The 57,048-nt window shown below is 65.0% G+C and carries 52 protein-coding genes (1 of these 52 cut by a window edge); 34 read left to right on the top strand and 18 right to left on the bottom strand.

Annotated elements, in window-relative coordinates:
• Positions 1-2,090: the 3' portion of a DNA translocase FtsK 4TM domain-containing protein gene (locus C8K14_RS13175; RefSeq protein ID WP_107716994.1), read on the top strand. It extends 373 nt beyond the left edge of the window; the window shows 2,090 of its 2,463 coding nt (coding positions 374-2,463); its start codon lies off the left edge, out of view; it ends in the stop codon at positions 2,088-2,090.
• A 222-nt stretch (positions 2,091-2,312) separates the two neighbouring features.
• On the opposite strand, the gene C8K14_RS13170 is transcribed toward C8K14_RS13175, so the two are convergent.
• The 5 genes from C8K14_RS13170 to C8K14_RS22885 all read right to left on the bottom strand — a co-directional run bounded on the left by C8K14_RS13170 (position 2,313) and on the right by C8K14_RS22885 (position 5,947).
• Entirely contained in the window at positions 2,313-2,840 is a 528-nt protein-coding gene (locus C8K14_RS13170) for a hypothetical protein (RefSeq protein ID WP_107716993.1), read from the bottom strand.
• A gap of 48 nt (positions 2,841-2,888) precedes the next feature.
• Positions 2,889-4,652 (bottom strand): transferrin-binding protein-like solute binding protein, encoded by a 1,764-nt coding sequence (locus tag C8K14_RS13165; protein WP_107716992.1) that lies wholly within the window; start codon positions 4,650-4,652, stop codon positions 2,889-2,891.
• 137 nt (positions 4,653-4,789) lie between these two features.
• Positions 4,790-5,191, bottom strand: a complete 402-nt coding sequence (locus tag C8K14_RS13160) for a thioesterase family protein (protein ID WP_107716991.1) — start codon at positions 5,189-5,191, stop codon at positions 4,790-4,792.
• Between the two features lie 2 nt (positions 5,192-5,193).
• Positions 5,194-5,610: a secondary thiamine-phosphate synthase enzyme YjbQ gene (locus tag C8K14_RS13155; protein WP_107717033.1), complete on the bottom strand. Its 417-nt coding sequence runs from the start codon at positions 5,608-5,610 to the stop codon at positions 5,194-5,196.
• 79 nt (positions 5,611-5,689) lie between these two features.
• A complete protein-coding gene (locus C8K14_RS22885; protein ID WP_166643356.1) occupies positions 5,690-5,947 on the bottom strand; it encodes a hypothetical protein in 258 nt (85 codons plus the stop codon).
• Between C8K14_RS22885 and C8K14_RS13150 the strand changes: the two genes are divergently transcribed.
• Positions 5,946-8,219: a TonB-dependent siderophore receptor gene (locus C8K14_RS13150; protein ID WP_233251081.1), complete on the top strand. Its 2,274-nt coding sequence runs from the start codon at positions 5,946-5,948 to the stop codon at positions 8,217-8,219. The genes C8K14_RS22885 and C8K14_RS13150 overlap by 2 nt on opposite strands.
• 40 nt (positions 8,220-8,259) lie before the next feature.
• On the opposite strand, the gene C8K14_RS13145 is transcribed toward C8K14_RS13150, so the two are convergent.
• The 3 genes from C8K14_RS13145 to ligK all read right to left on the bottom strand — a co-directional run bounded on the left by C8K14_RS13145 (position 8,260) and on the right by ligK (position 11,134).
• Complete coding sequence (locus C8K14_RS13145) at positions 8,260-9,129, bottom strand: amidohydrolase family protein (protein WP_062787586.1); 870 nt, start codon at positions 9,127-9,129, stop codon at positions 8,260-8,262.
• A 109-nt stretch (positions 9,130-9,238) separates the two neighbouring features.
• On the bottom strand, positions 9,239-10,300 hold the full coding sequence (locus tag C8K14_RS13140) for a 4-oxalomesaconate tautomerase (protein WP_107716989.1): 1,062 nt from the start codon (positions 10,298-10,300) through the stop codon (positions 9,239-9,241).
• Positions 10,301-10,459: 159 nt separating this feature from the next.
• Complete coding sequence (gene ligK, locus C8K14_RS13135; protein WP_028657528.1) at positions 10,460-11,134, bottom strand: 4-carboxy-4-hydroxy-2-oxoadipate aldolase/oxaloacetate decarboxylase; 675 nt, start codon at positions 11,132-11,134, stop codon at positions 10,460-10,462.
• A gap of 123 nt (positions 11,135-11,257) precedes the next feature.
• Here ligK and C8K14_RS13130 point away from each other — a divergent pair, with 123 nt between their 5' ends.
• From C8K14_RS13130 to C8K14_RS13085, 10 genes are all read left to right on the top strand, one after another.
• Positions 11,258-12,424, top strand: a complete 1,167-nt coding sequence (locus C8K14_RS13130) for a LysR family transcriptional regulator (protein WP_062787582.1) — start codon at positions 11,258-11,260, stop codon at positions 12,422-12,424.
• A 62-nt stretch (positions 12,425-12,486) separates the two neighbouring features.
• Positions 12,487-13,329: an NAD(P)-dependent oxidoreductase gene (locus C8K14_RS13125; RefSeq protein WP_107716988.1), complete on the top strand. Its 843-nt coding sequence runs from the start codon at positions 12,487-12,489 to the stop codon at positions 13,327-13,329.
• Complete coding sequence (locus C8K14_RS13120) at positions 13,326-14,351, top strand: amidohydrolase family protein (RefSeq protein WP_107716987.1); 1,026 nt, start codon at positions 13,326-13,328, stop codon at positions 14,349-14,351. Before C8K14_RS13125 ends, C8K14_RS13120 begins: the two co-directional genes overlap by 4 nt.
• A complete protein-coding gene (gene ligA, locus C8K14_RS13115) occupies positions 14,348-14,821 on the top strand; it encodes a protocatechuate 4,5-dioxygenase subunit alpha (protein WP_233251073.1) in 474 nt (157 codons plus the stop codon). Before C8K14_RS13120 ends, ligA begins: the two co-directional genes overlap by 4 nt.
• 2 nt (positions 14,822-14,823) lie before the next feature.
• Positions 14,824-15,684 carry a class III extradiol dioxygenase subunit beta gene (locus C8K14_RS13110; RefSeq protein ID WP_022677413.1) on the top strand — a complete coding sequence of 287 codons (861 nt, stop codon included), beginning with the start codon at positions 14,824-14,826 and terminating at the stop codon, positions 15,682-15,684.
• Positions 15,685-15,869: 185 nt separating this feature from the next.
• Positions 15,870-16,814, top strand: coding sequence for a Gfo/Idh/MocA family oxidoreductase (locus C8K14_RS13105; protein ID WP_022677412.1), 945 nt, complete (start codon positions 15,870-15,872; stop codon positions 16,812-16,814).
• A 91-nt stretch (positions 16,815-16,905) separates the two neighbouring features.
• Complete coding sequence (locus C8K14_RS13100; protein WP_028658166.1) at positions 16,906-17,697, top strand: CmcJ/NvfI family oxidoreductase; 792 nt, start codon at positions 16,906-16,908, stop codon at positions 17,695-17,697.
• Positions 17,698-17,831: 134 nt separating this feature from the next.
• Positions 17,832-20,345: a TonB-dependent receptor gene (locus C8K14_RS13095; protein WP_107716986.1), complete on the top strand. Its 2,514-nt coding sequence runs from the start codon at positions 17,832-17,834 to the stop codon at positions 20,343-20,345.
• 147 nt (positions 20,346-20,492) lie between these two features.
• Entirely contained in the window at positions 20,493-21,989 is a 1,497-nt protein-coding gene (locus C8K14_RS13090) for a carotenoid oxygenase family protein (RefSeq protein WP_107716985.1), read from the top strand.
• On the top strand, positions 21,986-22,912 hold the full coding sequence (locus C8K14_RS13085) for an NAD(P)H-binding protein (RefSeq protein ID WP_107716984.1): 927 nt from the start codon (positions 21,986-21,988) through the stop codon (positions 22,910-22,912). Before C8K14_RS13090 ends, C8K14_RS13085 begins: the two co-directional genes overlap by 4 nt.
• Positions 22,913-23,046: 134 nt before the next feature.
• On the opposite strand, the gene C8K14_RS13080 is transcribed toward C8K14_RS13085, so the two are convergent.
• Both C8K14_RS13080 and C8K14_RS13075 read right to left on the bottom strand, forming a co-directional pair.
• Entirely contained in the window at positions 23,047-23,919 is an 873-nt protein-coding gene (locus tag C8K14_RS13080; protein WP_107716983.1) for a dienelactone hydrolase family protein, read from the bottom strand.
• 79 nt (positions 23,920-23,998) lie between these two features.
• The gene (locus C8K14_RS13075) at positions 23,999-24,946 is read right to left on the bottom strand and encodes an SDR family oxidoreductase (protein ID WP_107716982.1); all 948 of its coding nucleotides are present in this window, start codon (positions 24,944-24,946) and stop codon (positions 23,999-24,001) included.
• Positions 24,947-25,018: 72 nt separating this feature from the next.
• Between C8K14_RS13075 and C8K14_RS13070 the strand changes: the two genes are divergently transcribed.
• Entirely contained in the window at positions 25,019-25,738 is a 720-nt protein-coding gene (locus tag C8K14_RS13070; protein ID WP_107716981.1) for a nuclear transport factor 2 family protein, read from the top strand.
• 131 nt (positions 25,739-25,869) lie between these two features.
• Here the strand turns inward: C8K14_RS13070 and C8K14_RS13065 are convergent, their stop codons facing one another.
• A complete protein-coding gene (locus C8K14_RS13065) occupies positions 25,870-26,379 on the bottom strand; it encodes a MarR family winged helix-turn-helix transcriptional regulator (RefSeq protein WP_022677404.1) in 510 nt (169 codons plus the stop codon).
• Between the two features lie 245 nt (positions 26,380-26,624).
• Here C8K14_RS13065 and C8K14_RS13060 point away from each other — a divergent pair, with 245 nt between their 5' ends.
• The 3 genes from C8K14_RS13060 to C8K14_RS13050 all read left to right on the top strand — a co-directional run bounded on the left by C8K14_RS13060 (position 26,625) and on the right by C8K14_RS13050 (position 31,118).
• Positions 26,625-29,057 carry a TonB-dependent receptor gene (locus tag C8K14_RS13060; RefSeq protein ID WP_107716980.1) on the top strand — a complete coding sequence of 811 codons (2,433 nt, stop codon included), beginning with the start codon at positions 26,625-26,627 and terminating at the stop codon, positions 29,055-29,057.
• Between the two features lie 139 nt (positions 29,058-29,196).
• The gene (locus C8K14_RS13055) at positions 29,197-29,607 is read left to right on the top strand and encodes a nuclear transport factor 2 family protein (protein ID WP_107716979.1); all 411 of its coding nucleotides are present in this window, start codon (positions 29,197-29,199) and stop codon (positions 29,605-29,607) included.
• 38 nt (positions 29,608-29,645) lie between these two features.
• Positions 29,646-31,118: an aldehyde dehydrogenase gene (locus C8K14_RS13050; RefSeq protein ID WP_166643358.1), complete on the top strand. Its 1,473-nt coding sequence runs from the start codon at positions 29,646-29,648 to the stop codon at positions 31,116-31,118.
• Between the two features lie 78 nt (positions 31,119-31,196).
• Here C8K14_RS13050 and C8K14_RS13045 read toward each other — a convergent pair whose 3' ends face one another.
• The 3 genes from C8K14_RS13045 to C8K14_RS13035 form a co-directional block, all read right to left on the bottom strand.
• Complete coding sequence (locus C8K14_RS13045; protein ID WP_133816483.1) at positions 31,197-31,685, bottom strand: hypothetical protein; 489 nt, start codon at positions 31,683-31,685, stop codon at positions 31,197-31,199.
• 111 nt (positions 31,686-31,796) lie between these two features.
• Complete coding sequence (locus C8K14_RS13040; RefSeq protein WP_107716977.1) at positions 31,797-32,537, bottom strand: SDR family oxidoreductase; 741 nt, start codon at positions 32,535-32,537, stop codon at positions 31,797-31,799.
• Positions 32,538-32,548: 11 nt separating this feature from the next.
• A complete protein-coding gene (locus tag C8K14_RS13035) occupies positions 32,549-32,938 on the bottom strand; it encodes a nuclear transport factor 2 family protein (protein ID WP_107717030.1) in 390 nt (129 codons plus the stop codon).
• 132 nt (positions 32,939-33,070) lie between these two features.
• On the opposite strand from C8K14_RS13035, the gene C8K14_RS13030 reads away from it, so the two are divergent.
• The 4 genes from C8K14_RS13030 (at position 33,071) to C8K14_RS13015 (ending at position 37,829) form a co-directional block, all read left to right on the top strand.
• Positions 33,071-33,928 carry a hypothetical protein gene (locus C8K14_RS13030; RefSeq protein ID WP_107716976.1) on the top strand — a complete coding sequence of 286 codons (858 nt, stop codon included), beginning with the start codon at positions 33,071-33,073 and terminating at the stop codon, positions 33,926-33,928.
• A 317-nt stretch (positions 33,929-34,245) separates the two neighbouring features.
• On the top strand, positions 34,246-36,408 hold the full coding sequence (locus C8K14_RS13025) for a PQQ-dependent dehydrogenase, methanol/ethanol family (RefSeq protein ID WP_107716975.1): 2,163 nt from the start codon (positions 34,246-34,248) through the stop codon (positions 36,406-36,408).
• A gap of 19 nt (positions 36,409-36,427) precedes the next feature.
• Positions 36,428-36,925, top strand: a complete 498-nt coding sequence (locus C8K14_RS13020) for a DUF3237 domain-containing protein (protein ID WP_022677395.1) — start codon at positions 36,428-36,430, stop codon at positions 36,923-36,925.
• A 145-nt stretch (positions 36,926-37,070) separates the two neighbouring features.
• On the top strand, positions 37,071-37,829 hold the full coding sequence (locus C8K14_RS13015) for a hypothetical protein (RefSeq protein WP_133726812.1): 759 nt from the start codon (positions 37,071-37,073) through the stop codon (positions 37,827-37,829).
• A 644-nt stretch (positions 37,830-38,473) separates the two neighbouring features.
• On the opposite strand, the gene C8K14_RS13010 is transcribed toward C8K14_RS13015, so the two are convergent.
• Positions 38,474-39,079 (bottom strand): DUF3828 domain-containing protein, encoded by a 606-nt coding sequence (locus C8K14_RS13010; RefSeq protein WP_107716973.1) that lies wholly within the window; start codon positions 39,077-39,079, stop codon positions 38,474-38,476.
• Between the two features lie 181 nt (positions 39,080-39,260).
• Here C8K14_RS13010 and C8K14_RS13005 point away from each other — a divergent pair, with 181 nt between their 5' ends.
• The 11 genes from C8K14_RS13005 to C8K14_RS12955 all read left to right on the top strand — a co-directional run bounded on the left by C8K14_RS13005 (position 39,261) and on the right by C8K14_RS12955 (position 51,010).
• Positions 39,261-40,865: an FAD-binding oxidoreductase gene (locus tag C8K14_RS13005; protein WP_107716972.1), complete on the top strand. Its 1,605-nt coding sequence runs from the start codon at positions 39,261-39,263 to the stop codon at positions 40,863-40,865.
• Complete coding sequence (locus tag C8K14_RS13000) at positions 40,862-41,287, top strand: cytochrome c (protein WP_054132641.1); 426 nt, start codon at positions 40,862-40,864, stop codon at positions 41,285-41,287. Before C8K14_RS13005 ends, C8K14_RS13000 begins: the two co-directional genes overlap by 4 nt.
• Positions 41,287-41,670, top strand: a complete 384-nt coding sequence (locus tag C8K14_RS12995) for a hypothetical protein (protein ID WP_107716971.1) — start codon at positions 41,287-41,289, stop codon at positions 41,668-41,670. The genes C8K14_RS13000 and C8K14_RS12995 overlap by 1 nt, the downstream gene beginning before the upstream one ends.
• 201 nt (positions 41,671-41,871) lie before the next feature.
• Positions 41,872-43,437 carry an AMP-binding protein gene (locus C8K14_RS12990; RefSeq protein WP_107716970.1) on the top strand — a complete coding sequence of 522 codons (1,566 nt, stop codon included), beginning with the start codon at positions 41,872-41,874 and terminating at the stop codon, positions 43,435-43,437.
• Between the two features lie 57 nt (positions 43,438-43,494).
• The gene (locus C8K14_RS12985; RefSeq protein ID WP_107716969.1) at positions 43,495-45,654 is read left to right on the top strand and encodes a PQQ-dependent dehydrogenase, methanol/ethanol family; all 2,160 of its coding nucleotides are present in this window, start codon (positions 43,495-43,497) and stop codon (positions 45,652-45,654) included.
• A gap of 60 nt (positions 45,655-45,714) precedes the next feature.
• Positions 45,715-47,229, top strand: a complete 1,515-nt coding sequence (locus C8K14_RS12980; protein WP_054132645.1) for an aldehyde dehydrogenase family protein — start codon at positions 45,715-45,717, stop codon at positions 47,227-47,229.
• A gap of 157 nt (positions 47,230-47,386) precedes the next feature.
• The gene (locus C8K14_RS12975) at positions 47,387-48,259 is read left to right on the top strand and encodes an amidohydrolase family protein (RefSeq protein WP_022677623.1); all 873 of its coding nucleotides are present in this window, start codon (positions 47,387-47,389) and stop codon (positions 48,257-48,259) included.
• The gene (locus tag C8K14_RS12970; protein WP_107716968.1) at positions 48,256-48,720 is read left to right on the top strand and encodes a beta-lactamase hydrolase domain-containing protein; all 465 of its coding nucleotides are present in this window, start codon (positions 48,256-48,258) and stop codon (positions 48,718-48,720) included. Before C8K14_RS12975 ends, C8K14_RS12970 begins: the two co-directional genes overlap by 4 nt.
• A complete protein-coding gene (locus C8K14_RS12965; RefSeq protein WP_107716967.1) occupies positions 48,717-49,466 on the top strand; it encodes an SDR family NAD(P)-dependent oxidoreductase in 750 nt (249 codons plus the stop codon). The genes C8K14_RS12970 and C8K14_RS12965 overlap by 4 nt, the downstream gene beginning before the upstream one ends.
• 12 nt (positions 49,467-49,478) lie before the next feature.
• Positions 49,479-50,255, top strand: a complete 777-nt coding sequence (locus C8K14_RS12960) for a glutathione S-transferase family protein (RefSeq protein ID WP_107716966.1) — start codon at positions 49,479-49,481, stop codon at positions 50,253-50,255.
• Between the two features lie 17 nt (positions 50,256-50,272).
• A complete protein-coding gene (locus tag C8K14_RS12955) occupies positions 50,273-51,010 on the top strand; it encodes an alpha/beta fold hydrolase (protein ID WP_107716965.1) in 738 nt (245 codons plus the stop codon).
• 129 nt (positions 51,011-51,139) lie between these two features.
• On the opposite strand, the gene C8K14_RS12950 is transcribed toward C8K14_RS12955, so the two are convergent.
• Complete coding sequence (locus C8K14_RS12950) at positions 51,140-51,541, bottom strand: VOC family protein (RefSeq protein WP_022677627.1); 402 nt, start codon at positions 51,539-51,541, stop codon at positions 51,140-51,142.
• A gap of 16 nt (positions 51,542-51,557) precedes the next feature.
• On the bottom strand, positions 51,558-52,412 hold the full coding sequence (purU, locus tag C8K14_RS12945; protein WP_107716964.1) for a formyltetrahydrofolate deformylase: 855 nt from the start codon (positions 52,410-52,412) through the stop codon (positions 51,558-51,560).
• Positions 52,413-52,536: 124 nt separating this feature from the next.
• Between purU and C8K14_RS12940 the strand changes: the two genes are divergently transcribed.
• From C8K14_RS12940 to C8K14_RS12930, 3 genes are all read left to right on the top strand, one after another.
• Positions 52,537-53,937: an aminomethyltransferase family protein gene (locus C8K14_RS12940; protein WP_054132649.1), complete on the top strand. Its 1,401-nt coding sequence runs from the start codon at positions 52,537-52,539 to the stop codon at positions 53,935-53,937.
• 81 nt (positions 53,938-54,018) lie between these two features.
• The gene (locus C8K14_RS12935; RefSeq protein ID WP_022677630.1) at positions 54,019-54,894 is read left to right on the top strand and encodes a methylenetetrahydrofolate reductase; all 876 of its coding nucleotides are present in this window, start codon (positions 54,019-54,021) and stop codon (positions 54,892-54,894) included.
• A gap of 12 nt (positions 54,895-54,906) precedes the next feature.
• Positions 54,907-55,578, top strand: coding sequence for an alpha/beta fold hydrolase (locus C8K14_RS12930; protein ID WP_107716963.1), 672 nt, complete (start codon positions 54,907-54,909; stop codon positions 55,576-55,578).
• Positions 55,579-55,605: 27 nt separating this feature from the next.
• On the opposite strand, the gene C8K14_RS12925 is transcribed toward C8K14_RS12930, so the two are convergent.
• Complete coding sequence (locus C8K14_RS12925) at positions 55,606-56,988, bottom strand: aminotransferase (protein ID WP_107716962.1); 1,383 nt, start codon at positions 56,986-56,988, stop codon at positions 55,606-55,608.
• Positions 56,989-57,048 lie beyond the last annotated feature (60 nt).

The following is a 57,048-nucleotide window of genomic DNA, read 5'->3' as shown; positions in this document are numbered from 1 at the left end:
ACGAGGATGAAGAAGCGCCTGCGCCCGAACCGGCCTGGTGGCGCCTGTCGCTCGGCCTGTCGGTGGCGATGATGCTGTCGGGCACGGCGCTGGCGCTGGCGTTCACCGGCCCGGGTGGCAGCCTGCCGGCCGGGTTTGGCGGCGCCACCGGCCTGCTCGGCGCGGCCGGGGTGCGCGCGCTGGCTGGCCTGGTGCCGGTGGCGCAGGGCTGGATCATCCTGGCCATCGCGCTGCTCGCCTTTGGCGGCGGCCTGTTCCTCACCGGGCGCGTCTTTGCGCTCGATTGGGCGCGGTTGCTGTCGATTCCGGCGTTCCTGCGCCGCACTCCGCGTGAGGCGGCGGCCGATGGCGCCCCGGCCCGCCAGCGCCGCGCGCCCAAGGCCAAGGCCGCAGCCGCCGGTGATGCCCTGCTCGCCGATGATGACGATGGTGCCGATGATGACGCGCCGCCGTTCGACACCCGCGCCCCGGTGATCCCGGCCGATGCTGCCGCACCCCGCCGCCCGACCGAGATCAGCGATCCGCAGCGCACCCCTGCGCCTGCGGCCAAGGCGCAGGCGCGGCAAAGCGACCTGTTCGACAAGTTCGCGCTACCCGCGATCGACATTCTCGAGGAAATTCCCGCCTCGGCCCAGCCCAAGATCGACAAGCTCGCGCTGGAACGCAACGCGCGCCTGCTCGAAAACGTGCTCGACGATTTCAACGTCAAGGGCGAGATCACCGCCGTGCGTACCGGCCCGGTGGTGACGATGTACGAGCTCGAACCCGCGCCCGGTATCAAGGCCAGCCGCGTGATCGGCCTGGCCGACGATATCGCCCGCAATATGAGCGCGGTGTCGGCACGCGTCTCGGCCATTCCCGGCCGCACCGTGATGGGCATCGAATTGCCCAACCAGATCCGCGACATGGTCTCGTTCCGCGAGCTGGTGGCGTGCGACAAGTTCGTCAATGCCAAGGGCCTCTTGCCGATCATCCTGGGCAAGGACATTGCCGGCGAACCGATCGTGGCCGATCTGGCCACCATGCCCCACCTTCTGGTGGCCGGCACCACCGGCTCGGGCAAGTCGGTGGGCTTGAACTGCATCCTGCTGTCGCTGCTCTACCGGCTTACCCCGGCACAGTGCCGCATGATCCTGGTCGATCCCAAGGTGCTCGAACTCAAGTCCTATGACGATATCCCGCACCTCCTCTCGCCCGTGGTGACCGAGCCGGCCAAGGCCGTGCGCGCGCTCAAGTGGGCGGTCGAGGAAATGGAGCGGCGCTATCGCCAGATGTCGTCGATCGGCGTGCGCAACCTGTCGGGCTTCAACGAAAAGGTTCGCGCCGCCCAGGCCAAGGGCAAGCCGCTCGGCCGCCGCATCCAGGTCGGCTTCGATCCCGAAACCGGCGAGGAACTGTTCGAGGAACAGCAGCTCGAATACCAGGTGCTGCCGCAGATCGTGGTGATCGTCGACGAACTGGCCGACCTCATGGTCAGCGTCGGCAAGGAAATCGAAGTCCTGATCCAGCGCCTCTCGCAAAAGAGCCGCGCGGCCGGCATCCACCTGATCATGGCCACGCAGCGCCCCTCGGTCGACGTCATTACCGGCGTGATCAAGGCCAACCTGCCCACGCGCATTTCCTTTGCCGTGACCAGCCGCATCGACAGCCGCACGATCCTGGGCGAACAGGGCGCCGAACAGCTGCTCGGCAAGGGCGACATGCTCTACAAGCCCAGCACCGATCCGATCAAACGCGTCCATGGTCCCTTCGTCAGCGACGAGGAAGTTGAGCGCGTGGCCGATCACTGGCGCGGCCAGGGCAAGCCAGAATACGTCGATTCGGTCACCGAGGAGCCCGAAGAAGGCTCGTACGGCTTCGACGAACTCGACACCTCCGACAATCCCGAAGACCGCAAGTATCGCCAGGTCTGCCAGCTCGTGTTCGAAAGCCAGAAGGCCTCAGCCAGCTGGATTCAGCGCCAGATGGGCGTGGGCTACAACACCGCGTCCAAGTGGGTCGAACGCATGGAGCAGGATGGCCTGGTCGGCCCGGCCAACCACGTCGGCCGCCGCGAGATCTACCGCGACAAGGATGGCAACCCGCTGTAACCCCGGATGGCTTGCAATGCCCGGTCACCGGGCAGGGCCCTTCGACAAGCTCAGGGCGAACGGAGTGACAAGACGTTTATTACCCGTTCGGGCTGAGCCTGTCGAAGCCCCCGGCAGCCAAGCGCCGCGTTCGGGATGGTCCACCCATCGCCCAGAGCGCCACAGATCCTCCCCGTCACCGACGGGGAGGGGGACCGCCCGCGCAGCGGGTGGTGGAGGGGCTCAGGCCGCCCGCAGCGCCGCTGTCGCCTCGCCCACCAGCGCGGTCACCTCTGCCTCGGTCAACACCCGGCGCGGGTCATAGCCCAGGCCGAGGCGGGCAGTGCGGCGCCAGGCATCGCAGAACAGGCCCTTGTTGGGGCCAAACGCCCGCAGCACATGGGCAGCCAGGCGCGGCGGCGCGTCGGGCGCATAGGCGCGTGAGAACAGCGCCATGTCGGCCACCCACGGCCCGATCATTACCCAGCCATGGTCATCGGCCACCACTTCGCCCGCCACGCTCAGCGTGCCTTCGACCACCATGATCGGCGCATCGAGGGCACGGGCCAGGTGCACGGCATAGGCGGCACCCAGCATCGGCGCGGTCACGTCCTTGCCCGCCATGACCTTGAGCACGTCCTGCGCGCGGGTGGCCATCAGCGCCTTGTCGTCCTCGCTCGGGCTCCACGCCTTGAACGTGCGCGCGGTTTCCCACGAATGGCTGGCGGCGATCAGGCGCGAGAGGCGGGTCAGGGCAAGCGATGCGGTCATGACCGCGGCCCTTAGGCGCAAAGCGGCCCTAGGCAAAGGGGGGCTGGATCACTTGCCCTGCTTGCCCACGATCACACCGCCCACGGGAATATTGCTGCCACCCTTGGGATCGCGCATCCCGATGAGCCAGGTCGCATAGAATTCTTCAGCATGCGGGCCGGTGAATTGCCCCTTGATCGAACCGCGGGTGTCTCCGCTGAATGGCAGGTTGATGATTTTGTCAAAGGTGCCCGCAAACGTTGCCTTGCCTGCGTCGCCCGTGCCGGAAAAAGCATAGGCGCCAAGCGCGTAGGACGTTCCGGTATCGCGGTCTGTCGCCACGGGGGTGAGCGTGCCGGTCAAGGTTGCCGCGCCGAAGTTGTACGCCATGCGCGCGTCTCCGCTGATCGCATAGGGCCGGGTGTTGCCATCAGACGGAACCCCGGAATAGCCCAGGATCACGCCATTGTATGTAGCGCTGCCGCTGCTCGGCACCGCTGAGGCCGGCGTCGCCTCGCCAAAGCCATAGGCGAAATCGGTGTAGGGGAATGTGGAGGATTGCGACGGTGCCAGTACCGTTTCAGACGTGCCAAAGCCGGTATAGGTCAACGCAATCAGCGGATTGCTGGGGCCGGGGCGCGAAACGCGCAGCGTGCCCGCGCTCAACGAACTCGCTTGCGCCGTAACGGAATAGGCATCGTACGTGGCGTCGCTGTGCGCCGCGTCGCGGATCGCGGGCGTGAGCGCACGTGGATTTCCGGAATATCCGTCGATCCCAGCACGTATCGTCAGCGCCTTCTGCGTTTCGGAATAGGTAATGTACAACGAGCGCGTAGTCAGGTTTTGCTGGTCCCACCGTGTGGAGCGGCCATAGCTGACGGCCACGGCTGCCCCGCCCAGGTCTTCGTTGATTACCAGGTTCGCCAGGCCATTGTTGGATGGCATCGTCGCGGTGTCGCGGCCCAGGATCGTGCCGCTCGCCACCACGTTGTCGTAAAGGTTGGTGTTCCAGACCGCGCCGAACTCTTCATGATGGGGGCCATAGAAACGGCCGTCGATCGCACCCGGCCGCGCGCCGAAGTTGAAGCTGCCGGAAAACGTCGTGCTACCTGCTTTCAGCTTTGCCTGTGACGTCCAGTTTAAAGTGCCTTCATACAGGCTATTTCTGTAACGATCGATCGTGCCGCTGCCAACCAGGCCGCCGCTGGCGAAATCCACCTGAAAGCGACCGCCGCCTGTCAGCACATAGTTCTGCTGAGGATAGCCGGCCTGCCCATCAAGGCGCACACCGAATGTGGCCGTCCCGGTGGTCGGCATGGCCGATGCGGGCGTGGGGACGCCATAGGTGAAATAGTCCATGGTCGTTGTGGCGTTCGGCCCATCGGTCTGCGTCCGTTGCCACAGGCCGGCACCGACATAGCGGAAAAGGGGGGCGTCGGGCGTGCCGGGATCGGTCGTATTCGTGCTGAGCGACAGCGTCTCCGTCAGCGCGCCTTCGCTGCGCTTGTAAACCGTGGCTTCGGCATTGCTGAGCGTGGCATCCTTTTGCGCCGGTCCGAAATCCTGTGTCCGCCCTTGCGTGGCAATCGTGTAGGTCTGCGTGGATGCCTTGTATTCGATCGTCAAAGGCTTGCTTGTAACCGTGTTCGGCTGGGCGGACGTGATCGGTTGATAGGCCGTCTGGGTTTTTGCATCATTGACGAAGGCCTCGCTGACCAGGCTGCCCACCAGATCGTCGTTGGTCGGCTTGGGCGGGGGAGAAGGCGGCGGGTTGGGAGAGTTCGTGCTGGCAACGCCACCGCCATCGCCACACGCGGCGAGCAGAACCGCCAACGCAAGTGCCGAATACCGTGTCGCTCTGCAACACCGTTGGAGACCAGCGCGCGCCATGATTCGATCCTTGTCAAAAAACAGAATAGATCCAACTTGGCGCTATAATACGCTATTTTACATATTGTTCCAGCGATGCTTTACACCTGAGAGTAAAAGGGTGCTGCCACTTCTGCAGGAACGCGAACCAGGCGTCCGCTGCTTTTATCGATTAGGGCCCACGTCGTGCGCGCGCTGACGATCACTTTGCCGGCCGCGTTGGCGAAATCGACGCAGCGGTCGAACCGCGCGCCGTGGGGCGGATCGGGAATGAAGGTGGTGGCCACCACACTCTCGCCTTGGCCAACATTGCCGCGATAGTCGATCTCGTGCCGGGTCACCACCCAGACATAGGCCGCCACGTGTTCCGGTGGCGCCACCGTTTCCCAATGCCGCGTGGCGATCTGTTCCATCCAGCGCACCCAGACCGCGTTGTTCACATGGCCCAGCTCGTCGATATGCTCGGGCAGGGCGGTGAACGTGCAAGAAAACCGTGCCGTCATGATCAGGCACCCACCAGGTGCAGCACGATCTGGCGGCGATGCGCCATGCAGCGGTGCTCGCACAGATAGATGCCTTGCCAGGTGCCAAGCGCGAGCTGCCCGCCCAGCAGCGGGATCGACAGGCTCACCCCGGTCAGGATGCTTTTCAAATGGGCCGGCATGTCGTCCGGGCCTTCATCGTCATGGGCATAGGCGGTGCTTTCCGGTGCCAGGCGATCGAGCCAGCGCACGATATCGCCGCGCACCTCGCGCGCGGCATTTTCCTGGATGCACAGCGAGGCCGAGGTGTGGCGGCAGAACAGCGTGAGCAGCCCGCTGTCCATGCCCTGGGCCGCCACCCACTGCGCGGTTTCGCGGGTAAATTCGTGCAGGCCGGGGCCGGGCGTATGCAGGGTCAGCGTGGTGCTGGCCTGGCGCAGCGGCGCGGCGTGCACCGCGTCGGCGGGGTGAAGGGCTTGGCTCATGACCGCATCAGCCTGGCATGGGGCGCGGACCATGTCACCCCGGTTTTGCGTGGTACAATAAAAAATGAGAATCATTATCAACATGGTTGATTATGAAAATCACTCGCAATAAAGCGCTACCCATCCGGACCGGGCGCCGCTGCCCGATCCGAGCAAAGGGGAAAAATTCCATCATGATCAATGCATCCCGGTCTCGTCGCGCGTCACCCATGCCAAGCGGGCACGTGCCTGCCACCTCGCCCTTGCGTCCCGCATTTCTCGCCGCCGGCTGTATCGGCGTGATCGCCGCCATGCCGGCCCAGGCCCAGGATGCCGCGCAAACCGTGCTGGGCGGGGTGACCGTGACCGATACCGCGATCGCGCAAGCTCCAGTCAAGGTAGAGCGGGCGGAATCGCCCAAGTACGTGCGCCCGCTGCTCGATACGCCGCAGACGGTCACCGTGGTCGGCCGCGCGGTGATCGAGGCGCAGAACCTGCTGTCATTGAAAGATGCGCTGTCGATCCTGCCCGGCATTACCCTGGGCGCGGGCGAAGGCGGCGGCGGCTATGGTGACAGCATCAATCTGCGTGGGCAGAGCGCCAATACCGATATCCAGATCGATGGCGTGCGCGACAGCGCGCAGTATTCCCGCAGCGACCTGTTCAACATCGAACAGGTGGAAGTGACCAATGGTGCCAATTCGGTGTTCAGCGGCTCGGGCTCGATCGGCGGAACGGTCAACCTGGTCAGCAAGCGGCCCAAGGACGAAACCAGCACCACCGTGCAGGGCGGGGTGGGCACGGCCAATTACTGGCGCGGCACGGTGGATAGCAACTGGCAGCTGGGCAGCGAGGTCGCCGTGCGCCTCAACGCCATGGGCCACAGCGCCGATGTGCCCGGCCGCGATTTCGAATACAGCCGCCGCTGGGGCGTGGCGCCGTCGGTCAAGTTCGGGCTGACCGGCGATACCAGTTTGACGCTGCTGTATCTGCACCAGCGTGACAAGAATATCCCGCAATATGGCGTGCCTTATTACGCGGTTTATGGCGGCTTGCTGCCCGGCGCCAGCTATGCCGGCTATTACGGATACAAGAACTACGATCGCCAGGAACAGACGGTGGACCAGGCCACCGCCATCCTCGACCACCGCTTTTCCGATGCGGTCTCGATCCGCAATCTGGCACGCTACCAAAAGGTCAAGCAGGATACCTTCGTCGATCCGCCGCAGGGTGCCTGGTGCCTGGCCAACGGTACGCTGGCCAATTCGACCGGCGCGGCCACGGCCTGCTCATCAACCCAGGCTGCGGGCACGTTCTACCCCAGCGGCCCGCGCGGGCTGTTCCGCCTGACCGACACCTCGATCTGGTATGACCAGGTTGATCTTTCCGCCAAGGTCTCCACTTTCGGCCTCGAACACACCCTGGCACTGGGCGCGGCATACTCGCAGGAAGATTATGACGTCGTTTCCGGCAACGGATTGCGCAATGCCAATGGCACCACGCCCACACTCGATGCGATCAACATCGCCAATCCCAATGCCATCTATACCGGGCCGGTAAACTACATCACCACGGCAATTGCCCATGGCTCCACCCGCAACATCGCGCTCTATGCGTTCGATGCGGTCAAGCTGGGCGGCGGGTTCGAAGTGAATGGCGGCATTCGCTGGGAAAACAACCGCGCCCGCTATCGCAGCGACACCTTGGCGGTCAGCGGCGCGGTGACCACCGGTGCGCCGCAGAACAACACCGACGACTTGTTCAGCTATCGCCTGGGCCTGGTCTACAAGCCGGTGGCCAACGCCAGCCTCTATGTCGCTTACGGCAACAGCAAGACGCCGGCCTCGTCCACCGTGCGCAGCGGTTGTGGCGTGACCAGCACGACCCTGCTGGGCGACCCCTGCAACGTTGCCCCGCAAACCGCCGTCAATTTCGAACTGGGCGGCAAGGTCGATCTGGCGCAGGGCAAGCTGCAATTGACCGCCTCGGTGTTCCGCAACGAGCGCACCAACTATCCCGTCGCCGCCAACGATCCGCTGGTCGGCACCACCAATGTGCTCGACGGGCGCAGCCAGGTCGATGGCGTGTCGCTCGGCCTGTCGGGCAAGATCACGCCCGCCTGGACGATCTTTGCCAACGCCATGTACCTCGATGGCGTGATCAAGCAGTCGATTTCGAATTACTGCAAGAACCACCTGGGCGCCACGCAGACGCTGCCCACGGGCGGCACCGTCACGTGCCCAACCAGCGATGTCCAGGCCGGCAACCCGGTGACCAACACGCCACGCTGGTCGGGCAGCCTCTACACCAGCTATCACCTGCCGTTCGGGCTGGAGGTGGGCTATGGCCTCACCTACCAGGGCAGCTGGTATCTCACCAATTCCACCGGCGCGCCGATGTACAAGGCGCCGTCCTATCTCACCCACCGCATTTCGCTGGGCTACAAGCTGGACAACGGCCTTTCGGCACAGATCAACGTGCAGAACCTGACCGACGAGAAGTATTACACGTCGATCCGCAACAATGGCTGGGCCGTGCCGGGTGAAGGGCGCTCTGCCGTGCTCACCCTGGGCTATGCGTTCTGACCCACAAGAAAGGGGGCGATCATCTCGCCCCCTTCGTTGCTCAGTCCGCCCAATAGAGCTTGGTCGGGTTGTCGATCAGCAGCTTGCGCTGCAATTCTTCGGTCGGCGCAATGCGCGGGATCATGTCGACCAGGTGCCCGTCATCGGGAATGGCATCCTGCATGTTGGGATGCGGCCAGTCGGTGCCCCACAGCACGCGGTCCTGATAGTCCGCCACCAGCGGCGCCACGGCCTCGGCAAAGGCATTCCACGGGTCCCCTGATGGGTCGAGCCGGTCGGGGCAGGTCGCCTTGAACCAGATATCGGGCCGCGAATCGAGGAACGCGCGAAACGCCTTCATGTCGGCCCCATCGGGCCCTTGCGTCACATCGGGCCGGCCCATGTGGTCGATCACCAAGGGCACGGGGATCGCGTCCATGAACGGGCGCAGTTCCTCCAGGATATCGGCCTCGAAATAGATCACCACGTGCCAGCCCTTGGGCAGGCGCTTGGCCACGTCCAGGAACTTGTCCTTGGGCGCATCATCCACCAGCCGCTTCAAGAAATTGAAGCGGATGCCACGGATGCCGCCCACGTGCAGCGCGGCGAGATCAGCCTCGGAAATCGCCGGATCGACCACGGCGACGCCGCGCGCTTTCCCGTTGCTCTTGGCAATGGCGTCGAGCGTCGCTGCATTGTCGGTGCCATGGCAGCTCGCCTGCACGATCACGTTCTTGGCAAAGCCCAGGTGATCGCGCAGCGCAAACAGCATGTCCGGCCCGGCGTCTTCGGGCAGGTACTTGGCCTTGGCGCTGAACGGAAACTGCGCCATCGGGCCAAACACATGGCAATGCGCATCGATCGCGCCGGCCGGCGGGGTATAGCGCGGCTTCGACGGGTTGCCGTGCCAGGAAATGATACGGTCGGTCATGGTCTTGTCCTTGAAAACCGGGCCTCGACACGCTCAGCCCGAACGGCAACCTATTTGAAATCTCGCACGCCGTTCGCCCTGAGCCTGTCGCAGGGCGAGAAGCACACGTTTACCCGAACACCACCCCATCCATCAGCTTGCGCGCGGTGCGCAGCAGGGCGGCAGTCTTGACCGCGCCGCTCTCGTCCACTTCCAGCACGCAGCTCATTTCGCCGGTGGGATGCTCCACCGACAGGGTCTTGCGGCTGCCGTCGCCCACCTGCGCGACCTCGGCCGCCGGAGAGCCTTCGAGCAGGCAGGCCGTCGCCACAGACACCGCGCCCAGCACCCCGATCGTGGCATGCGCACGATGCGGGATGAAGCTGCGTACGGTCACCGCGCCACCGTGCTTGGGCGGGGCCACCAGCATCATCTTGGGCACCGACTTTTCCTTCACGTCGCCCAGGTTCATCAGCGGGCCCACTTCCAGCCGGATCGCCTCGATCCGCGCCTTGAGGTCGGTCGCATTGTCCAGCCATTCGCGGTCTTCATAGCCGGTGATGCCCACGTCTTGCGCCTTCATCACCACGCAGGGCATGCCATTGTCGATCAGCGTCACGGCCACGCCTTGGATCATGTCGGCCACGTTGCCGGTGGGCAGCAGCGCCCCGCACGAGGAACCGGCCGTATCGCGAAATTCCAGCGGCACCGGGGCATGGGTGCCGGGCACGCCATCGATCGCGGCCTGGCCGGCATAGCTGACCGTGCCGCCCGGCGTCTGCACCGTCGCCACGGCCACTTGCCCGGTGTTTTCCATGAAGATCGCCACGCGGGTTTCATCGCCCGTCGCCGCCACCAGCCCGCGCTCGATCGCAAACGGGCCAACGCCCGCCAGGATATTGCCGCAGTTCTGCGCGTCGGTCACGATCGCCTGGTCGACGAAGACCTGCAGGAACAGGTAATCGACATCGATCCCCTCGCGCGTGGACTTGCTCACCACGGCCACCTTGCTGGTCAGCGGATCGGCGCCGCCCATCCCGTCGATCTGGCGCGGATCGGGCGAGCCCATCACCGCCAGCAGAAAGGCATCGCGCGCCGCCACGTCGGTGGGCAGGTCGCTCTTGAGGAAATAGCCGCCCTTCGACGTGCCGCCGCGCATCCACATGCAGGGGGCGGAAAAACCGGTGGTCATGGGTCTTGCTCCTTGGGTGCGGGAAGGGGCCCCTCCACCGCCGCCAGTGGCGGCGGTCCCCCTCCCCATTGCATGGGGAGGAGCCCAGATCCTCCCTGCCGCGTAGCGGTGGGGAGGTGGCAGGCCCGCAGGGCCTGACGGAGGGGCCCCTTCAATCCATCAAACGTACTTCAAGCCTTCCTTCTCCAGCCGCTCGCGCATCTTGTACATGTCGAGGCCGAGCACGCCGTTGGCCAGCTTCTCGCGCTTTTCGCCTTCGTTGGCTTCGCGCGCCTGTGCGGCTTTGAGTACCTCTGCGGCCTTGGCGCGCGGCACCACCACCACGCCATCGTCGTCGGCCACGATCACGTCGCCGGGGTTCACCGCGCAATTGGCGCAGACCACCGGCACGTTGACGCTGCCGAGCGTATTCTTGACCGTCCCTTGCGCATAGATCGCCTTGGACCACACCGGGAACTGCATCTCGGTCAGGTCGCGCACGTCGCGCACCCCGGCGTCGATCACCAGGCCGCGGCAGCCGCGCGCCTGGGCCGAGGTGGCGAGCAGGTCACCGAAATAGCCGTCTTCGCAGGGCGAGGTCGGGGCCAGCAGCAGGATATCGCCCGCTTGCAGCTGTTCGATCGCGACATGGACCATCCAGTTGTCGCCCGGAGGGGCGCTGATCGTCACGGCCGATCCGGCGATGCGCGCGCCGCGATAGATCGGGCGCATATAGCTGGCGAGCAGGCCGGTGCGGCCCTGCGCTTCGTGCACGGTGGCCACGCCACAGGCAGCCAGGCCGTCGATCACGGCCGGATCGGCCCGTTCGATATTCTGCACGACGATACCCGACATGGCGCTTGTCTCCCTATGATGGCTGGCCGGTTCGGCACGGATGGCCTGCATTTGGAACCGGGGGCGGGCAGCGCCAAATGCAATGTTTGGCATGTGCCATAAGGAAATGCTAAGTCTGGATGGATGGCCCGCCCCGACCCCGCGCTTAACATTCGCCACTTCGCCGCCTTTGCCGCCACCGTGCGCCATGGCAGCGTGACCCGCGCCGCGCGTGCGGTAAACCTGACGCAGCCCGCGCTGACCCAGGCCATCGCCCGGCTCGAAGCAGACCTGGGCTGTCTGCTGTTCGAACGCGGCGCCGGCGGCATGACCGCGACCGAGCCCGCGCTGCTGCTGGCGCCGCGGGCCGAGGCGGCGATCGAGCAGATCGGCTCCCCCCGCGTCACTGGCACGCAAGTACGCGCTTTCCTGGCCCTGGCGCGCGCCGGGTCCTATGCCGGGGCGGCGCAGGATACTGGGCTTTCCGCCGCGTCGCTGCACCGCGCCGTGGCGGATCTGGGCGTGGCGCTGGGGCAGCGGCTGATCGATCGGCGTGGCCGCACCGTGCTGCTCACCCCGGCCGGCGCCCGCCGCGCGCGCGGCTTTGGCCTGGCCATGGCCGAATTGCGCAGCGGCCTGGCCGAAGTGGCGGCGTGGCAGGGTAAGGCGGCCGGCCGCGTGGTGATCGGCGCCATGCCGCTGTCTCGCGCGCGCTGGCTGCCCGAAACGCTGCTGCGCTTTGCCGCCGCCTATCCCGGTGTCGATGTGGCCGTGGTCGAAGGCAGCCATGCCGAACTGGTCGGGCCGCTGCGCGATGGCGAAATCGACTTCATGTTGGGCGCCCTGCGCGAAACCACCGCGCTCGATGATCTGGAGCAGGAGGCCGTGTTCGAGGATCGCCCCGCGCTGGTCATGCGCGCCGGCCATCCGCTCGCCGATCCGGTCCACCCGCTCGATCCGGCCGCCCTGCAGCACTATCCGTGGATATTGCCTGGCGGCGATACCCCGCTGCGCCATTATTGGGAGGCGATGATGCAGGCCGCCACCGGCGCGCCGCCGCCCCATGTCGGCATCGAATGTGGCTCGGTGCTCACCGTGCGGCAATTGCTGGTGGGGTCTGATGCGCTCACCCTGCTCAGCCCGGCGCAGCTGGCGGTAGAGCTTGACGTGGGCCTGCTGGCGGCGCGGCCCACCCCGGTGCCGGTGCGCCGCACGATCGGGATGACGCACCGCGCGCTGTGGCGGCCCACCGCGCCACAGGCCGCGTTCGTCGCCCTACTGCGCGAAGTGGCGAAGAAAGGTTTCGCATAAATTTATGGCCACCGCGCTCTTTGCATTTGTATGCGTTGCATAAGGGCCGCAACAGGTGCGCCATGGAGAGAACACTTGCCCTGATCGGGTTCGGCGAAGCCGGATCGACCTTTGCCAAGGCGGCTGGCTGGGAATCCCAGGCCAGCGCGTTTGACATCGATCCCGCCCGCCACGCCGCCATGGAAGAAGCTGGTGTGATGGCTGCTGTCACCGCCGACAGCGCCCTGGGCGGCGCCGGCCTGGTGCTCAGCCTGGTGACGGCCGACAGCGCGCTGCCCGTGGCGCAGGAGCATGCCGCCATGCTCGCCCCCGGCGCGCTGTTTTGCGACATGAACTCGGTCGCTCCCGATACCAAGCGCGCTGCCGCCCTGGCGGTGGAAGCGGCCGGGGCGCGCTATGTCGACGTGGCGGTGCTGGCCCCGGTCAATCCCGCGCGGCTCAAGGTGCCGTTGTTGGTTTCCGGCCCGGCCGCGCACGATGCTGCCGCCGCGCTGCAAGAGGCTGGCTTTACCAATGTGCGCGTGGTGGGCGATGACGTGGGCCGCGCCAGCGCGATCAAGATGATCCGCTCGATCATGGTCAAGGGCGTGGAAGCCTTGACTGCCGAGATGATGCTGGCCGCCACCCGCGCCGGCGTGGTCGAGGAGGTGCTGTCCTCGCTCGACGCCAGCGAGAAGGGTGACAGCTGGTTCACCCGCGCCGCCTACAATATCGAGCGGATGACCACCCACGGCCTGCGTCGCGCGGCCGAGATGGAGGAATCCGCCAAGACCCTGATCGGCCTTGGCGTCGAACCGCTGATGACCACCGGCACCGTCGCGCGCCAGCGCAGCCAGGCCGGCCACACCATCCCGTTTGAAAGCACAACGCCTATGGCAGCCAACACCAAGGAACCGGCGGAATGACCATGATCATCGATTGCCACGGCCACTATACCGTGCTGCCCAAGGCGCACGACGCCTGGCGCGAGGCGCAGAAGGCCGCGTTCAAGGCGGGCGAGCCCGCGCCGCCCTATCCCGACATTTCCGATGACGAGATTCGCGAGACGATCGAAGCCAATCAGCTGCGCCTGATCAAGGAACGCGGCGCGGACATGACGATCTTCTCGCCCCGCGCCAGCGCCATGGCCCCGCACGTGGGCGACCAGAGCGTGGCCGTGCCCTGGGCCCAGGCCTGCAACAACCTGATCGCGCGCGTCGTGGCGCTCTACCCGGAAACCTTTGCCGGCGTGTGCATGCTGCCGCAGTCGCCCGAGGCAGACATGACCAGCTCGATCGCCGAGTTGGAACGCTGCGTGACGCAGCTGGGCTTCATCGGCTGCAATCTCAATCCCGATCCGGGCGGCGGCCACTTCAAGCATCCGCCGCTGACGGACGAATTCTGGTTCCCCTTCTATGAAAAGATGGTGGAGCTTGATGTGCCGGCGATGATCCACGTCTCAGGCAGCTGCAACCCGGCGATGCACGCCACGGGCGCCTATTACATCGCGGCCGATACCATCGCGTTCATGCAGCTGCTGGAAGGCGATCTGTTCAGCCGCTTCCCCACGCTGCGCTTCATCATTCCGCATGGCGGCGGCGCGGTGCCCTATCACTGGGGGCGCTATCGCGGCCTGGCCGACATGCTCAAGAAGCCGGCACTCGACGGGCACCTGATGAACAACGTGTTCTTCGATACCTGCGTCTATCACCAGCCCGGCGTGAACCTGCTGGCCGAGGTGATCGAGACCAAGAACATCCTGTTCGGTTCGGAAATGGTCGGCGCCGTGCGCGGCATCGATCCCCAGACCGGCCACTATTTCGACGATACCAAGCGCTATGTCGACGCGCTGAACATTTCCGACGCGCAGCGCCACGCGATCTTCGAAGGCAATGCCCGCCGCGTGTTCCCGCGCCTTGACGAGAAGCTGAAGGAGAGAGGCCTGTGACGATCACCAAGGGCGCGCCGGACGCCAAGCCGCGCGACATTCATGCCTATCTGGCCGAATTTGACGATATCCCGGGCACCCGCGTCTACACCGCCGCGCGGGCGCGCAAGGGCTATCATATCAACCAGTTCGCGATGAGCCTGATGAACGCGGAAAACCGCGCGCGGTTCAAGGCCGATGAGCGCGCCTATCTCGATGAATGGCAGATCAGCGAGGAAGGCAAGCAGGCGCTGCTGGCGCGTGATTACAACACGCTGCTGGATATGGGCGGCAACGTCTATTTCCTCTCCAAGCTGTTCTCGTCCGATGGCCTGCCCTTTGCCGAGGCGGTGTCGACGATGACCGACATGACCTGGCCGGAATACCGCCAGATGATGCTGGAAGGCGGCCGCTCGCCCGAAGGCAATCGCTCGATCAAGGAAAACCTGGCCGCCGCCGCGCGGGCCCAGGAAACCGGGAAGGACAACTGACCATGGCGCGGATTACCGCAGGCGTCGGTTCCAGCCACGTGCCCCTGCTGGGCGTGGCGGTGGACCAGGGCAAGACGGGTGACGATTATTTCGGCCCGATCTTTGCCGGCTATGAATGGACCCGGCAGTGGGAAAAGGAACAGAAGCCGGATGTGATCATCCTGGTCTACAACGACCATGCTTCGGCCTTTGACATGAAGATCGTGCCCACGTTCGCGATCGGCTGTGGCGAGCGCTACAAGCCAGCCGATGAAGGCTGGGGCCCGCGCCAGGTGCCCGAAGTGGAAGGGCATCCCGATCTGGCCTGGCACATCGCGCAGAGCCTGATCCTCGATGAATTCGACATGACGATCATCAACGAGATGGACGTGGACCACGGCCTGACCGTGCCGCTCTCGATGATGTTCGGCCAGCCCCAGGCCTGGCCGGCCAAGGTCATCCCGCTGGCCGTCAATGTCGTGACCTATCCGGTGCCATCGGGCAACCGCTGCTGGGCGCTGGGCGAGGCGATCAAGCGCGCAGTGGAAAGCTTCCCTGAAGACCTCAACGTGCAGATCTGGGGCACCGGCGGCATGAGCCACCAGCTTCAGGGCAAGCGCGCCGGCCTGCTCAACCGCGAGTGGGACAACAGGTTCATGGACCTGCTGGTGGGCGATACCGACGCCGCACGCTGGATTCCGCACATCGAATACCTGCGCGAAACCGGCTCGGAAGGGATCGAGATGGTCATGTGGCTGATCATGCGCGGCGCGCTGGGTGACAAGACCCGCCTGCTGCACAAGCATTACCACATTCCCTGCTCCAACACCGCGATCGGGCACCTCGTGCTCGAACCGGTCGAAGAAGAAACCGTGCCGGCCTAAGCCAGGCTCGCCATAATCCCCCCTCCCGCGCGCGGGAGGGGCCGGGGGAGGGCATGTTCCCGTGCGCTCCCCCAAGCCACGTTTCCAGGAGGGATGAGCAATCCCTCCCCCAAACCTCTCCCGCCAGCGGGAGGGGAGATTGCAGAGCCCCTGCCCACGCGGGGCGCTTAACAGGAGTTACCCCCATGCGTATTGCCCTGGTCGGTGCCGGCGCCTTCGGCGAAAAGCACCTCGACGGCCTCAAGAATATCGATGGCGTCGAAATCGTTTCGGTGATCAGCCGCCGCGCTGATCAGGCTGCGGCCGTGGCGGCCAAGTATGGCGCGCGCCATTCCGGCACCGAACTGGAAGAAGCGCTGGCACTGCCTGACGTGGATGCGGTGATCCTGTGCACGCCCACCCAGATGCACGCCGAGCAGGCGATCGCCTGCATGAACGCGGGCAAGCACGTCCAGGTGGAAATCCCCCTGGCCGATAGCTGGGCCGATGCCGAAGCGGTGGTGGCCAAGCAGAAGGAAACCGGGCTGGTCTGCATGGTCGGCCACACCCGCCGCTTCAACCCTTCGCACCAGTACGTGCACAACAAGATCAAGGCCGGCGAATTCAACGTCCAGCAGATGGACGTCCAGACCTATTTCTTCCGCCGCAAGAACATCAATGCCAAGGGCGAAGCGCGCTCGTGGACCGATCACCTGCTGTGGCACCACGCCGCGCACACGGTGGACCTGTTTGCCTACCAGGCCGGCAAGATCGTCAAGGCCAATGCCGTCGAAGGGCCGATCCACCCGGAACTGGGCATCGCCATGGATATGTCGATCCAGCTCAAGAGCGAAAGCGGCGCGATCTGCACGCTCTCGCTCTCGTTCAACAACGACGGCCCGCTCGGCACGTTCTTCCGCTATATCGGTGACACCGCCACCTATATCGCGCGCTACGACGATCTGGTGAACGGCAAGGAAGAGCCGATCGATGTCAGCCATGTCGATGTGTCGATGAACGGCATCGAGTTGCAGGACCGCGAATTCGTCGCCGCGATCCGCGAAGGGCGCGAACCCAACAGCTCGGTGGGCAAGGTGCTCGATTGCTATCGGGTATTGGGCGAACTGGAAAAGCAGCTGGCTGCCGGTTAAGCCACAAGATCAGGCCCGCCCATCGTGGCGGGCCTTTTTTGTTGGGGCCACGGCGCAATCATGGCGCCGGGCCTTGGGAAAGGATGCAAGGATGGAAGCGGTAATCGCCTATTCCGGGCGCGGCCTGGCGCGTCCGCGCTATTACGCCAACGCCCACGATCGCGACGAGGTGGAGATCGCGCCGCTGGCCATGCCCATCCGCGACGCGCGCGGGCGCGGCACCAGCCTCGACGTTGAAGGCTTTGAACTGGTGCGCGATCGCAGCGCGGTGACCGACTTTGCCGATGCCGCGCAGGTCAAGGCCATCCACGTTCCCGAAATCGCCACGCTGATCAAGGACTTGACCGGGGCCACCCGCGTGGAGGTGACCGGCGCTGGGCTCTTGCGCTTTTCCGAACGCTCGGGCCGGGCCGGCAGCCTCGACAATTCTATGCCCGCACGCTTTGCCCATATCGACGTGTCGCCCGCCACGGCCCTGTCGATGACGCAGCGCCTGGCGGCCGGGCGCCCGCATGCCCGCGTGGCGCAATACAACGTGTGGCGCGCGCTCTCCGCCCCGCCGCAGGACGTGCCGCTGGCGCTGTGCGATGCGCGCAGCCTTTCCCCGGCCGATTGCATCGTCGCCGATGCCATCTTCGATCCGCCCGGCGGCGCGCCGGAATGGTCGTTCGAAAGCTATGTGATCGCGGCAAATCCCGCGCATCGCTGGAACTGGTTTTCCAACCTCACCGCCGATGAAGCGATCGTGTTCAAGACCTTCGACAGCGATCCGCGCCGCGCCACCCATGTGCCGCACGTGGCCTTCGATCTGCCCGGCTGCCCCGCCGATGCGCCGCCGCGCGTCAGCATCGAAATGCGCGCCACTGCCTTCTGGGAGGTGTGAGGCGAGGCACTTGTGCAACAGTTATGAATTATAATCGTCCTACTGTTATTTCGCATTGCTGAACGTTTCGCATATGTGATACATAAGATTTCAGACCGGAACCATCCGGCTGCTATCCTTGGGAGGATACCGAAATGGCGTTTTCACGCTGCGATCTGCTGTGCTCGGCAGCCGCTTTGCTGTCGCTCGTCGCCACCCCCGCGCTGGCCCAGTCAGCGCCCGAAACCCCGCAAAAACCCGCCGAAACGGCCGGCAACACCACGCCTGAAATCGTCGTGACGGCGCAGTTCCGCAACCAAAAGCTGCAGGATACGCCGCTGGCCATCACCGCCGTCAACGGCGCCATGCTGGCCGCGCGCGGGCAGACCAACATTTCCGAAGTGGCGGCGCAAACCCCCAACGTGACGCTGGCCCCGCAAAATCAGTATCTTGGCCCCGGCATCATCGCCTTCATCCGCGGTGTCGGGCAATCTGACCCCAACTTCGCCCTGGAACCGGGCGTGGGCATGTACGTGGACGATGTCTATCTGCCCACCCTGACCGGCTCGCTGCTCGATCTGATGGACCTCGACCGCGTCGAAGTGCTGCGCGGGCCGCAAGGCACGCTGGCCGGGCGCAACTCGCTGGGCGGGTCGATCAAGCTCTATGGCGTCAAGCCCAAGGGTGACAATTCCGGTTCGCTCGAAGCCACCTATGGCAGCTATCATCGCGTTGATCTGCGTGGACATTTCGATCTCAAGCTGACCGACAACCTGGCCATGCGCGTGTCGGGCGTGAGCAAGAACCGCGATGGCTATGTCAAGATTCTCGACTACGCGCTGACCCATCCGGGCACCAATGTGCCGACGATGGCCACCGGCGCCAATCCCCAGGTCGGCACGCTGGGCGGCACCAGCTTTGCCGCCGGCAAGGTGGCGCTGCGCTGGACGCCCGACGCCAATGTCGAGGTCAACGTGTCGGCCGACTATACGCGCGAGCGTGACGAGCCGGGCGCTTCGGTGCTGATCTATGGCAACAACATCGCCCAGTTCGCCGGATCGCCGGTGACCAAGGACCCCAACCGCGCCTGGCTCTATGGCACCAATGGCGCGCCGATCCCGCTCGATTGCCGCTTCGTGCCCAACGGTCGCAACAGCTGCGACACGCTCAGCGGCTATGACAAGCGCTATGTCAGCTATGCCACGTTCTATGATGCGGCGCGGCCGGATCACCAGGTGCCGTACAAGCCCCTGGCGCTCAACCGCCATTCCAACCTTGATAACTATGGCTTTGCCGGCACGATCGACTGGACGCTTGGGCCCAGCCTGGCGCTGAAATCGATCACTGCCTATCGCCACTATGATTCCGACTGGTCGTTTGCCGAAAGCGCGCCGGTCGTGCCCTCAATGCTCAACCAGGCGCAGAGCAATTCGCAGTGGAGCCAGGAACTGCGCCTGACCGGCAAGGCGCTCAACAACACGCTCGATTTCGTGCTGGGCGGGTTCTATTTCCACGCCAAGGGCATGTTCACCGGTCGCATCGACCTGAACTATGCCGGCATCGATTTCCTGCACGGCCCCGATCCCACGCCGGCCACAAACAAGGCGGTCTTTGCCAATGCCAGCTGGAAGCCGTTCGAGGCATTCACGCTGACCGGGGGCCTGCGCGAATCGTGGGACCACAAGGAATATGGCTATGTCCGCCACAATCCCGATGGCTCCACCATCCAGCCGTGCACCGGCTATCCGTTTGGCGTGAACCAGCCGCCCAACTGCGCGCTCGCCGCGCTCAACGGGCTGTACAAGACCTTCGATGCCTCGCGCCTCGATTGGCGCGTGGCGGCCGACTATCGCGTCTCGCCCCAGTTGATGACCTATGCCCAGGTTTCCACCGGCTATCGTTCGGGCGGCGTCAACCCGCGTCCGTTCTATCCCAGCCAGGTAGAGGATTTCCGGCCCGAGACGATCACGGCCTATGAAGTTGGCTTCAAATCGGACCTGTTCGATCGCCGCCTGCGCTTCAACGTTTCGGCATTCTTCAACGATTACAAGAACATCATTTTGACGGTGCTGAATTGCCCGAACACCGCCGGGTTCCCCACCACACCCTGCCTCCAGCCCAAGAACGTGGGTTCGGCCCATGTGAAGGGGATCGAGGTGGAAACGACCATCCGCCCGATCGACCACCTGTCGATCGACGGCTCGCTCTCGTGGCTCAAGTTCAAGTACACCACGGTCGATACCGCCAACACCGGCGTGACGGCCAGCATGGTGCCGCCCTATACGCCGGAATGGAAATGGAACGCCGGGCTGTCCTATGACATTCCCGACGTGCTCAAGGGCCTGGTCACCGTGCGCCTGGATGGCAGCTACCAGTCGCACATCTATGTCGATCCCACCAATGTCGATACCGCGCCGATCCCTGCCGCCACGCCCAGCCCGCTGGCATTCCAGACGGCAACCAACCGGATCGACGACTATTTCCTGGCCAACGCCCGCGTGACCTGGAAAAGCGATGCCGATACCTGGTCGATCAGCGCCGAAGTGCGCAACCTGACCAACAAGTACTACTTCACCTCGATGACGGCCAATTTCGGCCCGATTGGCACCAGCGCCGGTGCGCCGGGGCTGCCGCGCACCTGGGCGGTGACGGTGAAACGCAACTTCTGATCAAGCGTTACCGAAATGTGCCGGCCTGACGGCGCATGCTGGGCCTCCTTCCCACCCGGGAAGGAGGCCTTTTGTTTGGCCGAACGCTCTTGAAAACCGGGCGTCACGTGGTAGAACAATGCTAACAATTGATAACGTGAGGATGCCATGGGCGACTTTCCGCCAACCCCCTATTTCATCGGGCTCAACGCGCCCGTGGGCACTGAACTGGCGCTTGAAGGGCTGCCCGTCGAAGGTACCTTGCCCCCCGAGGTGCGCGGCGCCTTTTTCCGCGCCGTGCCCGATCCGGCCTTTGCGCCCAAGTTTGCCGACGATCACACCCTGTCGGGCGATGGCATGATCAGCCGCGTGCGCTTCAATGCCGATGGTACGGCCGATTATGCCATCCGCTTTGTCGAAACCGCGCGCCACCAGGCGGAAAAGGCGGCGGGCCGCGCCCGTTTTGGCCGCTATCGCAATCCCTTTACCGATGATCCCGATGTGGCAGGGGTGGATCGCACCGTGGCCAACACCACCCCGGTGTGGCACGCCGGGCGGCTGTTGATGACCAAGGAAGACGGGCGGCCCTATCGCATCGATCCGCACACGCTCGATACGCTGGGTTCGTTCGATTTCGATGGTCTGCTCAAGTCCGAAACGATGACCGCACACGTGCGCATCGATCCTGATAGCGGTGACCTCTATTTCTATGGTTACGAGGCCGATGGCCTGGCCTCTACTAAGGTGGCCTATGCCCGCGTGGGGGCCGATGGCGCGCTCAAGTCGGAACAGTGGTTCGATGCGCCCTATTGCGCGATGATGCATGACTTCACCATTTCGCGGAACTGGGCGCTGTTCCCGGTCTATCCGACCACGGCCGAGCTGGAGCGGATGCAGGCCGGCGGCGAACACTGGCACCACGAGCAGGGCCTGGAATCGTGGCTGGGCGTGATGCCGCGCGATGGCGATGTGAAGGACATCAAGTGGTTCCAGGGGCCCAAGGGGGTCTATTGCTATCACATGATGAACGCCTGGGAGGATGCCGAGGGGCTGCTGCATTTCGACCAGTGCCTGTCGAGCAGCAATGCCTTTGCCTTTATCCGCGAGCCGGCCGGCCTGTTCCTGCAACCCTGGGAGATTACCGGCGGCCTCACCCGCTGGACGGTCGATCCGCGTGGGCCGGCTGGCCCGGTCACGGAAACGGTGATCGGCCCGCCGGGCGATTTCCCGATCATTCCGGCCAAGAGCCAGGGCCGTCCCTACAAGACGGGGTGGATGCTGACGATGAACCCCGATCGGCGCGGGCCGCCGGTGATGGGCGGGCCGGTGCTGGGCATGTTCGACATGCTGGTGCGGCTGGACGGGATGGACACCGCCAGCCCGCAGATCACCCAGGCCCTGCCGATGGAGCCGGGCTGGTGCTATAACGAGCCGGTGCACGTGCCCAGCGCCACACCGGGCCACGATGGCTGGCTGGTGATGATGGTGGACCACCAGATCGGCGAGGACGCGTTCGAGCATTTTGCCTGGGTGATCGATGCCGGCAACCTGGGGGCAGGGCCGGTGGCGACGGTGCAGATCCCCACCCGCCTGCGCCCGCAGGTGCATGGCTGGTGGGTGCCCCAGGCGCAGCTCGATGCCGTCCGCACAGGCGTGGCGGCATGACGCGGATCGTCGTCACCGGTGCATCGGGCAACTATGGCCGCGGCGTGGCCGATGCCCTGGTGGCGATGGGCCGCGCCGCAGACCTGATCCTGATCACGCGCAAGCCCGACAAGCTGGCCGCGCGCGCGGCGCAGGGCTGCGTGGTGCGACAGGGCGATTTCGATCATCCCGCCACGCTGCCCGCGGCCATGGCCGGCGGCGATGTGCTGCTGCTGATTTCGGGCACGCGCGTCGGTGCGCGGGTGGTGCAGCATCAGGCGGCGATCGATGCGGCCGTGGCGGCCGGTATCCGCCACATCGTCTATACCAGTTTCATCGGCATCGATGATCCGGCCAACCCGGCCGAAGTGCGGCACGACCATATCGAGACCGAACGCCTGATCCGCGCCTCGGGTTGCGCCTTCACGTTCCTGCGCGACGCGCATTATGCCGACGCGATGCTGCTGATGGCCGGGCCACAGGTGATGCAAAGCGGCGCCTGGTATGCCAATGCCGGCAATGGGCGCGAGGCGATGGTCTGGCGCGACGATTGCATTGCCAGCGCGGTGGCCGTGCTCACCACCCCGGGCCACGAAAACCAGATCTACAACATCACCGGGCCACACCTCGAAACCTTTGCCGAGGTGGCCGCGATGATGGCGGAGGTGACCGGCTGCCCGGTGGCCTACCACGATCTGAGTGACGAAGCGCAGTATGCGCTGTTTGACAGCCTGGGCATTCCGCGCCGCCCGGTGGACGATCAGACCGTGGCCGGCGTGCCGTGGAACAGCGACGACATGGTCACCTTCGGCCGCGCCATCCGCGAGGGCTTCCTGGAAATCTGCACTGACGACGTGGAGCGCCTGACCGGCCGCCCGGCGCGATCGACGCGCGAGATGGTGGAGGCCAACGTGGCCATGCTGCGCGCGGCGGCGGGGAAGTAGGGGGCGGGGCCCCTCCACCAGCCTGCGGCTGGTCCCCCTCCCCACGTTGTGGGGAGGAGCTTGGCAATCCTCCCCATCCGTGATGGGGAGGGGGACTGCCCGCGCAGCGGGTGGTGGAGGGGCTTGGACCTAGATCATAGCGCCTTGGCGTAGAGCGCGAGCAGCTTGCTCCAGACCTTTTCGGCCTGAACCTTGTCATAGACCGGCGCGTCGATCGTGCACCAGCCGTGCTGGGCGGGATAGACTGCCACGTCGGCCGGGCGGTCTGCCGCGGCAGCGGCATCCTTGAGGGCCGTCTTGTCGCCAGGGGCGCGGGCATCGTCGTTTTGCGCGATGGCAAAGATGAACGAGGCCTGCGTCTGGCCGAGCAGCTTGTGCGGGCTTTGCGCCGTATCGTTGACCAGGTTGGCGCCGTGGCACGACACCGCCGCGCCAATGCGGGCGGGCCGGGCATAGGCGGCAAACACGGTGTAGGGGCCGCCCATGCAATAGCCCTGGGTGCCGATCCGTCGCGCCGTATCGACCTGTGGCTGGCGATCGAGCCAGTCGACATAGCTGCCGGCATCGGCCTGGATCTTTTCCGGCGTCAGCGCCTGGATCATCGGCTGCAGCTTTTGCTGGCCTTCGGGCGTGCGCCAGGCGGCGAAATCGGGCAGCACCGGCGCGGGGCTGTTGCGGTAATAGTGGTTGATCGCCAGCACGGCAAAGCCCGCAGCGGCCAGGCGCGTCGCCATGGTCTGATAGGCTTCACGCAGGCCGGCGATATCGGGCCAGAGCAGCACGGCCGGGTACTTGCCCTTGGCCGGATAGACGAAAAAGCCATCGGCGGTGCCGTCAGCGGTTTCGATCGTGACCGGGCGCGACTCCGTGGCAAGGCCGGCAGGCGCTGCCGCCACGCAGCCCGGCGCGATCGCCAGGGTCGCCGCGCCGGCGCCAATGGCGGCGAATTGCCGGCGGTTGATCGCCAGCCACTGGGCGTTGTCGTCTTCGGTCAAGCTGTCGCACATGGCGCGTCTCTCCAGAACCTGTTCCCCGTCCGCGCGTGGTCTAGCGCAGACCGGCGGGGAAGCGGTATCGGTATTTGGTTCAGGTCAGATCGGCGAGGCCCACCGCGATGCCGGCCTTGGCCTGGGCCATGGCGGCGCGGCGCAGGCGTTCGATTTCGAGCCGGGCGGGCGGCGCCACTTCATCGGGCAGCGCGGCCAGGCTGGCTTCGTAGATCTCGCGAAAATCGTCGGCGAATTCGGGGTGGGTCAGGATCAGGCCATCGCCGCGCGCCATGCCGGCAAAGACCTTTTGCCCCACTTCATACGGGTCCATGCCGGCCTCGAACGCGGTGCCGAACTGGCGCAGCTCCGCCTCGCTCACCGGGGCAAAGCCGCTCTGGCCGAATGCATCGGGGCGCTTGAGTGCGCTGTCCCAGGCATTGGTGCGGGTCAGCGCGGGGCAGCACAGCGCGCAGCCGATGCCGTGCGGCGCCAGGTTATAGCGCAGCGATTCGGTCAATCCCCGCACGGCAAACTTGCTGGCGGTATAGATCCCCGCCTGCGGGCCGGGCAGGAAGGCGGCCATGCTGGCGATATTGACCACGCTGCGTTTGCCGCTGGCCGCCTTGATCGCGGGCAGGGCGGCGACCAGGCCATTGGCCACGCCGCCAAAGTTGACGCCCATGATCCAGTCGTAATCGGCATGGCTGGCTTCGTCGGTGTTGCCGAACACGCTCACGCCGGCATTGTTCACCAGCACATGCAGCGCGCCGAAATGCGCCACCGTCTGCGCCACCACGTCGGCCCAGCGGGCGCGATCGGTCACGTCGAGTGGCAGGAACAGCGGCGTCGGCCGGCCCTCGGCGGCGAATTGCGCGGCCACGGCGGTGCGCTGCGCCTCGTTGCGATAGGTCAGCGCCAGCGCCAGGCCGGCATCGCTGAACGCGCGGGCCACGCCCAGGCCGATGCCGGTGCCTGCGCCGGTGATGAGCGCCACTTGTCCGGCCCAGCCTCCAACTCCGCCAGCCGTGTCGTGTTCAGCCTGCATGGTTTTTCCTCTCGCCATCCGTTTTATAATCGTTAGTGTTGCATACTAACAAAGAGAATGGGAGAGCCTATCGTGAGCGACCTGGAACAGCGCCTTGCCGCCCTGGAAACGCGGGTGACACAGATCGAGGATGTCAACGCCATCCGACGCCTGCAATGGGCCTATGGCTATTACATCGACTATAACCGGCCAGAGGAAGTGGCCGGGCTGTTTGCTCGCGATGGCGCGGTGGTGTTCCTGTCGGGCGAATACCGCGGTTATGAAGGGATCATGCGCCTTTATGGCACCTGGTTCCAGAACCTGTTCACCGGCGGGCGGCGCGGGCCGGTCAAGGGCCTGCTGCTCGACCATTTCCAGTTGCAGGACGTGATCACCGTGGCGCCCGATGGGCAGACCGCCAAGGGCCGCTTCCGCGGCATCCTTGCCGGCGGGTGGCACGATGCGATCTTGGATGCCAAGCCCGAAGGCATGCCGCAGCAGTTCTGGGAATCGGGCATCTACGAAAACGATTACGTCAAGGAAGACGGCGTCTGGAAGATCAAGCGGCTGGACTACATGATGCAGTGGCAGGCCGATTACGAAACCGGCTGGGCCAAGACCACGGCCCACCTGCAGCCAGCAGTGATGTGCTATCCCGAAAATCCGATCGGGCCTGATGTGATCCTGCCCGAAACGCAAGTGCGCGAGACCTGGCCGCACCGCCAGGAAGTGCCGATGAGCTTTGCCCACCCGGTGCTGGCCGCAGCCTTTGCCGTGGGAGATTTCACCCCGCTGCAGAAAAAGTGGCCTTGAGCGATGCACTAGTGGGACCCCGGATCAAGTCCGGGGTGACGATAAAAAGAGAACCAATCTATCAACTTACCGTCACCCCGGACTTGATCCGGGGTCCCGCTTCCTTCGGTGCGGCAAGTGCGGTCGTGGTGTCAGCCGTCGCTAACGCCTTCCCACTGCGTCATCCGCGCCAGCAGGCGGCCGGAGGCGCGGCGGAAGGCGGCGCGGTCGCGCGCGTTGAAATCGGCGAACAGCTGGCGACTCACCTGGGCCATGGCCGGCACGGTGCGATCGAACATGGCCTGGCCGGCCGCGCTCAGGCGGAAGGGTTTGCGCCGACGGTTGCGCAGGTCTTCGCCCGGTTCGACCAGGCCTTTTTGGTGCAACGCAACAAGCGCGCGGCTGACGTTCATCGGCGGCACGCCCATGATCTCTGACAGCTCGTGCCCGGCCATTTCGCCTTCCCCGCCCAGCGCCAGGATGATGCGCAGATCGGTGGGCGCCAGGTCCAGCGGCTCGGCCACACCGGTGCGCATGGGATTGGAAACAAAGGTGGCAAGTTTCAACAGGTCCACCAGCAGGGCGGCATCCTCGTCCACGCCATCCATGGCGTTGCGGGGTGGTTCGGCGGGGGCTGCTGGCGGCGGCGTGCGGCTGGTCATGGCACTTACTATGACAACCTTGGCAAGCGCGGCAAGGGGCCGCATGAATTGCTGCGCCGCACGGTAAACGGCCCGGATTTCTGCGGGTTTTTCCGGCGCGGCACGCGATAGGGCTTGTTGTTGGATTGCATCAGATGTTATTATCCGGGCGTGGCTGAAAACGCCCTCTTGCGCTCTGCTAATTAGTATGCCTAACTAACAAACAGAACGAGGCTCGATAACGGGCCGATCCAGGAGAGGGGCTTATGGCCAGCATGATTCCCAACACGCATTTGGTGCGGCTTTTTGCCGCCGGCAGCGCTACTGCCATGGCATTGGCCCTCGGCGCTGCGGCGCACGCTGCCGAGCCGGCACCCCAGGCCCAGGCACCAGCCCCGCAGGCCGCGTCGCCCCAGGGTGATGCGCAGGCCGCCGCCGCTGGCGATGACCAGGGCATCCGCGAAATCGTAGTGACCGCGCAGTTCCGCAACCAGCGCCTGCAGGATACGCCGCTGTCGATCACCGCGGTCGACGCCGGGCTGCTCGCCGCGCGCAACCAGACCGATATCTCGCAGATCGCGGCGCAGGCGCCCAACGTGCAGCTCACGCAGATGGGCGGCGCCTATGGCTCGTCGATGGCGGCCTACATTCGCGGTATCGGCCAGGCGGACTTCAATCCCGCCTATGAACCGGGCGTGGGCATCTATGTCGACGATGTCTATTATGCCACGCTGACCGGCTCGGTGATGGACCTGCTCGATCTTGAGCGGGTGGAAGTGCTGCGCGGGCCACAGGGTACGCTGACCGGCCGCAACTCCATCGGTGGCGCGATCAAGATGTTTTCGGTCAAGCCGCAGCCGGGCGATTCCGGCCAGATCGAAGCGGTCTATGGCGCGCGCAACCGCGTCGATCTGCGTGGCAGCCTCAACTTCCAGCTGGCCGATGGGCTCTATGCCCGCGTGTCGGGCGTGTACAAGCGCCAGGACGGCTATGTCGACGTGGTCGATTATGGCTGCGCGCACCCGGGCAACAGCCTGGGCCTGACGGCGGGCGCCAACGTGCCAACCAACTGCGTCACCGGCAAGCTGGGCGAGAAGAACTATTCGGGCCTGCGCGGATCGCTGCGCTACAACCCCAACGACCGCATCGATTGGGTCGTCACCGGCGATTATACCTACGAAAACCGCTCCAACGCGGCCGGCGTGGTGACGGTGGACGATACCACCAAGACCGACGGCATCAATTTCATGTGCGGCCCGCGCTGCACCTATGCCAGCTGGTACATGGGGGCCGGCGGCCAGGCGGCGCAAAGCTATTCGATGCCGCGCAACACGGTGTTTTCCGGCTGGGGCGTTTCCAGCAACCTCACCGTGGGCCTGACCGACGATCTCAAGCTGGTGTCGATCACCGCCTATCGCAAATACAAGCAGACGTTCGGTACCGACGACGATTTCACCCCCGATCCGAACATTGCCGGCGCCGGCTACAACGACCTGCGCTTCCACTTCTTCAGCCAGGAACTGCGCCTCAACGGCAAGATTGGCGATCTGGCCGACTGGACGGTCGGCGGGTTCTACAACGACCAGACCTCGGTCTATTTCACGCGGCAGGACATCCGCTACATCGGCCATGGCGCGCCGTTCCTGTTCCTGCAATTCCAGGGCAACGACCCGGTCAACGCCAACAGCAAGGCCGCGTTCGGCACGCTGATCCTGCACCCGGCGCCGGGCCTCAACATCACTGGTGGCCTGCGCTATACCAAGGAGCACAAGGACTATACCTTCGTGCGCCAGAACTGGGCCGGCGGCCCGCTGGTCGATCCGTTCGGCGTGGGCGCGCTCAATGGCTCGGTCGCCAACTACAATGGCAGCAAGCTGGACTGGCGCCTGTCGGTTGACTATCGCTTCAATCCGCAGCTGCTGGCCTATGCCACGGTCAGCACCGGCTTCAAGGGCGGCGGCGTGACCGCGCGGCCGTTCACCAAGAACCAGGCGGTCAACGGCACGTTCACGCCCGAAACGCTCACTGCCTATGAAATCGGCATCAAGTCTGACCTGTTCGATCGCAAGGTACGCTTCAACCTTTCGGGCTTCGTGAACGATTACAAGAACATCCAGCTCAACCTCGCCGATTGCTCGGTGCTCGACGGGTTCCCGATCGGCACCGATCCGTTCCCGTGCGCGGCGGTGGGCAATGCCGGCGACGGCAAAATGTGGGGCGCCGAAGCGGAATTGACCGCACGCCCGGTCGAAGGGCTGGACATCGACGCCACGCTGAGCTGGATCGACGGCGAATGGAAGCGCCTGGGGCCGACGGTGGGCCAGTCCATCCAGCTGCAGGACCCGATCGTTACCCCGCACTGGCGCGGCAGCCTGGGCATCCAGTACCGCATCCCGGTGGAAGGCCATGGCTCGCTCACCCCGCGGTTTGACCTTGCCTATACCGGCAAGCAGAACATCGGCCGCCTCACGCCCACCAGTGCGCTGGACTACAACCCGGCCTTTGCCTTGGGCAACGCGCGCTTGACGTGGAAGAACGAGAAGGAAGACCTTACCGTCGCGTTCGAAGTGCAGAACGTGTTCAACAAGTACTACTACCTGCCGATCCGCTTCTCGGCGCTCTATGCCTCGGCCGGCACGGTCTACAGCAATGTGGGCCGTCCGCGGGAATGGGCGCTGAGTGTCGCCAAGAAGTTCTGATCGCTTTTCCGGTCATGAGGGGAAAGGGGCAGCCTTTGCGGGCTGCCCCTTTTCGTTTGGCGGATTATCCTTGCTCTAATCGTATCATTTGTTAGCGTTTGCGGCAGGGCCGAATCCGGCCAGGCCAGGGGAGAGACCGATGCTCGATCGCGCCGGCTATGAACGCTATCTCGCCGCGTTCAACGCCAGGGACTATGACGGCGTTGCCGATTTCTATGTCGATCCGCCGCGCATGGAATTCTTTGGCATTGTCATCACCACCCGGGAAGAGCTCAAGGCATTCTATGCCTGGCTGCATTCCTGCGTGAAGGAAACCGTTTCGATCCATAACTTTGCCGCCAGCGAGACGGCAACCGCGGTGGATGCGATCGTGCGGATCGAGGCGCTGCGCGACCTGACGCGCGACGAACTGGACGCCAAGGGCGCAACCGGCTTCTTTCCCATCCGCGCCGGCGAGGTGCAGGAAATACGCCAGTTCATCTTTTACACCACGCGGGCGGGGCGGATCGAGAAGGTGGAATGCGCTTTGCCGCCCCCGCTTGTCGCCTGAACCATTTGGCCTGCTGCGGTCGATCAAAGGATTTGTCCATGCTGCTTCCCCACGGCGTTCATATCGCCCATCCCGAACGCCTCTATATCGGTGGGCAATGGGTGCCCGCGCACAGCGGCCGCCTGATCGAGATTATTTCGCCTGATAGCGAGCAGGTGGTGGCCCGCGTGGCCGAGGCGGACGCGGCTGACATGGATGCGGCCGTCGCGGCGGCGCGCGCGGCGTTCGATCATGGCCCCTGGCCCGACACGCCGCCGGCGCAGCGCATTGCGGCATTTCGCGCGATGATCGATCATCTGCGTCCGCGCGCCGATGAACTGGCCCGCGCCTGGACCGCGCAGATCGGCGGGCTGGCCAGCTTTGCCGGGCCGATGCACCAGGGCGCGCTGTTCGCGCTCGACGGCATCGCCGGCTTTGCGCAAGACTTTCGCTTTATCGAGCAGCGCCCCAGCCATGCGGCGGCGGCCGCGCTGATCGTGCAGGAACCGGTGGGCGTGGTGGCGGCCATCGCGCCGTGGAACGGCCCGTTCGGCATCATGGCCAACAAGGTGGCCTATGCCCTGCTGACGGGGTGCTGCGTGGTGATGAAGCCATCGCCCGAAACCCCGCTGGAAGCCTATCTCATTGCCGAGGCGGCCGAGGCGACGGGCCTGCCGCCCGGCGTGGTCAACCTCGTGCCCAGCCACCGCGAGGCAGCCGATCACCTGGTCAACAATCCTGGCGTGGACAAGGTGAGCTTCACCGGATCGACCGTGGCGGGCAAGCGCATCGGCCAGGTCTGCGCCGGGCGCGTGGCGCGCTGCACGCTGGAACTGGGGGGCAAGTCTGCCGCGATCGTGCGCGACGATTTCGCGATCGATCATGCGGCCAAGCTGCTGACCGGCACGATCACGATGATGAGCGGGCAGGTCTGCGCGATGCTGAGCCGGGTGATCGTGCCGCGCGCGCGCCATGATGAACTGGCCGATGCCATCGCCCGGGAAATGCGCGGCGTGGTGATCGGTCACAGCGATGACCCCGCCGCCCAGCTGGGTCCGGTGGCAATGCAGCGCCAGTTGGAGCGGATCGAGGGGTATATTGCGCAGGGCAAGGCCAGCGCTGACCTGGTGACCGGCGGAAGCCGCCCCAGCCATCTCAACCGTGGCTATTTCATCGAGCCGACGCTGTTTGCCAATGTGAACAATGCCGATGCCATTGCCCAGGAAGAGATCTTTGGTCCGGTGCTGGCGCTGATCCCGGTGGAGGACGAGGAAGAGGCTGTGGCGGTGGCCAATGCCAGTGCCTATGGCCTCAACGGTTCGGTGCTGACGCACGATGCCCAGGCTGCCTGGACGATCGGCCGACGCATCCGCACCGGCGGCTTTGGCCAGAACGGCCTGCGCATGGATTTTGGCCTGCCGTTCGGCGGCTTCAAGCAATCGGGCGTGGGCCGCGAGGGCGGGCCCGAAGGGCTGATGCCCTACGTCGAAACCAAGACCATGCTGCTTGATGCCCTGCCCGAGGGGCTTTGAGCGCGGAAAACAGCAAGGCCCGGCCGCACTGGATCGCGGCCGGGCCCCTCGTCTGTTCCCGCAATCAGGCGCGCCTGATCAGTACGGGATCGGCTCGTTGGTAAAGGCATTGGCAAAGTCGCCCGGCAGCATCACGGCCGAACGCCCGCTGACCAGCATGCTACCAAACACGGCAGCGACGGTGTTGCCCTTGCCCTCCTGGCGGTGGGTGCCCTTCATGGCGTAGGTCTTGCCGCCCACGGTGATCTTTTCGAAGGTCACCTCGAACTTGCCCGACTTGCCGCCGATCGCCTTGCCGGTCTTGAAGGTGATCGCGCCTTCCACATGGCTACCGCGCGGGATCACCATCTGGCCGCCGTCGGTTATATCGTTGACCACGGCAAAGCCGACCTTGTCGCCCAGGTTGATCTTCTTGGACGAGATTTCCGCCTCGGGCGTCAGTTGGACCATGGTGTTGGCCGGCAGGGCCTTGGCCGCCGTCTGTGCCACGGCCACCGGCATGCCCAAGCCGAGCGGTGCAGTGACGCACAATGCGAGCGCCGCGGCTTTGAAAAATCCTGAAGTCACCCCAATTCCTCCCCATGACGAAACGTCCGTGTGCGTCGACGTATCGGTAACCCATGTTTGTAACAAGACGATATTATCCGACACACATTCCAAAATGGTGGCAACTCCATCTCACCCCAACTCCAGGCACCCCCCATCGACATAAAGATCGATGCCGTTGATGAAGCTGGCCTCGCGGCTGGCCAGAAACAGCGCGGCGCTGGCGACTTCTTCGGCCGTGCCCATGCGGCCGATCGGCACCACAGCCGAGAGCATGTCGCGCATACCGGCGATTTGTTCGGGGCTGACATCGCGCTTGAAGATTTCGGTCTCGGTGGGGCCGGGACTGATCAGGTTGACGCGGATGCGGCGCGGGAGGAGTTCCTTGGCCACGATCCGCGCCATGGCGCGCAGACCTGCCTTGGCGGCGGCATAGGCAACGTTGCCCGGCACGGCGGCCAGCGATCCGATCGAGCCTGTGATGACGATGGCGCCGCCATCGCGCATCAGCGGCAGCGCATTCTGGATCGCAAAGAACGCGCCGCGCAGGTTGACGGTGTGGATATCGTCCCAGAACGTCTCGGTCACCTCGGGCACCATGGCAAAGCCGCCGACGCCGGCGTTGACGAACAGCACGTCGATGCCGCCCAGCACTTGCTCGATCTCGGCCAGGGCAGCGCGGGTCTGCTCCACATCGCCCATGTCGGCGCGCACCGCCAGCGCGCCGAGTTCCTCGGCCGCCTCGTGCAGGGTTTGCGGGTTGCGGCCGGTCAGCGCCAGGCGCGCGCCCTCTGCCGCGAACTGGCGCGCGGCGGCAAGGCCGATGCCGGAATTGCCGCCGAGGATAGCGACGCAGGTGTTGTCAAAGCGCATCGTGGGGCCTTTCAAAACATCGGCAGGGGATTGACCGGTGCGGTCGGCACGTCCTGGATCACGTCCCAGTGCTCCACGATCATGTCATCTTCGCACCGGAAGATATCGACCACGGCCAAGCCGGGATCGCCCTGCCAGCGCTGCACGTGGGTGTGCACCACGACGTGGTCGCCATCGACGAAGCTGCGATGGATGGTTTGCCGCGCATCGGGCGATTCGTGGCGGACGCGGTCGAGAAAGGCCTTGAGCGCGGGCACGCCCGGCTCTGCCAGCGAGCTGTGCTGGACATAGCTGGGCGCGATGTAGCGATCGACCGCACCGCTATCCATCGCGATCAGCACATCGTGGTACATCGCCAGCACGCGATCGAGCAGGGCCTGTTCGGCGGGCGTTCTGGACATCGGCATTTCTCCCGGGCTGCATCTGCGGCAAGAGGGTATCTCCCCCCTTTCATTCTAACAATTGATAGGATATGTCGGTTGCATAACCGCGTCAAAGGCTTGTTGCCCCAAGGCCGCGAAAAGGGAGAGACGATGGACCGCGAGGCCCTCTATGCCGCACTCGATGCCTTTCTGGCTGCCCTCGGCCAAGGGGCTTCGGCCCAGGTCAACTGGGCGAGCGATGCGCTGTTTTCCGAAAACAATGTCATGCTGGCCACCGACGATGGCGTGTGGGGCACGGTGCAGGGGCTGGGCGATTATCGCCTGCGCTTTACCGATGTGCGGACCCGCCAGGTCGGCTATTTCGGCACGCTGATCGAGGCGATCGAGGAATCGGCACTGACGGTGCGGCTGGCCCTGAACGAGGCGGGCGAGGTGGCGGAGGCCGAGCTGCTGATCGTGCGCCAGTCGGACAGCGGCATCAAGTTTGAAAACCCGCGCTATTGGGACAAGCCGATCCTGCACCGCGAGCCGGAAAGCCCGGTGGACCGCGCCGAAATGGTGCGGCTGTCCAACGGCTATTTCGACACGCTGCAGCGCAACGATGGTACGATCCACACCCGGTTCCACCCCGATTGCCAGCGGGTGGAAAACGGCGTGCAGACCACGCGCAACCCCGAATTTGCCAGGATCGTGCCGGTATCCGCACTGGGCTGCGAAGAGCAGTTCCGCATGGGCAACTATCGCTATGACGACGAACTGCGCGCCCGGCGCTTCCCCCTGGTGGACGAAGAGCGCGGGCTGGTGCTGGCGTTTGGCTTCATCGATCATTCCGGCCGGATCGACGAGTATCAGCTGACCGATGGTCGCACTGTGAAAAGCCCGGTACGCCGGCCGCACAGCTTCTACATCTCCGAGCTGTTCAAGATCGACCATGGCATGATCGAGCAGATCGAAGCCAATTTCATCACCGTGCCCTATCGCATGCCCAGCCCATGGGATGCGCTGTGATGCGCGGGGTTTGGGGATGGTTGCGGGGGGCTTCGACAGGCTCCGCCCGAACGGCTCACTTTACCTGGTTCCCGTTCGCCCTGAGCTTGTCGAAGGGCCGTGCGGGGCGCGCGACTGCGGGGGGCTTCGACAAGCTCAGCCCGAACGGGGAGGGGCGGAAGCTGGCCCACTCTCCCCTCCTCTTTAGAGGAGGGGCCGGGGGTGGTGGAAATCTGGCGCCAGGTATCCACCACCCCCCGACCCCCTCCTCTGAAGAGGAGGGGGAGAAGAGCGCCATCTCCGTTCGCCTGGGGTTTGGCAAAGGGCGCTGGCGCAATATGGCGATCCTGGCGACGGCAAGCCTGACGCTGGCCGCAGCCGCGCCGCTGACGCAGGGCGCCGGCAGCGAATGGATCGAGCCGGGCGGTGACGCGGGCAAGACGCATTGGTCCACGCTCACCGCGATCAACCCGGCCAATGTGGCGCGGCTAGGCCTGGCCTGGGACGCAGACTTGGGCACCGCGCGCGGGCAGGAAGCCAGCCCGGTGATGCTGGGCGGGGTGCTCTATGTTGCCGGCAATGCCGGGCGCGCCTATGCCTATGACGCGGCGAGCGGGCGCGAACTCTGGCGGTTCGAGCCGGAGGTGGACATGCAGCGCAACCGCACCGCGTGCTGCGACATGGTCAACCGCGGGCTGGCCGTATCAGGCGGCAAGGTGTTCATCGCCGCGCTCGACGGGTGGATGTACGCGCTCGACGCCAAGACCGGCGCCGTGGTGTGGAAGACCGATTTCATCGAAGACCGCAAGCGCGGCGACAACTCCACCGGCGCGCCCGAAGTGGCCGGCGACCTGGTGGTCATCGGCATGGGCGGCGCGGAGTATGACGTGCGCGGCTATGTCACGGCGCTCGATATCAAGACCGGGGCGATCCGCTGGCGCTGGCACGTGGTGCCGCATGATCCCGCGTTCGGCCCACAGGAAACGCCCGAACTCGAAGCGGCGCTCAAAACCTGGGACCCCAAGAGCCGCTGGGACGTGGGCGGCGGCGGCGCGCCGTGGGACGCGATCAACTATGATCCCGAAACCGGGTATGTCCTGGTCGGCACCGGCAATGGCGGCCCTTATGCGCGGTCAAAACGGTCGCCCGCCGGGGGGGATAACCTTTATCTCGGCTCGCTCGTCGCGCTCGACCCCAAGACCGGGCGGATGGTCTGGCATTACCAGGAAACACCCGAAGACAATTGGGATTTCACCTCTACCCAGCCGATGATCCTGACGCACATGGCAGTCGACGGGCAGACGCGCGGGGTGATCCTGCATGCGCCCAAGAACGGCTTCCTCTATGTGATCGATCGCAAGACCGGCCAGGTGCTGCGCGCCAATGCGATCGCGCGGGCCAACTGGATCAAGGGCTTCGAGCCGGGCACGATGAAGCCGATCCTTGATCGCGCGGCGGCGGACTATACCGATGGGCCCAAGATCGTGTTTCCCTCCACCGTGGGGGCGCGCAACTGGTTTCCCGCGGCCTATAGCCCGCAGACCGGCCTCTATTACGGATCGGTGGCCGATATCGGCAATCTGATCTTCATGACGCCCGGCGCCAAGCCCTATCGCGCCCGCGCGCTCAACAACGATGCCGCGCTGATCTTTACCCCCGATGTGGTGGCGGCCACGGAAACGCTGCCGCCGCCGATGGCGCAGGCGGTCAAGGCGCTGCCGGCCTATGCGCAGGCCAAGGCCGATCCCGGCAAGAGCCAGTTGCGCGCGATCGATCCGCTGACCGGCAAGACGGTGTGGGCGGTGGACAGCGAAGGCTGGCAGGACCGGGGCGGCGTGCTGGCCACGGCATCGGGCCTGATCGTGCAGGGCACGCTTTCGGGCAAGCTGGTGGTGCGCGATGCGCGCAATGGCGCCGTCTTGAAGACGATCGAGACCGGCAGCCCGATCATGGCCGCGCCGATCACCTATGCCGTGCGCGGCGTGCAATACATTGCCGTGCAGGCCGGCTGGGGCGGGGGCGGCTGGGCGTTCACCCCGCGCTATTCGGCCGCCTACAGCCGTGGCAACCAGAACCGCCTGCTGGTCTTCCGCCTGGATGGCGGCAAAGTGCCGCTGCCGCCGCTGCTGCCCCCGCTGGAAGTGGCGCCGCCACCGCCGGCCCAGGCGCCCGGGGTGACGGCGGCCACGATCGCGCGCGGGCAGGGGCTGTTCTTTGCCAACTGCGCGATCTGCCATGCCAATATCCACCGCTCGATGGCGCCAGACCTGCGCCGCATGCAGCCCGGCACGCACGAGGCGTTCAAGCAGATCGTGCTGGAAGGCGCGCTGCTGCCGGCCGGCATGCCACGCTGGGACGACGTCTTGCGCCCCGATGATGCCGATGCGATCCATGCTTACCTGATCGATCTGCAGGGCAAGACGCGGGCCGATGAACTGGCCAAGCAGAAGGCCGGCAAGCCGCTCGACGGGCCGAGCCTGACCATCCTTTCCAACTATTGAACCGAACGGGCCGCTTCCCATGGACTTTTCCACGCTCGACAATCCCCGCCTGGAATTCGCCTTTGCCTGCACGCTGAAATTCACGCGGGTGCAGATGATTCCCGACTTGCCCAGCGGCGGCATGCGCAGCGCGGTCTATGTCGACGAAGGCGTGTTCGAGGGGCCGCGCCTCAAAGGCCGGGCGGTGCCCAATTCGGGCGGGGACTATGCGTTCTTCCGCAGCGATGACACCGCCGTGTTCGATGCGCGCTATGTGCTGGAAGTGGACGATGGCACGCTGATCTACATGCAGAACAAGGGCTTTCTGTGGGGGCGCGAGGCCGGCACGATGGATCGCCTGCGCGCCTGGGCCTTTGCCGGCGGCGCGCCGGTTCCGCATGCCGAATACTATCTGCGCGCACAGCCCACGTTCGAGACCAGCAAGGGCCCGCACGACTGGCTGACGCGGCACGTGTTCATCGGCGTGGGCGAGCGGCGCCCGGACGGCAACCACGTGAAGTATTACGCGCTGACGTGAGCCGCTCACAGGGGCACGTTGGCATTTTGTAATTATCTTCGCGATGGCCGCTTTGCTATCGGCGGCGCTCCTTTGAGGGGCGTGTGGCATGGCGTGGCGTGTGATGAGGCAGGGTGTGGCCCTCGCGGCAATAGCGGGCGGGGCGTTGGCAACGCAGCCGGCCCTGGCCGCGCCAGAGGAAATCCAGGTCTACATGGACGAGATGGACCAGCCCGGCCATTTCGGCCTCGATACCCACATCAACTATGTGGCTGATGGCACCACCACCGATGACTATGCCGGCGCGCAGCAGGCGCTGCACCGCCTGCGCGTCACGCCCGAGTTCTCCTATGGCATCACGCCCTATCTGGAAGCGGGGCTCTATCTGCCGCTGGCCACGCTCGATGGGCAGGGCCGGCTCGATCCCGGCGGGGTCAAGACCCGGCTCAAGTTCATCGCGCCGCGCCGGCCCGGACAGAACTGGTGGTGGGGGGCCAATTTCGAGATCGGCCACGTCGATCACAAGCTCGACATCAATCCGTGGAATGCCGAGCTGAAAGGTATCGTTGGCACGCGGCTGGGCAAGTGGACCCTGGCCGAAAACGCCAATGTCGATTTCGTGGTGTCAGGCCCGGTCGGCCATTCGCCCGAAGTCGAGTTCGACACCCGCGTCGCCTATGCGATGACGAAGAAGGTCTCGCTGGGCGTCGAAAGCTATAACGGCACGGGCAGCTTTGCCCATTTCGGCAACTTGCATGGCAGCGACCAGTCGATCTTTGCCGTGGCCGATGTGGACCTCGGGCGCTGGGCGCTCAACCTGGGGGTTGGCCACGGCTATGGCACCAATGCCGATACCACGATCGTCAAGGCCATCGTCAGCCTGCCGTTCGAGCGCATCCTGGGGCGGCGCAACGCGGTTGATTAGGGCGTGTGGACGGGTTCAATGGTGCGGGGAACGACTTAGATTGTTGGGTAGCTGCCTTGTCAGGGATGGCCAACATTGCAATCGAGGTCCAACGCTCTAGTCGTAAGCCGGTACTAAAGACTTCAAACAGTGCAGAGGCACGCGATAAATGTTGTCGGCTCGTATCATATTGCTTTGTCCCGCAGCTTTTATGGTTTCGTGTGGCGGAACAGGAAGCACCCAGCGGCCCGACGACAACCCCCAAGCATCGTTCAGGTATCAATGTATTATAGTGAATGAACTAGGCGAAGGATCATTCACGAAGATTGACGGAAAAATTTTCGACGTCGTCACATCAAGGCCCGATGCAGATCGGCTCACAAAGGCTGTGTCGAATACTCCTAGTCGCAAGTACTTGTATGCTAGGGTGTGCGTGCAAGGTTTTTTTGAATACAAGATCGGCATGATCGGACATGTGCAAACTGAACCGCGCGTATTCATTAAGCTTACAAAATTTGAGATTATCTCATCCGACAATGATCTGGATGAGCTTCGTGCACTGATGAAAGGTGCACCACTGCCTGCTAAGAGTGATGTGTTCTAACGCGAAAAGGCGGAACGGCAACAACTGGGCGAAACTGGTCATCCGAATTTCCCCGCCCCGCCTAATACGCCGCGTTGACATCAAGCGACGGGGCGTTGGCCTTGGCTAGGATATCGCGCAGCCCGACGTTTTCGTCGGGATAGCGGATGTCGGTGATTTTCCAGCCTTCCTCCTTGCGGGCCATGGCGATCACCAGGTGCACGGTGGGGCCATCGGCCACGCCGCTGCGGGTCACGGTGACGTGGGCCAGGGCTTTGTGGGCATCGGCATGGGTGATCGTGATGGTCTGCTGCAGATCGGTGGGGTTGTTGCACAGGCAGAGCGGATTGCCCGCCAGCGACGAGCCGGTGCCGCGGGTGGTATCGGCGAGCAGGCCGGCCATTTCCTCGGAAAAATAGCGGTGGCGCAGGTCGCCCACGGTGGAAACCGCCCCGCCAAGGCCATCGTCGGCAAACATGGCCTTGAGAAATGCGGTGGGATCGTCGGGTGTCGCCGCCGAGAAGATGCCGGCCTGGCTGCTGGCGCCGGACGGCTCGGCATCGAGCGTGCCGGCGATATCGGGCGTATCGCCATCGTGCGAGAACAGCCGCGACAGCCGGCTGCAGCCGGTGGTGCCGGCCAACGCAGCCGTGGCGAGAGCGATGGTGACGAAAGGCTTGGTCTTCATGCCAGGTGCTTGGCTCGCTGCAAAGTCCTGGTCCCCGCCCGCGATGATAGCCGGGGCTGGGCGGCTTGGCGATACAAATCATGTGATGGCGGCTTGACCGACCGCGGGATTGCAGGCAGAACAATAACAATTGTTAGAAAATGAGTCCCGGTTGCGGGACCATGATGGGAGAGATCTGCCGGTGAAACTGCACCTGCCGCCCCGCGTCAGCCCCCAGGGCTTTGCCGCCGCGCTCAAGGCCTATGAAGGCGTGGTGGGCAAGGACTGGGTCATGGCCAGCGAAAGCGACCGTGACGCCTATTCCGATATCTATGCCCCCGGCGATGCCGAGCAATGGGCCGCCAGCGCCGCCGTGGCGCCGGCCAATGTGGAGGAAGTGCGGGCGGTCGTGCGCCTCGCCAACGAGCACAAGACCCCGCTGTGGCCGGTCGCGCGCGGCAAGAACCTGGGCTATGGCACGGCCGCGCCGCGCATGGCCGGGTCGATCGTGCTCGATCTGGGGCGCATGAACAAGATCATCGATATCGATCCCAAGCTGGCCACTTGCGTGGTGGAACCGGGCGTGGGGTTCTTTGACCTGCACGATGCCATCCTGCGCGGCAATCACCCGTTGTGGATGAGTGTGCCGGGCAATGGCTGGGGCTCGGTGATCGGCAACGCGCTTGATCACGGCATCGGCTATACCCCCTATGGCCTCCATGCCCGCAACCTGTGCGGGCTGGAAGTGGTGCTGCCCGATGGCGACCTGCTGCGCACCGGCATGGGGGCGATGACCGGCAACCCGGCCTGGCACCTGTTTCCGTTCAGCTATGGCCCGACCTATGACCTGGCGTTCACCCAGTCGAACCTGGGCGTGGTCACCAAGGCCGGGCTGTGGCTGCAACCCGCGCCCGAAGCCTCGCTCGAGCTGATCTTCGACATTCCCGAAGAGGGGGATATCGGCTGGGTGGTCGATACCATCGCCCCGCTCAAGATTTCCGGGCTGATCGAGCAGAACGTGTTCATCCCCAGCTGGCTGGGCAAGATGGTACTGAAAGGCCAGCGCCACGATTTCTGGGACAAGCCGGGCGCCATCCCCGAATGGCGCGTGGCCGAGCTGCTCAAGCAGTACAAGCTGGGCTACTGGCAGGTGGCGCTGCGCCTTTATGGCGAGGAAAGCGTGATCAAGGCCAAGGCCGAGATCGTGAAGGCGGCGATGAAGCGCCACCTGGCCGCGCCGCCGCAGGAAAACTGGTGGCGTCAGGGCGATGCTATCGGCCAGTACGAGATCACCATGGGCGTGCCTTCGGCGGTGCCGCTGCAGATGTCTGACTGGATCGGCGGGCGCGGCGCGCACATGGGCTTTTCCCCGGTGGTGCCGGCGAGCAGCGAGCATGTGCTGGGGCAGTTGAAGCGCAGCCGCAAGATCATCGCCGATCACGACGTGGATTTCTATGCCAGCTTCACCGTCGGCGGGCGCTTTGCCAACAACATCAACATGCTGATGTACGATCGCGATGATGCCGCGATGGTTTCGAACATGAAGGCGCTGTTCAACGCGCTGATCAGCGAGACGGCCAAGGCTGGTTATGGCGAATACCGCACGCACCTGGGCTGGATGGACCCGGTGATGGACACGTTCGATTACAACAACCACGCGCTGCGCCGGTTCGACGAGCGGGTCAAGAACGCGCTCGATCCCAACGGCATCATTGCGCCGGGCAAGCAGGGCGTGTGGCCCGCCGCCTATGCCGCGCAGCGCCATTCCGCGCCGCAGGATAGCGTGACCAAGGGAGGCAAGGCATGACGCGCACCATTCTCGCCGTTGCGGCGATCGTTCTGGGCGCCTCGGTTGCGCTGGCGCAGGCCGGGGCGCCGCATGCGCCGATGGGGCCGCCGCCGGGGCCGCCGCCACCCTATCAGTTGCGCCCGGCCTATCCGGCGGGCGATCGCACCGCTGCGGGCGGCAATGGCAAGGTGCTGTTCGAGGCACACTGCGGCTATTGCCACTTGGCCGGGGGCATGGGCACCAACCTGGTGACCAAGCAGCAGATGATGATGGGCCGCACACCCGACCAGGGCCTGCTGGCCAACCGCACCGATCTTACCGCCGATTACGTCAAGGCCGTGGTGCGCGGCGGTAAGGGCGCCATGCCTACGCAGACCCGCGTCGATATCACCGATGCCGAACTCGATGCCGTGGCAAAGTACCTGGGGAAGGCGGGCTGATGCGCGTGAGGCTCGATCGCCGCACGCTGCTGCGCAGCGGCGCGCTGGGGGCTGCCGGCGTGGCCCTGCCGGCCGGTGCCCAGGCCATGGTGCCACCCGCGCTGGTGGTGTTTGACAGCCGCGTGGCAGAAAGCCGCGCTTTTGCCGCCGGCTTTCCGCTGGCCGCGCGTCACGATCTGGCGCTCGGCCCCCTGGCGCTGCGCCGCCGCCTGGCCACGCTGGACCAGGGGCGCGTCGAAGGGCTGACAGGGTGGAGCGACTGGGTCATGCTGCGCGGTGCCGCGCGCGGACAGGGTTTGCGCCCCACGGCCGAGCGCGCGGTGGCCGCGCCGCTTTCGGGCAAGCGGCACCTGTTCCGCTGGAGCATGGCAGCACGGAGTTGATCTGCCCTTTGAGGCAGCAAACGTGAAACGCACGCAGATGGCGGCTTGACCGCCGGCAATCCGCATTTAGTATGCAACACTAACAAATACCGGGGTAACCGGAATCGGGAGAGTCGATGCCATAGCCGCGTGTTCGCCTGTGGTTTTTGCCCGCCAACCTGGCGCTTCCCGGTTCCGCCGATATGCGGATGAGGAGAAGCCATGCGTGCGATTGATTACTTCGACCGGGGCCATGACCGCGATCCCGCGCGGCTGGCAGTTGTCGATACGCAAACCGGCCTGAAGCTGACCTTTGCCCAAACCAAGGAATTGAGCGAGCAGATCGCCGCCGCGCTGCAACGCCATGGCTTTGAAAATCAGGACCTGCTGGGCCTCTATGGCCCCAACGATGGCATGCTCCTGGTCGTGCTGCTGGCGATGTGGCGCGCCAATGGCAAGTGGATCCCGGTCAACACCCGCAATGCCATCGATGCCAATGCTGCCTATATCAACTATGTGCGCTGCAAGTGGCTGGTCTATCATTCCAGCAAGGCCGATGAAGTGGCGCAGCTGAAAGCGCTGTGCCCGGTGATGCAGCATTTTGTCTGCCTTGATCGGCGCATGGGCGATGATCCCAGCCTGGAGGAATTCATCGCCGGCGTGACCGCGCAGGATTTCGTCGAGCCCGAGATCGACGCATTCGGCAACCTGTTCGATCTGGTCGGCATCTTTCCCACCGGCGGCACTACCGGCCCGTCGAAGGGTGCCAATGTCACCAACCTGGGTTGGGGCACGATGATCGAGACGGCGGCCGATGGCATGGGCGGGCGCACCGCCGATCCTGTGGCGCTGGTGTCTGCGCCGATCACTCACGCCGCCGGGCCGATTTCTCTGTCCACGCTCAGCCTCGGCGCGACGCAGGTGATCCTGCCCGGCTTCGATGCCGAAGCCGTGCTTTCCGCGATCGAGGAGCACAAGGTCACCCACATGTACCTGCCGCCCACGGCGTTGTACCAGCTCATGGCCTCGCCGCAGATCGGCGCGCATGATTATTCGAGCCTGAAGATCTTCATCCTGGTGGGGTCGCCCTGCTCGCCCGAAAAGCTGCGCCAGGCGGTGGAAATCTTTGGCCCGTGCATGTGCCAGGCCTATGGCCAGGTGGAATGCCCGATGATCGTGGCCTGGTTCCCACCCGAAGACGTGGCCCGCTTTGCCCGGGAGGCGCCCGAAAAGCTGGCCGCCTGCGGCAAGCCGACCCGCTCGATCAAGGTGGCGCTGCTCGACGATGATGGGCAGCCGGTCGCCTTGGGCGAGGCTGGCGAAATTTGCGTGCGCGGCGCGCTGGTCACGCACAGCTATTTCGAAAAGCCCGAGGAAACCGCCGAAATCCGCAAGTTCGGCTGGCACCACACTGGTGACGTGGGCAAGCTTGATGCTGACGGCTACCTCTACATCGTCGATCGCAAGAAGGACATGGTGGTCTCTGGCGGGTTCAACGTGTTCACCGCCGAGGTCGAGGCGGCCGTGACCGAACTGCCCCAGGTGCGCGAGGCCTGCGTGTTTGGCATCCCGCACGAAAAGTGGGGCGAGCAGGTGCATGCCGTGGTGGTGGCCCAAGGGGTGAGCGAGGCGGACATCATCAGCTTTGCCAAAGCGCGGCTGGGCGGGGTGAAGGCGCCCAAGTCGGTGGAGTTTGTCGACGCCATTCCCCGCACGGCGGCCGGCAAGATGGACAAGAAGGCCCTGCGCACGAAATACTGGGGCAATGCCCAGCGCATGGTGAACTGAACACAGTGAACTGACCTGAAAAATCAGGCGCAAGAACGACGTGACATGGAGAGAGTGATGCGGAACGGGTTCGTGGCTGGGTTGGGCCTCGCATCGCTGGCGGCGCTGGCGCTGGCAGGGTGTGGCAAGGCGGTGGGTGATGCGCCGGCGGGCGCGGCGACAAGCGGGGTGACCGATGCCCTGATTGCCACGGCCCCGCAGGATGAATGGCTCAGCTACGGGCGCGATTATGGCGAGCAGCGCTTCTCGCCGCTCGACAAGATCAACACCGGCAACGTCGGGCAACTGGGCCTGGCCTGGTCGGTCGATCTCGATACCGCGCGCGGCCAGGAAGCCACGCCGCTGATGCACGATGGCGTGCTCTACACCACCACCGCCTGGTCGATGGTCAAGGCCTATGACGCGCGCACCGGCAAGGTGATCTGGCAATACGATCCCAAGGTGCCGCGCGAAACCCTGGTTTCGGCCTGCTGCGACGCGGTCAACCGCGGGGCGGCGCTCTATGGCGACAAGATCTATGTCGGCACGCTCGATGGGCGGCTGATCGCACTCGATCAGAAGACCGGCCATGTCGTGTTCGACAAGGTCGTCGTGCCCGATCCCAAGAACTATGCCATCACCGGCGCGCCGCGCGTGGTGAAGGGGCGCATCGTCATCGGTTCGGGCGGCGGGGAATACCGCGCGCGCGGCTATATCGCGGCTTATGACGCGCAGACCGGCGCGCAGGTGTGGAAGTTCAACACCGTGCCGGGCAACCCCAAGGACGGGTTCGAGAACAAGGCGATGGAAGCCGCCGCCAAGACCTGGACGGGCGACTGGTGGACGCTGGGCGGTGGCGGCACGGTGTGGGATTCGATCACCTATGATCCCAAGACCAACCTGATCCTGTTCGGCACCGGCAATGCCGAGCCGTGGAACCCGGCGCCCGCCGGGCGCAGCGGGGATTCGCTCTACACCTCGTCGATCGTGGCGGTGAATGCCGATACCGGCGCCTATGCCTGGCACTATCAGGAAACGCCCGAGGACCGCTGGGATTTCGATTCCGATGCGCAGATCACGCTGGCCGACATGACGATCGACGGCAAGCCGCGCCACGTCGCGCTGCATGCGCCCAAGAACGGCCATGTCTATGTGCTCGATGCGCAGACCGGGCAGTTCCTGTCGGCCACGCCCTTCGTGCCGGTGAACTGGAACACCGGGATCGATCCGAAGACCGGCCGGCCGACGATCAACCCTGAAGCGCGCTATGAGAAGACCGGCAAGCCGTTCATCGGCCTGCCTGGTGCGGGCGGGGCCCATTCGTGGCAGCCGCAAAGCTTCAGCCCCAAGACCAACCTCTTGTATATTCCGGCCAACGTCGCCGGCTTCCCCTATTTCGCGGCCAAGGACTGGAAGCCCAGCGGCATGGGCTTCCAGACCGGGATCGACGGTTACACCACGTCGATGCCGGCCGATCCCAAGGTGCAGGCCGGTGCGCTGGCCGGCACGACCGGCGCGCTGATCGCGTGGGACGTGGCCAATCGCAAGGTGGCCTGGCGGGTGGACCAGGTTTCGCCGTGGAACGGCGGCATCCTGTCGACCGCCGGCAACCTCGTGTTCCAGGGCAATGCCCAGGGGCAGTTCGTCGCCTACAGCGCCGACAAGGGCCAGAAGCTGTGGTCGTTCCCGGCGCAGAGCGGCATCGTTGCCGCGCCGATGACCTATGCCATCGGCGGCGAGCAATATGTGGCGGTGATGGTCGGCTGGGGCGGCGTGTGGGACGTGGCCACCGGCATTCTGGCGCACAAGGGTGGGGCATCGCGCAACATCAGCCGCCTGATGGTGTTCAAGCTGGGCGCCAAGGGGCAATTGCCGCCGCCGCCACCCAGCAATGCCGGCCCGCTCGATCCGCCGCCGCTGACCGGCACGCCCGAGCAGGTCGCCCATGGCGGCATGCTCTATGGCCGCTATTGCAACGTCTGCCATGGCGACGCCGCGGTGGCCGGTGGGGTGAACCCGGATTTGCGCCATTCGGGTGCGATCGGTTCGGCCGAGGGCATCAAGATGGTCGTGCTCGATGGCGCGCTGCACGAGGCCGGAATGGTCTCGTTCAAGAGCGTGCTGACCGCCGACGATGCCGAGGCGATCCGCCAGTACCTGATCGCGCGCGCCAACCAGGACAAGGCGCTGGAGGCCAAGACCGGCCAGCGCATCGGCAAGGGCACGGCGCGCAATTGACGCGCGCTTGGCCCGGTGAAACTGTTATGATACATTACAAATAATGGAGAGGAGTCGGCCATGAACGAGATGACGACGATTTCGCGCGAGCAGCGCGCCTATTCCCCGCAAGCGTCGGCCTTTCTGGCGCGCAAGCCGCAGCTGTTCATCAACAACGAATGGGTGGACAGCAGCCACGATGCCGTGATCGACGTGGAAGACCCCTCGAGCGGCAAGATCGTGGGCCACGTGGTCGATGCATCGGACAAGGACGTGGATCGCGCCGTCGCTGCCGCGCGCGCCGCGTTCGATGATGGCCGCTGGTCTGGCCTGCCGCCGATGGTGCGCGATCGCACCATGAACCGCCTGGCCGATCTGCTCGAAGCCAATGCCGATCTCTTTGCCGAACTCGAAGCGATCGACAACGGCAAGCCCAAGACCATGGCCGGCGCCATCGATATTCCCGGTGCGATCAGCCAGTTGCGCTTCATGGCCGGCTGGGCCAGCAAGATTTCGGGCGAAACCACGCAGCCCTATACCATGCCCGGCGGGCAGGTATTCAGCTATACCGTGCGCGAGCCGGTGGGCGTGTGCGCGCAGATCGTGCCGTGGAACTTCCCGCTGCTGATGGCTTCGCTCAAGATCGCGCCAGCCCTGGCGGCGGGCTGCACCCTGGTATTGAAGCCCGCCGAGCAGACCTCGCTCACGGCGCTCAAGCTCGCTGATCTGGTGGTGGAAGCCGGCTTCCCCGCCGGCGTCATCAACATCATCACCGGCAATGGCCACACTGCTGGTGATCGCATGGTCAAGCACCCCGATGTCGACAAGGTGGCCTTCACCGGATCGACCGAGATCGGCAAGCTGATCAACCGCAATGCCACTGCCAGCATGAAGCGCGTGACGCTGGAACTGGGCGGCAAGAGCCCGGTGGTGGTGATGCCCGATGTCGACGTGGCGCAGGCAGCGCCGGGCGCGGCGGGTGCGATCTTCTTCAATTCGGGCCAGGTCTGTGTGGCGGGCTCGCGCCTGTTCGCGCACAAGTCGGTGTTCGATCAGGTTCTCGAAGGCATGGCCGCCACCGCCCCGTTCTGGAGCCCGCGCCCCAGCCTCGATCCCGAGGCGCACATGGGGCCGCTGGTCAGCAAGGAACAGCACGAGCGGGTGATGGGCTATATCGAAGCGGGCAAGCGCGATGGTGCCAGCGTGGTGATGGGTGGCGACGTGCCGGCCAGCGATGGCGGCTATTACGTCAACCCCACGATCCTGGCCAACGTGAACCCGCAGATGAGCGTGGTGCGCGAGGAAATCTTTGGCCCGGTCGTGGTGGCGCAGCGCTTTGAAGACCTGGATGAAGTGGCGCGCATGGCCAACGACACCTGCTTTGGCCTGGGCGCCGGCATCTGGACCAAGGATGTGGCAACGATGCACAAGCTGGCGGCCAAGATCAAATCGGGCACCGTCTGGGGCAACTGCCACGCCATGATCGATACCGCGCTGCCGTTCGGCGGCTACAAGGAATCGGGCCTGGGCCGCGAGCAGGGCCGCCAGGGCGTGGAAGCCTATCTCGAGACCAAGACCGTAATTATCCAGCTGTAAGGCGCTGATTTAAAGCGCGCCCTTTTCTCTTCGTCACCCCGGGCTAGACCCGGGGTCCCGCTTCTTCGTTCCGCAGTGCCGGATTAGGTGCCAAGCGGGACCCCGGATCAAGTCCGGGGTGACGAAAGATGAGGCGCACATCGCAAGGACTGCATTGATGCCCATAGACCTGTCCAAGATCACCGCCATCGACGTGCACGTGCACGCCGAAGTTTCGTGCCACGATCCCGAAGATCCGGTGATGGGCAAGTTTTTCGATGCGGCATCGAGCTATTTCAAGGCGCCGCGCGAGCGGCCCAAGATGCCCGAGATCGCGCAGATCTATCGCGACCAGAACATCGCGTTCTGCCTGTTCACGGTGGACTGCGAGAGCGGGATCGGCGCCAAGCGCGTGTCGAACTATGAAATCGCCGAATTTGCCGCGCAGAACGACGACGTGTGCATCCCTTTTGCCTCGATCGATCCGCACAAGGGCAAGTATGGCGCGCGCGAGGCGCGTGACCTGATCGAAAACTATGGCGTCAAGGGCTTCAAGTTTCACCATATCTGCCAGAACATCCATCCGGCCGAGCAGGTTGGCTATGCCATCTACGAGGTGATCAACCACTACAAGCTGCCGGCGATCTTCCACACCGGGCATTCCGGCATGGGCACCGGCATGCGCGGGGGCGGGGGCATCCGCCTGAAATACGGGCAGCCGATGCTGGTCGATGATGTGGCGGTGGATTTTCCCGACATGAAGATCATCCTGGCGCATCCCTCTTGGCCGTGGGTCGATGAAAGCCTGTCGATGGCGCTGCACAAGGACAACGTGTTCATCGACCTGTCGGGCTGGAGCCCCAAGTATTTCCAGCCGCAGATCATCCAGTATGCCAATACCCAGCTGCGCAAGAAGATGCTGTTCGGCAGCGATTTCCCGCTGATCCGGCCCGACAAGTGGCTCGACGCCGCGCGCCAGGTCGGCTTCCGCGACGACGTGCTGCCGGGCATCATGAAGGACAACGCCGTGCGGCTGCTGGGCCTGGAATGACGACCGATCCGGCCGATATCCGCGCGTGGCAGCGGCTGGGGGCCGATGTCACCACGTCGGGCCGGCTGGAGCCGCGCGACGTGGCGCGGCTGGCCGGGCTGGGCGTGGCGCATGTGATCAACCTGGCGCTGGAAACCCATCCCGAAGCCCTTCCCGAAGAAGGCGCGCGGCTGGCGGCGGCGGGCATCGGCTATACCCATATCCCCGTGCCGTTCGATGCGCCCGATGACGGGCATTTCGCCGCGTTCTGTGCCGCACTCGATGCAACGCCGCGCCCGGTGCACGTGCATTGCATCATGAATTGGCGGGTGGCGGCGTTCTTCTATCGCTGGCACCGCGCGGTGGCCGGCATGGGCGAGGGGCAGGCGCGCGCGCTGATGGCCCGGCAATGGACGCCAGAAGGGTCTGACCGGCCCGAGGCGCAGGTCTGGGCCGCGTTCATCGCAGGGGGGCGGGCATGACGGATTTTGCCGGCCGCCATGTGGTGATCACCGGGGCTTCCAGCGGGATCGGTCGCGCCACGGCACAGCGCGTGGTGGCCGGCGGCGGCACGGTAACCCTGATTGCCCGGCGCGCCGCCTTGCTGGAAGAGGCGGTGGCAGAACTGGGCGGCGCGGCCGGATGGGCAGTGGCAGACGTGGCTGACAAGCCGCAATTGCTGGCGGCGCTGGACGCGGGTGTGGCTGCGCGCGGCGCGATCGACGGCCTGTTTTGCAATGCCGGCATCGGCGGCACGTTTGCCGCAGTGGAAGACTATGGCGATGCTGCGTTCGCGGCGGTCATGGCGGTCAATGTCACGGCGGTATTCCACGCTATTGCCCATATCGTTCCAGCGATGAAGCAGCGCCGGCGTGGCGCGATCCTGGTGACCGGCAGCCTGGCGAGCGAGCGCGGGATGGCGATGAACGCGGGCTATGTCGCGTCAAAGCATGCGGTGCTGGGCCTGTCGCGCGCGGTGGCGCTGGAACTGGCGCCGTTCGGCGTGCGCTGCAATTGCGTGGTGCCCGGCTTCATCGAAACCCCGATGCTCGATGCCCTGCCGCCCGATGCCGCGACGGCGATGGCCGCCCGCGTGCCGCAGGGCCGCACCGGCAGTGCCGATGAACTGGCGCAGGTCGCTGCCTTTCTGCTGTCGGATGCCGCAGCCCATGTCACCGCGCAAAGCTGGGCGGTGGATGGCGGCATCCTGGGAACCCTGTCGCTGTAACGGAGTGCGACCATGGCCTTGACCTATTACCACGCCGAACCCGTGGCGAACTCGCTCAAATCGATGATTCCGCTCAAGGAAAAGGGTCTGGGCTATACCAGCCGCTATGTCGATCTGCACAAGTTCGAACAGCACCAGCCGTGGTTCACCGCGATCAATCCCGAAGGACAGGTGCCCGTGCTCGATCACGATGGCACGATCATCACGCACACCACCGTGATCAACGAATACCTGGAGGATGCCTTCCCCGATGCCCAGCCGGCCGATGGCCCGTTGCGCCCGCGCGACCCCGTGGGCGCGGCGCGGATGCGCTATTGGAACAAGTTCGTTGACGAGCATGTGATGAACCACGTGTCGATGCATGGCTGGCACCGCATGGTCGGGATCATCGCGCGCAACATCGAGAATGGCGAATTCGAAAAGCTGCTGGAAAATATCCCGCTGCCCGACCAGCGCAAGAAATGGGCCACGGCGCGATCGGGCTTTTCCGAAAGCGACCTGGCCCATGCCCTGGACAAGATCACCTATGCGGTGGACAAGGTGGAACGCCAGCTGGGGCAAACTGCCTGGCTCGCCGGGGACAGCTATACCCTTGCCGACATCAACTTTTATGCCCATTGCGGGATGATGGTGGAGCGTATGTTCCCCGAACTGGATATCGCCGTGCGCGCGCCGCGCCTGGTGGCCTGGCGTGATCGCATGACTGCACGGCCCGCCGTGGCCGCCGCGCTGGCGGGCGAGGATCGCACCGCGCCCGGCCTGCGCACTTGGACCGGGCACGCGCGCTAAGAGAGGATTGCAGGGAAATGGCCGGTTTCGTTCTGATCCATGGATCGTGGCATGGTGGCTGGTGCTTTGACACCGTGGCCGCGATCCTGGCCGCGCGCGGGCATACCGTGGTGGCGCCGACGCTGCCCGGTATGGGGGGCACGGCCGAGGAAATGGCGGCGGTGACACTGGAGGACTGGGGCGATTTTGCCGCGCAGCATTGCGCCGATCTCAAGGCCCGGCTGGGCGGCGCGCCGGTGGTTCTGGGCGGGCACAGCCGTGGCGGGCTGGTGGTGAGCACGGCGGCCGAACGCCATCCCGAGGCGATGGACAGCCTGGCCTATATCTGCGCGATGATGCTGCCCGCTGGCCTGTCGCGCGCGGAATTCAAGGAGATCGTTGGCCCCAATGCGCCGTTCGAGGCGATCATCAAGCCCCTGCATGGCAGCATTGCCACGGTGATCGATCCACTCGACGGGGCAGGCGATGTGTTTGCCCAGCTTTCCCCGCCTGACGCGGTGGCCGCCGTTCTGCCCCGCCTGATGGCCGAGCCAAGCGAGCCCCGCCGGCAGAAGATCGTCGTCACGCCCGAGCGTTGGGGCAGCAAGCCGCGCACTTATGTGGAATGCACGCAGGATCGCACGATCCCGATCGACAGCCAGCGCCGCATGATCGCCATGTCGCCCGGTGCGCAGGTCATCACGCTGGAGGCGGACCACAGCCCCTACCTGTCGATGCCAGAGGCCCTGGCCGACGCGCTCGAAGCGGGGATCTGATCCTCCCCGATATGGGGAGGGGGACCAGCCGCAGGCTGGTGGAGGGGCGTTTCTACCTTGAACGCCGCTTCAGGTGGCCAATCCCCACCACCACGCTTCGCGCGGTCCCCCTCCCCGTGTCGGGGAGGATTAATCGGCGAAGAAGTTCAATTCCAGCAGCACGTTGTTGGGATCGGCCACGAAAATCTGGCGCAGGCCGATCGCCGCGACGAAGTTGGTCTTGGCCTCCAGCCCCATGGCCGCGATCCGCGCGCTGACGGTGTCATGCCCGGAACAGTTGAGCGCGACATGGTGGATCGCGCCGGTCACCCGGCCCGGCTCCACCGCGCGGTCATAGGTGCGCGGGCAATCGGTGCTGTTGATGTGCAGCACGGCCCGCCCGCCCTTGTCATAGAGCCACTGCGCGTTTTTCGGGGTCAAGGGCGGGGGCGCGTCGCGCTGCTCAAGCCCGAGCAGCGCGACGTAGAAAGCGCAGGTTTCGCCCAGACGGTCGGTGATGATGTTCACATGATCGAGGGCGTTGACCTGCATCTTGCTTCCTTTCCCGTCAGCTTTTGAACACGACCGTCTTGTTGCCGTTGAGCAGCGCGCGGTCTTCCAGGTGCAGCCGCACGGCTTCGGCCAGCACGCGGCGTTCGATATCGCGGCCCTTGCGCACCAGATCATCTGGCCGATCGGCATGAGTCACGGTTTCCACATCCTGATGGATGATCGGGCCTTCGTCGAGGTCTGCCGTCACATAATGCCCCGTCGCGCCGATCATCTTCACACCGCGCGCGTGGGCCTGGTGATAGGGCTTGGCGCCCTTGAAGCTGGGCAGGAACGAGTGGTGGATGTTGATGCAGCGGCCCGACAGGAACCTGGCCAGGTCATCCGAGAGGATCTGCATGTAGCGGGCCAGCACGACCAGCTCGGCGCCGGTTTCGGTGACGATGCGCTTCACTTCCGCTTCCTGCTGCGGCTTGGTGTCCTTGGTGATCGGCAGGTGGTAATAGGGGATGTCGCCGATCAGCGAGATCGACAGCGCTTCCTTGGGATGGTTGCCCAGGATGGCGACCACTTCCATCGGCAGTTCACCGATTCGCGCGCGATAGAGCAGATCGCCCAGGCAGTGGTCGAACTTGGACACCATCATCACCACGCGGCGCTTTTGCGCGGTGTCGCGCAGGTTCCAGTCCATGTCATATTGCTGCGCCACCGGTGCGATCGCATCGCGCAGCATTTGCGCGGTCTTTTCGCCGGGATCGAACACCACGCGCATGAAAAAGCGCCCGGATTCAAGGTCGTCGAACTGCTGCGCCTCCAGCACGTTGGCGCCTTGTTCGAACAGGGTGCCCGATACGCGGGCAACGATTCCCGGCACGTCGGTGCAGGAAATGGTGAGAATCAGCGGTGCGGCCATGGTCAGTGTCTCTCCCGTCGTTGTCTCGCGCCGGCCTGTCGATTTTGCCATTGCGAATCTGATTTGATATTGTATGTGTTGCATACAAATTTCAACCAAGCATTTTTAGTCGGGAGAAGATTGCATGGCCGCGACCAACCTTGACCAGCTGCTGCAGCAAAATGGCGACATCGTCGGCATGCTGCGCAACTCGCAGCTGGGTGCCTATGTCTATCCGGTGGTGGCACCGGAATTTTCCAACTGGCGTTCGGAACAGTGGGCCTGGCAGCACTCGGCGGTGCTGTTCGACCAGTCGCACCACATGGTGAACCTCTACATTCGCGGCAAGGACGCACTCAAGCTGCTGTCCGACACCATGATCAACAGCCCCAAGGGCTGGGCGGTGAACAAGGCCAAGCAGTATGTGCCCACCACCCCCTATGGCCACGTGATCGGTGACGGCATCATCTTCTGGGAAGAAGAAGAAAGCTTCACCTATGTCGGCCGCGCCCCGGCTTCGAACTGGCTGCGCTATCACGCTGCCACCGGTGGCTATGACGTGGAAATCGAGCTGGACGACCGCTCGCCTATGCGCCTGATGGGCAAGCCGGCCAAGCGCAAGGAATGGCGCTTCCAGATCCAGGGCCCCAATGCCTGGGCCGTGATCGAAAAGCTGCACGGCGGCCCGCTGGAACAGCTCAAGTTCTTCAACATGAGCACGATGAACATTGCCGGCAAGACCGTGCGCACGCTGCGCCACGGCATGTCGGGCGCGCCGGGCCTGGAAATCTGGGGCCCCTATGAAGAGCAGGACGAAATCCGCGCCGCCATTCTCGAAGCCGGCAAGGAATTCGGCCTGATTGCGTGCGGCAGCCGCGCCTATCCGTCGAACACGCTGGAATCGGGCTGGATCCCCTCGCCGCTGCCGGCCATCTACACCGGCGAAAAGCTCAAGGGTTTCCGCGAATGGCTGGGTGCCGACAGCTATGAAGCCACCGGCTCGATCGGCGGCTCGTTCGTGTCGGACAACATCGAGGACTATTACCTCAATCCGTGGGAACTGGGCTATGGCTCGTTCGTGAAGTTCGACCATGAGTTCCATGGGCGTGAAGCGCTGCAGGCGCTGAACCCGGCCGACCAGCGCAAGAAGGTCACGCTGGCCTGGCATCCCGAAGACATGGCCAAGATCATGGCTTCGCTGTTCAACCCCGATGGTGACCAGTACAAGTTCTTCGACGTGCCGCTCGCCAACTATGCCTCGTCGAACTATGACCGCGTGGTCGATGCCGGCGGCAAGACCGTGGGCCTGTCGATGTTCACCGGCTATTCCTACAACGAAAAGCAGGCGCTGAGCCTCGCCACGATCGATCCGGAAATCCCGGTCGGCACCGAAGTGCGCGTGGTGTGGGGCGAAGAAAACGGCGGCACCAAGAAGACCACCGTTGAACCGCACAAGCAGCTGGAAGTGCGCGCGATCGTATCGCCCGTGCCGTACAGCCGCGTGGCCCGCGAAGCCTATGCCGAAGGCTGGCGCACCGGTCGTTGATGGACCTTTCCCCTCCCTGCCGCTTGGCGGGGAGGGGCACTACCCCAAGCATAACAACACGAATGGGTGAGGGATCAGAGGATGGCATACGCACAGATTCATCCCAATTGGGATAAGGAACCCGCCGGCATCACCGATGGGTATTCGCTGGAAATGACCGCCAAGGACATTGCCTCCCTGCGCGAGGCGGCGCCTCTGATCCCCCCTGAAACGCCCGTTGCCGTCACCTATCTGCCGGGCGAGGAAGCCCAGGCCCGCATTGCTGCCACGGTGGCCGTGCGCGAGCTGGGCTTTGAACCGATGCCGCATTTTTCGGCGCGGCGGATCATCGACGTGCCGGAATTCGAAGCCTATCTCCAGGCCGTGGTGGAACAGGCCGGCGTGCGCCGCTGCTTCATCGTGGCCGGTGACCCGGCAGAGCCGCAGGGGCCGTTTTTCGACAGCTCTGCGCTGATCGCCACCGGCGCGTTCGAACGCGCCGGGATCACCGCGATCGGCATCGGCGGCCACCCCGATGGCCACCCCAACATGACCGAGGCGGAATGCTGGGCCGTGCTGGACAAGAAGGTGGCCGAAATCACCGCGCGCGGCATGGCGCCGCTGATCGTCACCCAGTTCGGGTTCGATGCCGATTCCTTCCTGGTCTGGCTGGAAAAGCTGCGTGCGCGCGGCATCGATGCGCCGGTGCGGATCGGCGTGCCGGGCCCGGCCGGGATCAAGCGCCTGCTGGGCTTTGCCGCGCGCTGTGGCGTGGGTGCCTCGGCCAGCGTCATGAAGAAGTACGGTATTTCGCTGGGCAATCTGCTCGGCAGCGCCGGGCCAGACAAGCTGGTCGATGCTTTCGCCAGTGGACTGGGGCCGCAGCATGGCCGCGTGCGGCTGCATTTCTATCCGTTCGGTGGCCTCGCCAAGACCGTGGAATGGATCGAGGACTATCGCCGCCGTCATCCCGCCTGAAAGGCGCAGATCATGACCGATTACGTGCTCGTGCATGGCGCCTGGTGCGGCGCCTGGTGTTATGATCGGCTGGCGGGCGAACTGCGCGCCGCTGGCCACCGCGTGGTGGCGGTCGACCTGCCGGGGCTGGGGGCTGACGCCGCCCGGTTCCATCCCGGCATTTCGCTGCGCGACCATATCGCCCATGTCGAAAGCGAAGTGGCGCGGGCCGGCATCGATCGGTTCGTGCTGGTCGGGCACAGCTATGGCGGCATGGTCATCACCGGCGTGGCGGCGCGGCTGGGCGCGCGGATCGATGCGCTGGTCTATGTCGACGCCTTCGTGCCGGGCGATGGCCAGTCGCTGTGGGATCTGACCGGGGAATGGGAGCATGCCCACTATATCGACGGGCAGAAGCACAGCCCTGGCGCGATCGCCCCGCTGCCCGGTTTTGCCGATCCGCGCCTGACACCGCATCCGCTGCTGACGCTGGTTGAAGCGGTGCAACTGACTGGGGAAGAGGCCAAGGTGCCGCGGCGCAGCTATATCTTCGCCACCGGGTGGCAGCCCACGCCGTTTGCCCGCTTTGCCGAGGCAGCGCGCGCCGATCCCACCTGGGAATACCACGAGGTGGGCGGTGGCCACTTCGTCATGGCCGATGCACCCGCCGCGCTGCGCGATATCGTGCTGGGCATGGCCGGCTGAGCGCAAGCGCAGCCGGCGTTCTGCGGTTCAGAGCGAGGCCAGTTCCGCTTGCGCGGCATCGAGCGCGGCCTTGATCGTATCCACCAGCTGGTCGATCTCGGCATGGCTGATCACCAGCGGCGGGCTCATCACGATGGCATCGCGCACCGCGCGCACCATCAGCCCGCGCGCGATGCAATGGTCGCGCACGATCGGGGCAGCTTGCCCGCCCTTGCCATGGCGCCGGTTGGTGCCCTTTTCCGCCACGATCTCCACCGCGCCGATCAGGCCGAGCGAGCGCGCCTCACCCACCAGCGGGTGCGGGGCCAGCCGCTCTGCCAGCGCGGCGGCAAGGTAGGGGCCCGTGTCGCGCGCGGTACGGCCGACCAGGTCTTCGCGCTCGATGATATCGAGATTGCGCAGCGCCACAGCAGCGCAGACCGGGTGGCCGGAATAGGTGTAGCCATGGGTGAACTCTTCGCCCGAAGCGCGCAGCGTCTCGACGATCTCGCGGCTGACTCCGGTGGCCGAAATCGGCAGGTAGCCCGATGACAGTCCCTTGGCCATCGAGACGATATCGGGGGTGAAGCCGAAATGCTGGAAGCCGAACCAGGCGCCCAGCCGACCAAAGCCGCAGATCACCTCGTCAGACACCAGCAGAATGCCATACTTGCGGCAGATCGCCTCCACCCGTTGCCAATAGGTGGGTGGGGGAATGATCACGCCGCCCGCGCCCTGCACAGGTTCGCCAATGAAGGCCGCAACGTTTTCCGGGCCGACCGCCAGGATGCGTTCCTCGATCGCGGCAGCGGCGCGCGCGGCAAAGCTTTCGGGGTCTTCGCCAAAGCCTTCACCGAAATGATAGGGCTGCATCACGTGTTCGACGCCGGGGATCGGCATGCCACCCTGCACGTGCATGAAATCCATGCCGCCCAGGCTGGCGGAGGCGACGGTGGAGCCGTGATAGGCATTGCGCCGGCTGATGAACACGGTGCGCTGGGGCTGTCCCTTGAGCGCCCAATAAGTGCGCACCAGGCGGAACACCGTATCGTTGGATTCCGATCCGCTGTTGTTGAAGAACACGTGCTGCAGGTCGCCGCCGAGCAGGCCGGCGAGGCGCGCGGCCAGTTCGATCGGCGGCGGCGTGGCGGTGCGGAAAAAGGTGTTGTAGAACGGCAGCTCCAGCATCTGCGCGCGCGCTACCTCGGCCAGTTCCTCGCGGCCATAGCCCACGTTGACGCACCACAACCCGGCCATGCCATCGAGCAGGCTGTGCCCTTCGCCATCGGTGATCGTGCATCCCCTGGCATGCGTGATCACACGGCTGCCGCCCAGCTGCTGTTGCAGGGCATAGCTGGATTGCGCGGGCAGATGGTGCGCCACGTCTAGCTGGCGCAGGGTGGCGATGTCGTGATTGCGAACGGTGGTCATGAAACGGTCCTGATGGATTCTAAGATCACAGATACGGTTGCCCGATCGGGCCGTCAAACG

The sequence above is a fragment of the Novosphingobium sp. GV079 genome, from assembly GCF_003058045.1.
GTDB lineage: Bacteria > Pseudomonadota > Alphaproteobacteria > Sphingomonadales > Sphingomonadaceae > Novosphingobium > Novosphingobium capsulatum.
This window is presented reverse-complemented; position numbering and strand designations above follow the sequence as displayed.

Coding starts and splice junctions, on each gene's coding strand:
- C8K14_RS13170 (WP_107716993.1), bottom strand. CDS start 2,840: ATGACCGCATCGCTTGCCCTGACCCGCCTCTCGCGCCTGATCGCCGCC.
- C8K14_RS13160 (WP_107716991.1), bottom strand. CDS start 5,191: ATGACGGCACGGTTTTCTTGCACGTTCACCGCCCTGCCCGAGCATATC.
- C8K14_RS13150 (WP_233251081.1), top strand. CDS start 5,946: ATGCCGGCCCAGGCCCAGGATGCCGCGCAAACCGTGCTGGGCGGGGTG.
- C8K14_RS22885 (WP_166643356.1), bottom strand. CDS start 5,947: ATGGCGGCGATCACGCCGATACAGCCGGCGGCGAGAAATGCGGGACGC.
- C8K14_RS13145 (WP_062787586.1), bottom strand. CDS start 9,129: ATGACCGACCGTATCATTTCCTGGCACGGCAACCCGTCGAAGCCGCGC.
- C8K14_RS13140 (WP_107716989.1), bottom strand. CDS start 10,300: ATGACCACCGGTTTTTCCGCCCCCTGCATGTGGATGCGCGGCGGCACG.
- ligK (WP_028657528.1), bottom strand. CDS start 11,134: ATGTCGGGTATCGTCGTGCAGAATATCGAACGGGCCGATCCGGCCGTG.
- C8K14_RS13130 (WP_062787582.1), top strand. CDS start 11,258: ATGGCCCGCCCCGACCCCGCGCTTAACATTCGCCACTTCGCCGCCTTT.
- C8K14_RS13125 (WP_107716988.1), top strand. CDS start 12,487: ATGGAGAGAACACTTGCCCTGATCGGGTTCGGCGAAGCCGGATCGACC.
- C8K14_RS13120 (WP_107716987.1), top strand. CDS start 13,326: ATGACCATGATCATCGATTGCCACGGCCACTATACCGTGCTGCCCAAG.
- C8K14_RS13110 (WP_022677413.1), top strand. CDS start 14,824: ATGGCGCGGATTACCGCAGGCGTCGGTTCCAGCCACGTGCCCCTGCTG.
- C8K14_RS13105 (WP_022677412.1), top strand. CDS start 15,870: ATGCGTATTGCCCTGGTCGGTGCCGGCGCCTTCGGCGAAAAGCACCTC.
- C8K14_RS13100 (WP_028658166.1), top strand. CDS start 16,906: ATGGAAGCGGTAATCGCCTATTCCGGGCGCGGCCTGGCGCGTCCGCGC.
- C8K14_RS13095 (WP_107716986.1), top strand. CDS start 17,832: ATGGCGTTTTCACGCTGCGATCTGCTGTGCTCGGCAGCCGCTTTGCTG.
- C8K14_RS13090 (WP_107716985.1), top strand. CDS start 20,493: ATGGGCGACTTTCCGCCAACCCCCTATTTCATCGGGCTCAACGCGCCC.
- C8K14_RS13085 (WP_107716984.1), top strand. CDS start 21,986: ATGACGCGGATCGTCGTCACCGGTGCATCGGGCAACTATGGCCGCGGC.
- C8K14_RS13080 (WP_107716983.1), bottom strand. CDS start 23,919: ATGTGCGACAGCTTGACCGAAGACGACAACGCCCAGTGGCTGGCGATC.
- C8K14_RS13075 (WP_107716982.1), bottom strand. CDS start 24,946: ATGCAGGCTGAACACGACACGGCTGGCGGAGTTGGAGGCTGGGCCGGA.
- C8K14_RS13065 (WP_022677404.1), bottom strand. CDS start 26,379: ATGACCAGCCGCACGCCGCCGCCAGCAGCCCCCGCCGAACCACCCCGC.
- C8K14_RS13060 (WP_107716980.1), top strand. CDS start 26,625: ATGGCCAGCATGATTCCCAACACGCATTTGGTGCGGCTTTTTGCCGCC.
- C8K14_RS13055 (WP_107716979.1), top strand. CDS start 29,197: ATGCTCGATCGCGCCGGCTATGAACGCTATCTCGCCGCGTTCAACGCC.
- C8K14_RS13050 (WP_166643358.1), top strand. CDS start 29,646: ATGCTGCTTCCCCACGGCGTTCATATCGCCCATCCCGAACGCCTCTAT.
- C8K14_RS13040 (WP_107716977.1), bottom strand. CDS start 32,537: ATGCGCTTTGACAACACCTGCGTCGCTATCCTCGGCGGCAATTCCGGC.
- C8K14_RS13035 (WP_107717030.1), bottom strand. CDS start 32,938: ATGTCCAGAACGCCCGCCGAACAGGCCCTGCTCGATCGCGTGCTGGCG.
- C8K14_RS13030 (WP_107716976.1), top strand. CDS start 33,071: ATGGACCGCGAGGCCCTCTATGCCGCACTCGATGCCTTTCTGGCTGCC.
- C8K14_RS13025 (WP_107716975.1), top strand. CDS start 34,246: ATGGCGATCCTGGCGACGGCAAGCCTGACGCTGGCCGCAGCCGCGCCG.
- C8K14_RS13020 (WP_022677395.1), top strand. CDS start 36,428: ATGGACTTTTCCACGCTCGACAATCCCCGCCTGGAATTCGCCTTTGCC.
- C8K14_RS13010 (WP_107716973.1), bottom strand. CDS start 39,079: ATGAAGACCAAGCCTTTCGTCACCATCGCTCTCGCCACGGCTGCGTTG.
- C8K14_RS13000 (WP_054132641.1), top strand. CDS start 40,862: ATGACGCGCACCATTCTCGCCGTTGCGGCGATCGTTCTGGGCGCCTCG.
- C8K14_RS12995 (WP_107716971.1), top strand. CDS start 41,287: ATGCGCGTGAGGCTCGATCGCCGCACGCTGCTGCGCAGCGGCGCGCTG.
- C8K14_RS12990 (WP_107716970.1), top strand. CDS start 41,872: ATGCGTGCGATTGATTACTTCGACCGGGGCCATGACCGCGATCCCGCG.
- C8K14_RS12985 (WP_107716969.1), top strand. CDS start 43,495: ATGCGGAACGGGTTCGTGGCTGGGTTGGGCCTCGCATCGCTGGCGGCG.
- C8K14_RS12980 (WP_054132645.1), top strand. CDS start 45,715: ATGAACGAGATGACGACGATTTCGCGCGAGCAGCGCGCCTATTCCCCG.
- C8K14_RS12975 (WP_022677623.1), top strand. CDS start 47,387: ATGCCCATAGACCTGTCCAAGATCACCGCCATCGACGTGCACGTGCAC.
- C8K14_RS12970 (WP_107716968.1), top strand. CDS start 48,256: ATGACGACCGATCCGGCCGATATCCGCGCGTGGCAGCGGCTGGGGGCC.
- C8K14_RS12965 (WP_107716967.1), top strand. CDS start 48,717: ATGACGGATTTTGCCGGCCGCCATGTGGTGATCACCGGGGCTTCCAGC.
- C8K14_RS12960 (WP_107716966.1), top strand. CDS start 49,479: ATGGCCTTGACCTATTACCACGCCGAACCCGTGGCGAACTCGCTCAAA.
- C8K14_RS12955 (WP_107716965.1), top strand. CDS start 50,273: ATGGCCGGTTTCGTTCTGATCCATGGATCGTGGCATGGTGGCTGGTGC.
- C8K14_RS12950 (WP_022677627.1), bottom strand. CDS start 51,541: ATGCAGGTCAACGCCCTCGATCATGTGAACATCATCACCGACCGTCTG.
- purU (WP_107716964.1), bottom strand. CDS start 52,412: ATGGCCGCACCGCTGATTCTCACCATTTCCTGCACCGACGTGCCGGGA.
- C8K14_RS12940 (WP_054132649.1), top strand. CDS start 52,537: ATGGCCGCGACCAACCTTGACCAGCTGCTGCAGCAAAATGGCGACATC.
- C8K14_RS12935 (WP_022677630.1), top strand. CDS start 54,019: ATGGCATACGCACAGATTCATCCCAATTGGGATAAGGAACCCGCCGGC.
- C8K14_RS12930 (WP_107716963.1), top strand. CDS start 54,907: ATGACCGATTACGTGCTCGTGCATGGCGCCTGGTGCGGCGCCTGGTGT.
- C8K14_RS12925 (WP_107716962.1), bottom strand. CDS start 56,988: ATGACCACCGTTCGCAATCACGACATCGCCACCCTGCGCCAGCTAGAC.